This window comes from Bacillus cereus group sp. MYBK227-1, assembly GCF_051916325.1.
In the GTDB taxonomy this organism is placed as follows: Bacteria; Bacillota; Bacilli; order Bacillales; family Bacillaceae_G; genus Bacillus_A; species Bacillus_A cereus.
The window spans coordinates 1,207,806-1,265,476 of record NZ_JBQAGK010000001.1 but is presented as its reverse complement, the minus strand read 5'-3'; the positions used below and the strand labels follow the sequence as shown (position 1 = coordinate 1,265,476).

The following is a 57,671-nucleotide window of genomic DNA, read 5'->3' as shown; positions in this document are numbered from 1 at the left end:
TGCGAAATACTTATTAAATTCAAAATGTCTTGAGGATGTGGAAGTAGGCGTTATAAAGCGTGAAGCATTAGAAAAAGCATTACTCCAAAAACCTGCACTCGTATTTGAATTTATGAAATGGATTAGTAAACATTTAAGAAGAATGCAAACGAAGTTCCGAGATTTAGTATTACACGGCAAAAAAGGTGCCCTGTATTCTACCCTTATACGAATGACAAATAGTTACGGTATATTAAAAGAAAATGGGATTCTCATCGATTTACCATTAACAAATCAAGAACTTGCTAATTTCTGTGCAACTTCACGTGAAAGTGTAAATCGAATGTTAAATGAATTAAAAAAGCAAGGTACAATTTCAATTCATAAAGGAAAGATTACAATCCACGATTTACAATTTTTAAAATGTGAAATTGCTTGTGAAGATTGCTCTGCTTCTGTTTGTAGCATTGATTAGCATCTTATTTAGATGCTAATCTTTTTTCAATTTAAGCCATTTATTAACGGTTATTCCCTCTGTAAACAAAAACGAGGCCTTCCATATTAGACCTCGTTTCGTTTTAACCATTAGCTCCTATCCGTTTACAGCAGTATTATTTTTTCAATTCATTAGGAATACGTCTTCTGTAAATTACATAGCTACGGCTTATATATTTAATTGGGGCACTAAATACATGTACTAGTCTTGTAAATGGCCATACTGCGAATAAACCCATCCCTGCAAGAATATGAATTTTAAACCATACTGGTACTTCCATCATATATTCAACTTTCGGTTGGAAAATAAAGAGGCTTCGGAACCAAGGGCCAATTGTTGTACGATAATCAAATCCTTTTGAATCGATATTTAAAAATGTTGAAGAAAGTCCTGCTAGCATTACGATAAGTAATAAAATAAGCGCAATATAATCTCCCTTTGTACTCGTTGCAATGATACGTTTTACAGTTACGCGGCGGTACGTTAATATAATTAAACCGATGATAGAAGCAACACCTGCCGGAAGCCCAAAACTAATTGCTACTACATGATACATATGCTCAGAAATACCTATTGAACGGTATACAGCTTCTGGAATTAAAATCCCCATAACATGACCGCCAATTACGAACATAATCCCAAAGTGGAATAATAGACTTCCGATTCGGAGCATTTTCTTTTCTAATAGTTCACTAGATTTTGATGTCCATCCAAATTGATCATAGTTGTATCTAAAAATATGTCCACCGATAAAGATTGCAAAAATGATATAGGGAAACAATACCCATAGAAATTGATCCATCATTTTAACAACTCTCCTTTCTAATTTGTCTGTACACCCCATGTATCGATAGCGAGTAGAACAGCCGCAAGAATTGGTTCATACATACTACCTGCTTCTTTTAACTGAACGTGTAATGCTTGTATGTTCTCCTTGTATTTACTCATAATTGGTTCACTGTCTTGCTCATTTGCATTTGCAAAAAACTCAAGCAATAGCGGTAAATAATCAGGTAATTCTTTATCTGTTACTTCAAAACCTGATTTTTTATAATGCTGCTTTAACTCTAGTAATTCAATCCCTCTTTCTCTTTGTTCACCAGTGTTCATATACGTTAAATACATATTCGTCTTTTTACCAAAATCAAATGTATATACGTAACCATCAATGAGTTGATCGTTCGTTTTATTTAGCGCTTGTTTTATAAATGCTGTAAGTGAAGCTTTAACATCGTCCTGTTCAATCGCTTCCATCTCTTCTTGTAATTCAGTTAAAGTTTCTCTCCACCCGATTTCTGGGTAGGAGAGAAGAAATGAAGAACATGAAAAAGCAGTTTGTAAACTTTGTTTCATATTTTTCCGCCCCCATTATTTAAGAAATTGTCATACAAGAGCCTGGACCACCTGCGAATGATAAACCACAGCTTCCTTGTTCACTATATAAATCTGCAACTTGTTCTCTGTGAGATGTCGGGATAACAAAACGATCTTTATATTTTGCGATAGCAAGAAGACGATACATATCTTCTACATCCTGTTTCGTTAAGCCAAGTTCTTTTAATACAGCTTCATTTGGTTCTTTATTAATTTGCATTGCTCTCATATGCGTTCGCATAACAGCCATTTTTTTCAATGTAAGACGAATATGTGATTCATCTCCTGCAGTGAGTAAATTCGCTAAATATTGAATTGGAATACGCATATTATCAATAGCAGGGAAAATCTCTTCTGCTTGCCAGTTACTACCTTTTCCCTCCACCATATTCATAATTGGGCTAAGCGGCGGGATATACCAAACCATTGGCATTGTACGATACTCTGGGTGAAGAGGTAGAGCAATTTTCCAATCGATAATCATTTTATAGATTGGTGACTGTTGTGCCGCTTTAATCCATTCTTCAGGAATGCCTTGTTTTTTCGCTTCAACTGCCACTTCTGGATCATTTGGATCTAGGAAAACAGTAAGCTGAGATTCATATAAATCTTTTTCGTCTTCAACAGACGCTGCTTCTTTTACTTTATCAGCGTCATATAGCATTACCCCAATATATCTGATACGTCCTACACATGTTTCTGAACAAATTGTTGGCATACCAGCCTCAATACGTGGGAAACACATTGTACATTTTTCAGCTTTATTCGTTTGCCAGTTAAAATACACTTTTTTATATGGACAAGATGATACGCAGAATCTCCAAGCACGACATGCATTTTGATCCACAAGTACAATCCCGTCTTCTTCACGTTTATACATTGCACCAGATGGACAAGATGATACGCACGATGGATTCATACAATGTTCGCATATGCGTGGTAAATACATCATAAAGACGTTTTCAAAATCTGTTTTAATTTCTTCTTCCATTTTCTTTACGTTCGGATCTTGTAATCCTGTTATATGTCCGCCTGCTAAATCGTCCTCCCAGTTTGGACCCCATTCAATTTTGTCGATAAATTCGCCTGTAATTGCTGATTTCGGACGAGCAACTGGTTGATGCTTACGCTGTGGGCTATTTGTTAATGTTTCATAATCATAATTCCAAGGTTCAAAGTAATCATCAATTGTTGGTTGATCTGGATTGTGGAAAATGTTCATAAGACGCTTCATTTTAGAACCAGATTTCAGCTGAATTTCACCATTTTTCAATTCCCAGCCGCCTTTATATTTATACTGATCTTCCCATTGTTTCGGATAACCAATTCCAGGTTTTGTTTCTACGTTATTGAAATACATATATTCAGCACCTGGACGATTTGTCCAGGTGTTTTTGCACGTTACGCTACAAGTATGGCAGCCGATGCATTTATCTAGGTTCATTACCATTCCGACTTGTGCTTTAATCTTCAAGCCAATCTACCTCCTTCAGTTTGCGAATTACAACGTTTAAATCGCGCTGGTTCCCAGTCGGACCATAATAGTTAAATCCATAACTTAATTGACCGTATCCACCAATCATATGTGTCGGTTTTACGTGAATTCGAGTTGGACTATTATGCGTTCCCCCGCGGTTACTTGTTAATTTCGTACCAGGTACGTTAATGTGACGATCTTGCGCATGGTGCATAAATGCCATTCCTCTCGGTATACGATGCGTTACAACAGCACGCGCTACAACAACACCGTTACGATTAAAGCACTCAATCCAATCATTATCTGCAACACCCGCTTCAGCAGCGTCCTCTTTATTCATCCAAACAGTTGGACCACCTCTAAATAGCGTTAACATCGGTAATGAATCGAAGTACATACTATGAATCGACCACTTATTATGCGGTGTTAAATAGTTTAGTGTAATCTCTTTCCCTTCTACTTCGGGCCGTGATTTACGGAACGGTTTATGTTGCAGAATTGGTTTAAATGTTGCCATCGTTTCACCAAATTCTTTCATCATGTCATGGTCTAAGTAGAAAGATTGTCGACCAGTTATCGTTCTCCAAGGGATAAGACGTTCCACATTTGTTGTAAACGGTGAGTAACGGCGTCCACCTTTTTCTGAACCTGTAAATGCTGGAGAAGTAATTACTGTTTTCGGCTGTGCTGTAATTTGTTCGAATGTGAAGCATTCCTCTTCACGTTCTTCTGCTAAATCACGTAATTTTAGATCTGTTTGTTTTTCAAGTGCTTCCCATGCTTTTACTGCCATATGACCGTTTGTTGTAGAAGATAGTGTTAATACCGCTTCAGCAGCATTGATTGCTTCTTTTATGTCTGGGCAATCTTTCGCGATAGAATCCGTTCGAACAACTCCTAATTTGCTCTTTAATTGCTCATATTCTTTTTCCGCAGACCAAGAGATCCCTTTCGTACCAATCGGTTGTTTTCCGACATTCGGTCCAAGCGCAGTCATTTTGTCATAAATCGTTTTATAATCTCTTTCGACAACATGAATTTGTGGCATCGTTTTACCCGGGATTGGTTCACATTCACCTTTACTCCAATCTTTAATCTTGCCAAGTGGTTGCGCTAATTCTTGCGGTGTATCATGAAGAAGTGGTGTTGCAACAACTTCTTTCATTGGTTCAAGATCAATTTTCTTCGCTAAATCTGACACAGCTTTAGAAAGTGAAGTGAAAATATCCCAGTCAGAGCGTGCTTCCCACGGTGAACCGATTGCTGGATTAAAAGGATGCACAAATGGATGCATATCTGTACTACTTAAATCATGTTTTTCGTACCAAGTTGAAGCTGGTAATACAATATCAGAATACAGTGCTGTTCCAGCCATACGGAAATCTAAATTAATGAGTAAATCAAGCTTCCCTTCTGGCGCTTCTTCATGCCACTTAATTTCTTCTGGTCGTAATGAATCACTATCGTCATTCATTAATCCGTTTGTTGTACCTAGTAAATGTTTTAAGAAATATTCGTGCCCTTTACCGGAACTTGAAATTAAGTTCGCACGCCATACGAATAAGGTGCGCGGGAAGTTATTTTTGTTATCTGGATCTTCAATTGCAAATTTCAGTTCTTTTTCTTTTAGTTTTTGTGCAACGTATTTTCCGATTTCTTCTTGTGTTGTTGCACCAGCAGCAACAGCTTCTTTATATAGTTCAATTCCATTTTTCTCAAATGTAGGATAAGAAGGTAACCAGCCGAGTCGTGCTGCTAATACATTGTAATCACCGTGATGTTGATAACGAGAGTTTCCTTCCACTGGTGATGCTAAATGTCCAACTGGTGTATCTTCATAGCGCCATTGATCTGTTACGAAATAGAAGAAAGATGTACCATTTTGTAATTTTGGTGGCCCTTGCCAATCTTTTGCCATCGCGATTGTTTGCCATCCTTCTGCTGGTCGTAATTTTTCTTGCCCAACGTAATGCGCCCAGCCACCGCCGTTTACACCTTGTGCCCCGACGAGAAGTACAAGATTTAAAACTGCGCGATAAATCGTATCTGAGTTAAACCAATGGTTAATACCAGCTCCGACAATAATCATTGAGCGACCGTTCGTATCAACAGCATTTTGTGCGAACTCACGAGCGATTTGAATGATTAGCTCTCGTTTCACTCCTGTTATTTTCTCTTGCCATGCAGGTGTAAATGGTACATCATCATTGAAGTCTTTCTGTTCTTGTCCGCCGAGCCCTCGGTTCACACCGTAATTTGCTAACGTTAAGTCGTATACAGTTGTAACGAACACTTCGCCTTCTTCTGTCATAACCTTTTTCACTGGAATTGTACGTTCTAATACTTTGTTTCCATCATCAGAGAAGTACGGAATTTGTACAGTTCCAATCGATTCTTCCATTCCAAGTAAAGAAAGACGTGGATCAATCTTTTCACCTGTTTCTTCATCTTCTAAACGCAAGTTCCATTTCTTTTCGTTATCCCAACGTGAGCCCATTGTGCCATGAGGTGTTGCAAAATCATTCGTGTTCTCGTTCCAAAGAACAGGTTTCCATTCTCCTAACTTCGTTTCGCGTCCAATATCAGCAGCGTTTAAGAAACGATCAGCAACGAATTGATCTCCTTTTTGTTTCAATGTGACAAAGAAAGGAAAATCAGTATATTGCTTCGCATACTTTGTGAAATATTCCACTTGATTATCTACGTAAAATTCTTGTAAGATCACATGCCCCATTGCCATCGCAAGTGCACCATCTGTACCTTGTTTCACACTAATCCAATCATCCGCAAACTTTGTAGATTCAGCGAAGTCAGGACTGACAGAAACGACTTTCGTTCCTTTATATCGAACCTCTGCTAAAAAGTGAGCATCTGGTGTTCTCGTCATCGGTACATTTGAACCCCATGTCATAATGTAACCAGAGTTATACCAGTCACTACTTTCTGGTACATCTGTTTGATCACCCCAAATTTGCGGAGAAGCTGGTGGTAAATCTGCGTACCAATCATAGAAACTAAGCATTGGTCCACCCATAAGTTGCATAAAGCGACTACCAGCTGCATGACTTAACATCGACATAGCTGGAATTGGCGAGAAACCAACATTTCGGTCTGGACCGTATTTCAATACTGTGTATAGTAATGAAGCAGAAACAAGTTGTAACACTTCATCCCAATTCGCACGAATGAATCCCCCTTTACCACGCGCCTGCTTATACGTACGTGCTTTTTCAGGGTTTTCCACAATGCTTTTCCAAGCGCCTAATGGGGACTCGTTATTTTGTAATTCTTCTTGCCACATATTCCAAAGAACACCACGTACATACGGATATTTCACACGAAGCGGACTATAAATGTACCAAGAAAAACTCGCTCCACGTGGACATCCTCGTGGTTCAAAATCAGGCATGTCAGGACCTGTCGTTGGATAGTTAAGCTCCTGTCCTTCCCAAGTCACAATTCCATCTTTCACATATATATTCCAACTACATGAGCCAGTACAGTTTACGCCATGTGTAGAACGAATTACTTTATCATGCTGCCAACGCTTTCTGTACACATTTTCCCATTCGCGATCTTCATATGTTTCTTGTGTATGATTATCGTTATAACGATCTATTGGTGAAAAATATTTTAAACGTCTCATTAGTGCTGAAGGTTTTTTCTTCATACTGTTCACTCCTTTAATACGTCTCTCTTACATACCCTTACTATAAGAGAGGTTGTAAAATACAGATGTGACATTTCGCACAGTTCAAGAGATTGTCAAAAATTCAGTAGAAAATAAGTTTGTGAGAAAATCTTGTGTTCCGTTGTGAAGATTATGGTTAATCTTAATTATTAGGAGAATGGTATTTTGAGGTATCGACTATTTTGCAAAAGAAAAAGAGTTTTGATATTATTTCAAAACTGCCATAAGGAAAAGAGTATAAATTGTATGTAAAAATATTTTTCCCAATGTTATTATTTTATATCGAGTCTTATTTTACATAAAACTACAAATCATTATTTACTGTATTGCCCTTAGTTACGGAAACAATTATACTAGATGTAATTGAAATAAATAATCTGAATATTCTCAGAATTTAAGTTAGACCTTTACTATCTACATATAGAATTAGAAATATGTCCACTAAATTGATTAGAAAACGATAATAACATTAGGAGGATTACGATGCCCCAGCTTGATTCATTACATCCCACTGTAGAAAAAATAATCAATAATATTGAAAAAATAATGGTCGGAAAACGAAAAGAAACAATCTTAGCTTTGACAGCTCTCTTAGCTGAAGGTCATGTGCTATTAGAAGATGTTCCTGGTGTCGGGAAAACAATGCTAGTACGTGCTCTTTCTAAATCCATTGATGCTGATTATAAGCGAATTCAATTTACACCTGATTTATTGCCGTCAGATGTAACAGGAGTTTCTATTTATAATCCGAAAGAGCTCCAATTTGAGTTCAAGCCTGGACCAATTATGGGGAATTTTGTACTTGCTGATGAAATTAATCGTACATCTCCAAAGACACAATCTGCTTTACTTGAATGTATGGAAGAAGGCAATATTACAATAGATGGTATTACAAGACCTTTACCAAAGCCGTTCTTTGTCATGGCTACACAAAATCCGGTCGAATATGAAGGAACATATTCTCTACCAGAAGCTCAGCTCGATCGTTTCTTATTGAAACTAAAAATGGGATATCCTACACCAGAGGAAGAATTTGAAATTTTAAACCGGATGGAAAAAACAAATCCACTCTCTCAATTACAGACCATTACTACAATAGAAGAATTAATTTATTTACAACAAAACGTACGGGTAGTAAGTATGGACAAAGCAATTAAGCATTACATTGTAAAGCTTGTTAATCAGACTCGTACGTACAGTTCTATACAGTTAGGTGCAAGTCCACGTGGCTCGATTGCTTTAATGAAAGCTTCACAAGCTTATGCATTTATCCATGGCAGGAATTATGTTATTCCAGACGATGTTAAATTTTTAGCTCCTTACGTTTTAGCACATAGACTCATTCTAAAAATGGAAGCAAAATTTGAAGGAATAACAGGAGAACAAGTTATCGGAAAAATCGTTGCACGAACTACCGTGCCTACTCAAAGGACGATGAATCCTTGATGAAACGAATGCTACGAGCGCTATATCACGTTATGAAGTTATTGCTACTCCCTTTATGTCTAGTCTTAACATTTATGTACGCTATGCTTCAAGGAGGGTTTGTCAGTTGGTTTTTGTTTTACAGCATAATTCCCATTGCTCTTTATTCGCTACTACTCCCCTTCTACGCTTTACGGGACGCTGAAGTAAAACGAATAACAAACCAAAATGGATATGTAGTAGGAGAACAATTTGTAAGCACGATTACAATAAAAAGAAAACTTCCTTTCCCCTTACTTTATTTAGTTATAGAAGATGAACTGCCACCACAATTTATAAGTTGTAAACAAACAAAGATGAATAAGGTAGTACTCTTCCCAGGATTGAAACGAAATATTTCGTTTCAATATGTTATTGACACAATCCCTAGAGGCGAGCACACTTTTTCAAGCGTTCGTGTCAAAACCGGCGATTTATTCGGCATGATAGAGAAAGAAGTAACTTTTTCAGTTCCAGATACATTTTTAGTCTATCCCCAGTATGTAGATATAGCATATCGACAATTGGAAAATCATTTCGAACAAGGAGCGCTTTCAGCAAATATAAATTCAGCAAAAGACTCTACAATCTCTGTCGGTGTCAGAGACTATAAACCTGGTGATCGCTTTTCATGGATTGATTGGAAAGCAACTGCACGAACAAACAATATTATGACAAAAGAGTTTGAACAGCAGCGCAGCCATAATGTCATGATATTCATAGACAGAACCGAGTCTCCTCTATTCGAATCAGTCGTCACATTTACTGCCTCTATCGTAAGGGCTGTCTTGAAACAAAATTCACCAGCATCATTCGTGTCTATCGGAAAAGAACAAACTATCTTCCCTTTAGACAATGGATATACGCAGTTACAACAAATCCTTTGTCATTTAGCAAAAGTGCAAGCAGACAGTGTATTCCCGCTCTCCCAGAGTGTAGACATGGAACTAAGAAAAATTTATGAGCCCGTCACGGTTATACTCGTGACCAGTAATCTTTCTCCCGATATTCAAAAGGCGGCTGATTGTGCTGCTATAAAAAATAGAAAATGTATGGTTTTTGTCGTGAAAGAAAAAGCGAATCAACTTTCACACCGAGAAATCAGTATAATAGAAACTCTAAAAAAACGACAAATATTTGTAAACACGGTTTATGAAAACCGGTATACAAACGTGTTTTTTGAGGTGAGCAAATGATAACATTACAAACAAAATACAAGTGGGATACGAACAGATTCTTTATGCATGCATGTGTATTTCTTCTTTTACTAGAATGGCTAAGACCTCTTATAGGTATTACAAATGTAGGTAGATTAGATATTTTCGTAACATTTATAGGAATTTGCTTCGCTCTCTCTTTTTTTCAGACGAGGTGGCAGATTCCAATAAAAATTGTCACAGTCCTATTTATCATTCATTCCCTATATTATAAAAATGCTTTTATAAATCCATCTTGGCTAACAACATTCTTTTCTGATATGTCTCGAAATTCCTCCCTATTTTTCCAAGGGAATTTACTAGATATTTCTCCAGTTTTTCCGACGGTTTTATTTTTTCTCTCATTTTGGTTTTTGAGTTCTTTCACTTCATTTTGGATTATTCATAAAAAACGTGGGTTTCTATTTCTTGTATTGACTATTATTTATATCGCAACTTTTCATAACTTACATTTATACAATGCAAACTACGCTATTATTCGAACTGTTGTCATCGGATTTTTTATGCTTAGTCTTCTTCAAGTAGAACGAATAAAAGAGCGTGAACACTTACAAAATTATGCTAGGGAAATCTCAAAATTACTTAGACCACTTACAATATTTATTGTATTATTAGCAACCATCGCATACTTTGCTCCAAAATTTGGCCCTCAATGGCCAAACCCAATGGATTTTTTAAAATTCAACACATCTGAAGCAAGTAAAGAACAAAAAGTTTCTACAATTGGGTATGGTTTAGATGACTCGCGATTAGGTGGTCCTTTTAAGGCGGATCCTACAATTGTTTTCACAGCACGAACGCAAAACAAACACTATTGGAGAGTAGAAACAAAAGATTTCTATACAGGAAAAGGCTGGGAAATTTCTGAAAATCCGAAAAAGATTTCTTTAAAAAATAAAAACGACGTCGTAAGCTGGTACGAACAAAATACAAAAACGGAAACGACTGAGGCAACAATTACCATGCAAAAAAGTTACCCTCACCTTACCTATCCAGCAGGATTAGTATCAGTTGAGGCTTCTTCTAATGTATCATACAGTGTTGACCCGTTTTCAGAAAAAATTTATACAATGAATGAAGACTCTTCTACTACTTTACATTCGTATAAAGTAACATATGAGATCCCTGAGTTTTCCATAGAAAACTTGAAAGCTGTAAAAACAAATGAAGGTCAAGAAACAAACCCTTATTTTATGACAAAGTACACACAACTTCCCGAGTCATTACCACAGCGCGTAAAAGACTTGGCTGTCAATCTTACAAATGATAAAGACAACCGATATGATAAAGTATTAGCTATTGAAAATTACTTCACAGACAACTCTTTTACATATGAATCAACGAATGTCTTATTCCCTGCCAAAAGCCAAGATTATGTAGATCAATTCCTTTTCGATACAAAAAGTGGCTACTGTAATAATTTTTCGACGTCTATGATTGTACTACTTCGTTCTGCCGGGATTCCTGCTCGCTGGGTAAAAGGCTATACAGAAGGAACTCTTGACAATACACTTGCCTCTGCAGAAGGTGCAGATGTTTATACAATCACGAACGATAACGCACACTCTTGGGTCGAAGTATATTTCCCAGGATACGGATGGATTCCATTCGAACCAACAAAAGGATTTACCAATCCCTATAATTTTATAAATAATACGCCTGCTCCTATTTCACAAAATAGCGAAGCAAATAATTCTAATAACGAGCAAATACAACAACGAAATAATGAAGCAAAACTTAAAAGTTTAATAGAAAATACAGAAGAAGCTTCTACTAAAAAGGTCACAAATTCTAAAACTAGTTTTTCTTGGTGGTACGTATTCCTCTCTACGATACTAATTAGTATTATAGGATACATTCTCTTCACCACTAGAATGAAATGGATGACATTTCTTATTATTCATTTCTATAAATACCGAAAAAATGATGCTGTTTATCAAAAAGCTTACGGTGCACTTTTAAAACAATTTGCGAGAATTGGCATACCACGGAGTGAAAGTCAAACATTCCGAGAATACGCTCTCCATATCGATACACTTTACAACTCGGCCGATATGCAACAACTTACTGCCAGTTATGAGAACGCTATGTATAAACAGGAGCAGGCTGCAGAAGAATGGAAGAAATCTGTACACTTATGGGAAGTGCTTATGAAAAAAGCAGCTTCTCTACCTAAATCAGATGGCTTTGATACAGTTATTTAATCTTGAAAATGTGAGTTTAAAGAAAACGTCTCAAAGAACTACATTGTTCTTTGAGACGTTTTTTAATAAAGTGAAACTCCTAATTATTCTCCAAGCACCTTCTCAATCTCAACCTCTAAATCTACCGGCTTCGTCTGCGGAGCAAAACGCCCTACTACTTTCCCGTCTTTTCCGATTAAAAACTTCGTAAAATTCCATTTCACTGCTTTCATACCAAGTAAACCTGGTGCTTGTTCTGTCATGTATGTATATAGAGGGTGAGCCTTATCACCTTTCACATCAACCTTTGCAAACATCGGGAAGTTTACACCGTAGTTTAATTCACAAAAACTAGTAATGTCCGCTTCTGTACCTGGTTCTTGTCCCCCGAATTGGTTACAAGGAAATCCGAGTATTTCGAGTCCTTGGTCTTTATATTTATCATATACCTCTTGTAATCCTTTATATTGTGGTGTGAAACCACATTTGCTAGCTACATTGACAATAAGAAGTGCTTTTCCTTTGTAATCTTTTAACGATTTTTCTTCACCTGTAATTGTTTTAGCTGAAAAATCATAAACTGTCATTGTCTTTGCCCCTCTCTTCACTATCATTCTATGTTTATACTATACTACATTCGTGAATATACAGCTCTTATTACGTACTTATAAGTTGTAATGATAGCGCTTTATTTCTGTTCGAAAATTCGACACAAACTACTAGACTTTTATGATGGAAAGTTTTACAATTGAAATGTGAACAAAATGTGACAGTTTATATTCCATTATAAAAGAAAAGGATGGTGTTCATTATGAAAACTGCACAACATGAAACGATTTCAAATCGCGAGTTTTATTTCGTACTATATATGATGTTATTGTATGTTACTGGCTGGGTAATCGATGTAAATGGTTTATTCTTAAGCTCCTACTTTAATTTAGCAGGAGAGATTATGCTTCCATTAGTAGGCGGGATTGTTGGACTGTTCATTATGTCTATTAATAAACAACAAACGAAATAATAATATTACAAAAAGGCAGAAGACGAGCTTCGTTTTCTGCCTTTTTTCTATTTTAGCGTATAATAAAAACATGCAGTATATAAGGAGTGGTAACTATGAAAAAAGTAGAGCAATTATCTTCTCACCTATATCTTATTGATGATTTCGATTTACAGCATAATGAACGAACAGGTACGTACGTTTTATTAGGTGACGATATTACTTTAATTGAAACTTGTGCAGCCCCTTCTCTTCCGTATATTTTAGACGGCTTACAACAATTACATATTGATTTAAACGATGTTAAAAACATTATCGTTACACATGTGCATTTAGATCACGCTGGCGCAGCTGGTTTAATGATGGAACAGTGTCCAAATGCTACGTTATATGTGCATTCTCGTGGTGCTCGTCATATGATTGATCCAACAAAACTTATTTTAGGTGCAAAAGCTGTCTACAAAGAAGATTTCGATAAACTCTTTTACCCAATTCTTCCAATTGAAGAAGAACGTGTTCATATTGTACAACATGGTGATACGTTAAAAATTGCAAAAGACCGCACCCTTACATTTTATGATACACCAGGACATGCGAAGCACCATATTAGCATTCACGATTCATTAACAAACGGGATTTTTACTGGCGATACAATTGGAATTTACTATAGAGAACTCGCAGACGTTGATGTAGAGTTATATCTACCATCAACGTCCCCTTCACAATTCCAACCAGATGCGATGATTGCTTCTAAAAATCACATTCAAAGCATGAATGTAGATACTATTTATTTCGGTCATTACGGCGCATCCTCTCATGTTACAGAAGTATACAATCAATTGGAACATTGGCTACCTATTTTCGTTCAGACTGGTAAGGAAGTCTTTGAAAAGTATAATGATTTCGATGAAGCGACTAAAGCTTTACAAACTTTGTTAATGGATAAAATCTCTTCTCATCTTACAAAGTTAAACGTTCCATCAGATCATTCCGTTTATAATATTTTACATTTAGATATAAAAATTAGCGCAATGGGCATTATTGATTATTTCACGAAGCAAGAAAAAGCAAACTCCACTATTAACTAACAGTAAAAGAAGAGATATACAACAGTAGTTATTGTATATCTCTTCTTTTTTTGAATATATTTTGAGTAAAGGATGGTGGAATATAATGCAAAAATTGATGCTATACCTCTGCTTCACATTATTTATCGTCTTATTATTATTTGTAGGAGTAAAAATTCAATTTTATTTAGATACAGATGCACAAGTGAACTTTAACGTTTATCCAAGATTATTCTACTTTACACTCTTCCCTCTTATAGTTGGCATTTTATTACGATTCCTTCAATCTATTAATCGCGAAACGAGTAAACAAAACTGGAGCTTTCAACCGGATAAATTTATTGCTATTACAGTGCCTACACTATTCATTTCCTTTTCCCCAGCACTACTCTTTTCACCACTTGCCGAATACCTACCTTATTTAGTTAATATTATTCTAATAAATACAACTTTTGTTACGATTATTAGTTTAATAGCTGGTTATTCCCTTTTAGATTGTTTTATACAAAAGGACAATGCAACGATGAAAAAATATAATTGAATCCTCTATTTTCTTTTAATAAAGAAAGCTCAAAGCTAAAGCTTTGAGTTTTTTTACTTATCTCACCTTTTCATCTACATACTCCATAAACTGCTCCGCTTTAATAAATCTTTCTTTGTACGCCTCAGGTACTTCTTCTATTTTTATTGCACCAGTTGATTTTATCTTCACTCGTACTATTTCATGTGTCATTAAAGCTTCCATATAGCGATCAAACTCTTCTTGCGTTAATACTTCTTTACTAGATTTATGACCATTTAATTTATCAAAGTATGGTTGAAGGCCCATACTTACCTTTTTCATTTCTTCTCTTTTTGCTGGTGATAATCCATCATAATCTATATTACCATTCGAATCTCCGTACGCAAGCTTTGCATTAGTTAATTTTTTCAGTTCTTTTGTAAACTCTTCATATTCCTTCGCACCCATTTCATCTTTCGCTTCTGATAATTTTGCATTAAAACGCATATACGTTTCTAATGTCATTGCTCCGGCATGTTTTTTTAAATTCTCAAAAGATCCATATATACCATCCGCCATAATAGATTGGTACGCAAAACCTGTCGTCGGGATTAAAAGAGCTGCTGCAAGTACTCCTGCGATAAGGCGTTTCTTCCTCTTACTCCCGCCGTGCTTCATTTTTATTTGCACGATTACTTTTTCTTTTAAATCCGGCGGGGCAACAATACCCTTTGCTTCTTCTTGTATAGATTCCCTAACTCTACAATCTAAACTCATTTCACATTCCCTACCTCTCCTAAAAAAATTTCTTCTACTTGCTCTTTTTGACGTAGTTTCTTTAATGCCGCATGAATTCTAGATTTCACTGTACCGATTGGAATATGTAATATTTGTGCTACTTCTTCTTGTGAATAATCGTGTAAGTATCTTAAGATAATAACTTGTTTCAATTTATACGGTAATTTATGAATGAGTTCGATTAGTTTTTGGTTTGATATTTTACTTACAACATCGTTAGAAAAATCAATTTGCACTGGCTTTCTTTGCTCTTCTGCTTTTTTTATAATTCTTAGTCGCATCCACCTCTTTCTTCTATAAGAATGAATTTGTTTAATCGCAAGCCCAATTAGCCAAGGGCGAAATGGCTTCTCGCTATCATATTTACGAAGCGATTCATATAGCTGTATGTATACTTCTTGAACGACATCATCTACATCCGTTTTATCTTCAATTAAAAAATGTGCTGTTTTATATACTTCTTGAATCGTTACATCATACAATTCGCTATACGCTTCTTTATTGCCTGATAAAGTTAATTGAATTAAATGTGCGTAATCTATTTCACCCTTCATATTCCAGCCCTCCTTTGTCTTACACTATATATTGGCAGGTAATTCATATTTCGTTCGATTTTTCCGAAAAAGTTTTTTATATAAATTAATATAATGATCCACTGAGTTCATAAGCTTCACTTATAACCACACATAACTATTATATATTTTTCCAATTTCTGATAAAGATTTAAAATAATTTATATAGTCAAATTTAGGAGGACATATAATGAAAGCTATCGTTGTAACGTCGTTCGGTGGTCCTGAAGTGATGAAATATACAGATTTTGATATACCGGCTATTTCAGAAGATCAAGTTTTAATTCGCGTAGTTGCTACTAGTGTAAATTTCGCTGATATTAAATCACGTTATGGTAAAAAAGGAAATAAAGCACTACCTTTTATTCCAGGTATAGATGCCACTGGTATTGTAGAACGTGTCGGTTCTCATGTGAAAAATATTCACCCTGGACAACGTGTCATTGTTTTTCCTCAAAATGGATCTTACGCAGAATACGTTGTTGCAAATGAAAATCTTACTTTCGTTTTACCCCATGAAGTCGACTTTCAAACTGCAGCCGCTTGTCCAATCGTATCCTTTACAAGCTATAATTTACTCGCAAATGTTGCAAGAATTCAAAAAGGTGAATCTGTACTCATTCATGCAGCTGCTGGCGGGATTGGTACTACCGCAATTCAACTTGCAAAACTATTAGGGGCTAGAACAGTTATCGGTACTATCGGAAGTGAAACGAAAAGAAAAATCGCTTTAGATGCTGGAGCTGATTATGTAATTTGTCATCAAACTGAAGATTTTGTAGAGAAAGTCAATGAGCTGACAAACGGAGAAGGAGTGAATATTATTTTGGACTCTATTTCTGGAACTGTTTCTGAAAGAAGTTTAAACTGCCTTGCTTTTTACGGTCGCCTCGTTCATTTCGGTAATGCTAGCGGTGAAATTGGTAACTTTCAAACGAAAGATTTACATGCAAGTTGCCGCTCTATACTCGGTTTTAGCTTTGGAACCACACGAAAAAAGCGTCCTGAACTGCTCCAAGAAACTGCAAATGAAGTTTTCCGTTATTTGCGTGACGGACGTTTACAAATTAAGGCTACGAAATCTTTTCCACTTCAAGATGCAGGGAAAGCACATGAATGGGTCGAAAGTAGAAAAAGTACAGGGAAAGTAATACTAACTGTTCAGTCCTCTTCCTGAAATGAATACTGGAAACAGAGGTGGCATTCATGGGATCACGAATTATGCATGTTATTATCGCTAACGGTATTGCTGAGAAACTATCTATTCACGATAAGACTTCTTTCTTACTTGGAGCTGTAGCCCCTGATGCTGTTCATTCAAAAAAAGAAAAAGGAACCTCACATTTTTATGCCGGTACAACGAAGAACTATACGAGAAGAATAGATTATGATTCATTTTTTCATAAATATGAATCACATATAAATTCCCCATTTATTTTAGGCTATTATACCCATCTCATCGCCGATGATAATTGGCTAAGTGGATTTTTTCTACCTTGGCTAAAAAATAGAATAGAGAATGACGAAACTATCGCACCCCTGTACTATAACGATTTTAAATTGTTAAATGCAAAGTTGCTTCATCATTACGATCAAGAACAACAGCTTTTCTCTCTTCTCAATCAAGAGGCTCACATTGTGGATATTGAAGAGGTTTCTAAAGAAAACGTTTTAGCTTTTCGAAAGTATCTTTTTGAAGATATGTTGTATCCAAAGCAATATTTGCATGAAGACTTACAAGTATTTACGTTTGACCAAATCGTTGGCTATATTGAGACAGCGATTGAAAAAGGAGTATTTTTTATTAAACAACTCTCTAATGAAAAATCCACTTCAAAAATTTAATCCCCCTCAAATATATTTGAGGGGGATTTTCACATAGCAATATTATTATTGGTTCTTCTCCATAACCGCAAAATAATTCCCTTCGCTATCAGCAAAGTTAAACACTTTACCAGAAGGCATAGTTACCATTTCTCCAACAGTAACATTTTTGTTTGTTAAATCTGTATATAATTGATCAAGATTTTCTGAGAAGAACATTAAGGACGGTGTACCAAGATTCAATTCTGGGCTCATTTTAGAAATAACTTCTTTATTATGTAATATAATGCTCGTTTCTGCACCGTTAGTCGGAGCAATTTCAATCCATCTCATTCCTTGCTTGTTATCTTCCTCTGCTACTACATGAAACCCTACCTTTTCCGTCCAAAAATTTACTGCCTCATCTTGATTATTTACATATAACATAATTTGTCCTACTTTATGGATCATTACATTTCCCCCTAATGGTTTTTATATTCTATGTAGCTTTCTACAAATACTATCGTTATTCCTTTTGAGTTGGTATGTACTTCTTTGCAAAATTTATCGACTGACTCATCCCATCCAGTTCATCAAAATAATCATTTCTTTCAATCATGTTATATCCGTCGAATCCAATTTTATCTAATACTTTGAAGAATATATCGAAATCTACTTCACCATTCCCTGCTGCGACTTCTATATACTTAGTTGAACGATCATTTTTCACTTCTTTACAATCTTTAATATGAATTTGTACTATATAATCTTTTAATAGTAATAAACCTTCTCCCGGATTTTCATTTACATCACTTATTAAATTTGCTGGGTCAAAGTTAACAGCTAGTCCTTTCGAGTTTGCAGTTTCTAAAAATCGTTTTAATACTATTGCTTTTTCAGATCCCGTCTCAATGGCGAAGAATCCTCCAAATCTGAACGCTAAGTCCCCTATTTCATTACAAACACGTAGCATTTTATCATAGTAGGCACTTTTTTCATCATCTGGAACTTTTCCAATATGAGCTGTTATGATCTTTGCCCCAAGCCCCAAACCTCTGTCAGTAATATATTTAAACTGATCTATTGCACTCTCAGCTTCTATTCCCATAATTCCATTTTCTCCAAAACTAATTGCTAATGATGGAATCTTTATTCCATTAAAAGATAAGCTTTTCTTTAAAGCATTCCATTCTACCATTGAGATATTAGCTAAGTTAAAGTTTTTATTCATAGCATATAATTGAATATATTCTAAATCCCATTCCCTTGCTTTTTGTATTCCTTCGTTTACTTCAATATGTTTCGTATTTAAAAACATTCCTAATTTCCTATCCATATGTGTACCTTCTTTTTATTATTTCGTGTCAGTTTAATATTCGACTTTTTTTATATTATTTCCTCGTATAAACCAAATAAATAAACTACCCTTTTTTCGATACTCCCAGTAGAAGCATATATATGATAGGCACATTAAAAACACTAATACAATTCCCATTATCGCTTGTTTACAAACAAAAAAGACGTAACTACAAATGGTTACGCCTTCCCTATCATTTATCTAGGCTTTTTCTTCCCAGTAAATGCTGGTTTCTTTTTCTTTGGTGCTTTCGGTTTCGTTTCTACAAATGATCCCTTGAACATTTCTTGCTTCGTAAATACGATGCCTAGTTTTTTCGCAAATTGTAGTAATTTACGCTCTTCTTGTGGTGTTACAAGAGACACGACAGTTCCTTCTTTACCCATACGTCCAGTACGTCCTGAGCGGTGAATATATTGGTCTACTGTGTCTGGTAACTCTAAATGAATTACGTGTGTTAAATCGTCAATATCGATACCGCGTGCTGCAATATCAGTAGCAAGTAGAATTTCTAATTTCCCTCCGCGGAAAGCACGCATTGTCGCTTCACGCTCTTGTTTACTTGCTTCTGCATGAAGAGCTGCTGCTTTCATTTTACGGAATTTCAATTTCTCAGTAATTTCATCTAAACGGAATGGGTCGTTTAAGAACGCAACTGCTTTTACATCGCCCATATGCATAATTCTTCTTACGTAATCATTTTTTTCGCGTCGCTCACAAATGATATACGTATGCTCAACTAAGCTTTTTGATTCTGCACGTGTTACACGTACTAATTGTGGTTCCACTGCTAAATCACGTGCCGCATCTTCTGCCGCTTTTGTCATTGTCGCCGAGAAGAATACTAATTGACGATCGCGCATCGTTGATTTAATTACATCTTGCACTGCGCCCATCATTTTTTGCTTTACAATTTGATCAAACTCATCAAATACAATTGTTTTTACTTCATGCATTTTTAGCTTTTTCATACGAATTAATTCTAAAATACGGCCTGGTGAACCGACAATTACTCTTGGGTGTTTCTTTAATTTTTCAACTTGGCGCTTAATATCTGCACCACCAATTAAAGATGCACCTGAAATTTCAGTTCCTGCTGTAAACTTTTGAACCTCTTCATGAATTTGCATTACAAGTTCACGTGTTGGCGCTAAAACAACAACTTGTGGCTGTTTTACTTCAGGATTAATTTTATGTAAAAGGGGTAATAAGTACGCTAATGTTTTTCCTGTTCCAGTTGGAGATTCAGCTATAACGTCTTGTCCTTCTAAAATAGTTGGAATCGCTTGTTTTTGAATTTCAGTTAACTCTTTAAAACCAGCCTTCTCCCAAGCTTGTTGTAAAAATGGTTGCATATCTTTTATCATTTGTTTTTCTCCTTTATCTCTATTTTTGAAGAAAATGCTGTATTGTTCGCACCGTTTCTATCATGTGTGAAATAACAGCTATTAAATCATCAACATGGTCTTCTGTAATCGCTTTTTGAAATAGAACCTCTACCTTATTATGATATGAAATCGCTTGCTTATTATATTCGTATGAAACTTTCTGCATAATCATTCTTTCTTTTCCCCATATAGAACGCATTAATGTTTCAATTTCTTCACATTTTACTTCTGGTTGTTCTAACGGGAATGAAAATGCTAGCTTCATCTCACAACCTGGTGTAAACTGAGGCACTTCTAGTATTTCACCAGACAAGTTCTTTGCATCCACAGATAATGAAAATGTTGCTTCTACTAATGGTTCAAACGGTTCTGTTAATTGAAATGAGATATGATATATACGACTTAATGAAGCAAGATCCATCATATCTTTTCGATCTGTTACAAGAATATCTCCATGTAGATCAAAATCATACACAGCACCTTCTACGATTACTTTTAAATTGTCAAAAGCAGTTGGATCAAACATAATTTCCTCCAAAAAACAGGCGCCTTTCGATGGAAAGGCGCCACTTGATGTATATATAGTTTACAGATAAACGAGATGAATTACAACCTTTTAGAATAAACCTACTGCTTTTCCATCTTCATTTACATCCATTTGAAGTGCTGCTGGCTGTTTTGGAAGACCTGGCATTGTTAACATTGTACCTGTTAACGCAACGATAAAGCCTGCACCGATCGATGGTTTTAGCTCACGAATTGTAACGATAAAGTCAGATGGACGACCTAATTTTGTTGCATCGTCAGAAAGAGAGTATTGTGTTTTCGCCATACAAACTGGTAGATTACTCCAACCTTCTCCTTCATATTGAGCTAATTGCTTACGTGCTTTCGGAGCAAATTCAATATCTTTTGCGCCATATACTTTTTGAGCAATTGTACGAATTTTTTCTTCTAATGGTAATTCTAATTCATAAAGTGGTGCGTAGTTGTTTTCACCTTTTTCGATTTCTTTTAGTACTTTTTCAGCAAGGTCAACTCCGCCTTGGCCACCTTTCTCCCAAACTTCTGTTAAGGATACTGCATAGCCACGCTCATTACACCACTCTTGTAAGTATGTAACTTCTGCATCTGTATCTGTAATGAATTTATTAATTGCAATTACGAAAGGCACACCGAAGCTTTGAATTGTTTCAACATGCTTCTGTAAGTTTTCCATACCTTTTGCTAATGCATCTACATTTTCTTCTTTTAATTGATCTTTTGCAACGCCGCCATGCATTTTAAGCGCACGAATCGTCGCAACAATAACAACTGCTTCTGGTTTAATGCCAGCTGCACGAGCTTTAATATCTAAAAACTTCTCAGCACCTAAATCAGCACCGAATCCAGCCTCTGTAATAACATAATCACCTAATTTTGCTGCCATTGTTGTAGCGATAACACTGTTACAACCGTGAGCGATATTCGCAAATGGTCCGCCATGAATGATAGCTGGTGTATTTTCTAACGTTTGTACTAAGTTCGGCTTTAATGCGTCTTTTAATAATAGTGTTAACGCACCTTCTACACCTAAATCTTTAACCGTTACAGGTTGATTTGCAAAGTTATAAGCAACTACGATGCGAGATAGACGCGCTTTTAAGTCTTGAATATCTGTTGCAAGGCAGAACACGGCCATAATTTCAGATGCTACTGTAATGTCAAAACCGTCTTCACGTGGTACACCTTGTACAGGTCCACCCAGACCAATTACTACGTTACGAAGGGCACGATCATTTAAGTCAACACAGCGTTTCCAAACAATTTTACGCGTATCAATTCCAAGTGTGTTTCCTTGTTGGATATGATTATCAATAAACGCTGCTAATGCGTTATTGGCAGTTGTGATCGCATGGATATCTCCAGTAAAGTGAAGGTTAATGTCTTCCATTGGTACGACTTGTGAAAAACCGCCACCTGCTGCTCCACCTTTTAATCCCATCGTCGGTCCAAGAGATGGTTCACGAAGTGCAATTACTGTTTTCTTACCAATTTTGTTAAAAGCTTGACCTAAACCAACTGTTACTGTTGATTTACCTTCTCCAGCTGGAGTTGGGTTAATCGCTGTTACTAAAACAACTTTACCGTCTTTCTCATCTTGTAAGCGCTTAAAAATATCAAGAGATAACTTACCTTTATAATGCCCGTATGGCTCTAATTCATCTTCTAAAATATTTAAATCAGCTGCAATTTCTTGAATCTTCTTCATACTCGCTTCTTGTGCGATTTCAATATCGGATTTCACTGTTGTAGTAGTTGTCATATACCCTAGTCCCCCTTTAATTGGTTCTGATGATATTGTATCAGTTTTTTGTATTTTCTGCACTTATTTACCTCCTAAAAATTCTTTCATTTCTTTATACGTTTTTTAACATAAATACCCATAAGAATGTTAACGATTGTTGTAACTCTGTAGGTAGTTGACCTAACATCTTCTCATTTACTCCGCGCTTATATACGCCGATGCCATCTATAACTTTAAAACCTTGTTCTTTCGCTAACTGTTCAAATTCCCAAGGCATCATCGTATTACAAACAACGTCTTTTCCATACAAGCGAGGATAACTGTTCTCTCGTGGCTTTGCTGTCGGCCCTAAAATTGCAATACATGCATATCCATCTTTCTTTAACACACGCTTTATTTCATTTAACGCTCGTAATGGCTCTTCCGTCCATTCTAAAGAATTAATTGCCATAATTGATTCAAATTGCTCATTTTCAAATGGTAATGCAGAAAGATCTCCTTTTATAAAAGATAAATTCGGTCCTTCTCCGCGCTCCTTACCTTTTTGAATCATCACTTCCGATAAATCTACTCCCACTGCTTTATAGCCTGCGCTACTTAATTTATATGTACCGTACCCATCACCACAACCAACATCGAGCACTTGTGCTTCTTTCTTCACGTATTGTTCAAAAAACGGAATAATTGTACTTCTGCTACCACTGTCCCACATCTCTTGACTATTTTGATTCCAAAACTCTGCGCTACTATCCCATTTCTTTTCTGCTGATTCATGCCAATTAAATTTCGTCATACATTCCCCTACCTTCACGCTTTATCACTCATTTCATTCTATATCATTTTCCAAAATTCCTGTTTTATCTTCATAAGGAGATATACATGCTAATGAAGGAATCTTTATTCTCCAATTTTTGCTTTACTTGGGTTTAACTCATACTCATGTTCTTCTCTTTATGAAAGATACTATAGGTACACCCAATTGAAAGAGAGGGATGTACATGCGAAGAAAGAGAAATCATCATTTTAAAAGTGGTGAAAAAAACGAAGAGTATGCAGCTGAAATATCACCAGCTGGCATTCCAATTAGACATAAGCGTAAAGAAATTGCAAATGAGATAGAAGGTACAAATACCGGTGCAATGGTAGGCTATGTCGCTTTATTTCTTTCGTTATTCTCCATTGCTTTTTATCCAGTTACGCTCGGCTCCCTAGCAATTTTAGTTGGTCTATTAGCTGTCAATTTCGGAGCAAGAACACTTGGATATACAGCAATTGGTTTTGGTAGTTTTTCTGTTTTATTCACTTTATTTTATCCGCTTGCTTTGTCAGCGTTTTAAAAAAACACACCAAGTCATGCTTGGTGTGTTCATTCATGATACAACATAATATGGCCGCATCCACAACAATGTTTCGCTGTAATTTCTTGAAACACTGGATAATTTTCTTCATCTCGATGCTCAATAAATACTTTTTCAAATCGATACATGTTTGGTGCATATGCCCAATCTTGTTTCGTACGTGCATATAACGTTGAGGAAAAAAACTCCTCACCGCCACAAACAATACATGTGTTCTTCATCAATACCCCTCCTATGCTTGTCTTACTTCATCTATATGAACATAAGCATAAAAAAAAGACCTTCTATTACTAGAAAGTCTTCTCTGAAACAAAAAGAAATGTACCAAACATTCCTACTCCGCTATATTCTTTTGAAACACCAGCTTCTGTTTTAAATGTTTGCTTTACAGTCATAAAGAATACACCATTTCGTGCATCTGTACTTTCAAATTGTAGTTTTTCTTTTTTACCATCTACATTTTGCGTGCATTCAAAACTACTCTCATTACAATTCAACGCATACTTATCCTGTACATACACTTTAAAATCTGATTCTTTCGGACAAGTTATAAGTAATATTGCCACGAGAATAATACTTATAATACCCACAATTGTATAATATTTCTTCATTTGTACTCCTTTCAAATGACAAGAAAACTTGACTTCATACGCCAAGTTTTCTTAGTCAACAACCCATTGCCACTCTTGTTCTTTCTTATCAAAAATGAGCCAACCTGTTTCTGTTGCTTCCTCTTTCAATTCATCGATATTATCTAACACCTCATCCGTACTTTCATACGAACCAACTACATATACCGGAATTTCAAGACCTCTTCTTGACTCAATCTTCCCTGCTAGATCTATGTAAAGACCATCTTCCATTAGTGGAATAAGTCCCATAATCAATTCTTTTGAAATCGCTGGGAAAATTTTTGATTTTTGGAAGAAAGAAAAACGTTTCTTACCGAAAGCACCGAGTTTATACGGAATGACTTTACTTAACATTCCTACAAAATCAGCAATTCTACGATAATACACTTTGTTGTACCATCCGTCATCATGTGAAAAATAAACAAATCTATTTTTCAACAGCGGAAAAAATGTTCTTGCAAGTGGTTCTTTTTTGTGAGCCAAATATAATAATTCTGCAATTTCTTTCGGCTCTAATTCATCTAAATCGCTTGCATCATCAAAATCTACCCAACAAAATTCATCAAATTCATCAATCTCTGCTTGAATTAACTTATGTATATTTTCTTCCTCAACATATTCAAATAAAGTATGATAATGAAAATCCGTCCATTCAAAGTTGTGCTTTAAAAGCAACACTTGATGAAGCGGTGAAGGGATGTTACTCGCAAACTCTTTAAACGTAATTCCTGATGTAATAAAACAATGACCTCGACGATTACCATTAATATATATCATATTCTTTACTTGGTCAGATCCTCCAGACAAAGCACCTAGCCACCTTCGTTTTATATGTTTCAATTCTATAGCATATTTTAACATGAAAAATTTTAGAAACATAGAAAAAACTTCAAAAACTATTTACAATTTCATGTGTTTTATTACATAGTGATTACAAGAAAAAACGCCTGCTCATAAGCAGGCGTTTTTAAAGGATTTCATCAGGGTTTTGATGATGATGATTTCCCTCTTTCTTTTCTTCTTTTTGGAACATCGATTGAATTTTATCAATTGTTTGTGGAGCTAATTCAATCATTTTTTCTGCTAAATGTGTCGCATTTTGTAGATGCAGAATATTTACTCCATCTTTATTCACCACAAGAAATGCTACTGGTGTAATCGAAACACCACCCGCGCTACCGCCACCAAATGCAGGGTTACCGTTCGCTCTTTGTCCATCATTCGTTTGGAAATCAGAACCTCCTGCTCCAAAACCGAACGCTACTTTAGAAACAGTTAACACCACACCACCGTCAGCCGTTTGAACAGGCTCTCCAACAATCGTATTTACATCAACCATTTCTTTTAAATTTTCCATTGCTGCTTTCATTAACCCTTGAATTGGATGATCCACCGTTCATAACCTCCTTTGTCATATCTTTCCTAGTTTTTCCGAAAGTTTGTGAACTAAACATAAAATTTTATATTGATTTCAAAAAACTTAAGTTATAATATTTAGAAAAATAAAAAAAGAGGTCGATTCGTTATGATGCGAAAATTAACAAAGAAAGATCATGAACAAGTATTCGCTTATCTAAAAGAAGAAGCAGCCCTTAACTTGTTTATTATTGGAGATATTGAAGCTTTCGGTTATGACACAGATTTTCAAGAATTATGGGGAGTATTTAAAGAGAATGGAACATTAAAATCAATTCTACTCCGATTCCACGATTCATTTATACCCTATAGTAAAGAAGAATTTATTACCACTGATTATGAGGCACTTCTTTCCGCATATAAGCCACTTAAACTCTCTGGTAAGTCAACTATCGTAGAACAATTTGAAACTGCTTCAAATATACAACTAGGTACTAAAAATGAAATGTATTTTTGCGAATGTCTAAATGACAACAACTTAGCTAGCACACCAATTCATGAAACAATTAAACTTGCCTCACTAGATGATATAGAGCGAATTATGAAATTACGAAGTGACATCGCTGAATTTCCGACTACCAATGAATCAGAGAAAATATTAAGGCAGGCTATCGAAACAAATACAGGACGCACATACTATATTGAAAAAGATGGCGTGATCATCGCATCCGCCTCTACTTCCGCTGAAAATTCATTATCCGCTATGGTAGGACAGGCGAGTTAATTCACCCGAGGCAGGACAAGCCTCACAAGGTCAAGCTGAATGGTTGTCTATGACAGAAACAATATTCTCACAAGAGACCACTTTCTAGGTTACTCACAAGTAGCCTATGGAGGTGGTCTTTTTGTGCGTACTCAAGGGGGAAACTAAATGGCACTACTTAGATTTATGGTTAAGGATTACCTAGAGGATAAAGAACTCAGTGGGCTAGCTCCTAGGACAATACAGAGCTACGGAGATACACTCAATGAGTTTTCTCGCTGGCTCGTTGCTGAGAAGGAGATCATTAACATCGAGGATATTACTCCACAAATTATAAAGGGCTACCTCCTCTACTGTTCCAAGGAGAGAGGAAACACAGTAGTTACTCGTAATGGTAAGCTCCAGCACTTGAAAACATTCTTTAGATACCTAGAGGATGAGGACATTATAGAAATCCGTAGCAATCCCACTAACAAGATTAAGCCTGCTAAGACGGACAAGGCCATCAAGGTGTACTCCGATGAACAGATAAAGCAAATGCTTAGATACTACAGGAGGATGCGTTCTCGAGAAAACACGTTGTATAGCTACAGAGGTCATACCATAATAGTCGTCCTTGCAGGTACAGGCATAAGACTAGGCGAGCTGGTATCCATGAGGTGGGATTCCGTGGATTTACTCAATAAGACTATCACTATCTTCGGGAAGAATCGTAAGAGCCTGTCTACTCCGTTAACGGATAAGGTGGCTCGAGAGTTGTACGAGTGGAGATTATTCTGCGAGAAGTACTACATTAAGTTGCCTGCTCATGTGTTTAATGACCACAGAGGTAATCCACTCACAGTGAACGCTGTCAAGTTAATGTTCACCAGATTGTCTTCACGCATGGGTTTCAAAACTACAGCTCACATGTTTAGGCATACCTATGCGAGCAACTGTTTAAGAGCTGGCATGGATATATACACCTTGAGTAAGCTTATGCATCACTCCCAGATAAGAACTACTGAAGTTTACCTACATGCTTTCGGTAACTCGTTGGCTGAATCCAATGATAAGTATAACCCTCTCAATAGGTTCGACCTATAAGTAAACACAAAAGAGTCCTGCTCTAGTTTGGCGGCCAGACAGGACTCTTTCACAAAATAACTATGGAGCTATTTGCTTATATTGTACTATCCTAAGGTACACTCTGCAAGTAACTCCTATTAAGGAGATTATTTACTATGAAGGAACTACGAAAATACCAATCTTTTAATTCAATTACTGAGATGGACAATTCTATTAGTGAATACCTGTCAGCGTACAAACTTAAAGAATCAGAGTACACAGTGTTATGGAAGCTTGCTTGTTACTCATGCAAATTCATAGGAGTTAGCTACCTCAAAGTAGACTCTTTAGCTAATCTCACAGGTTACTCTAAGCGCACTATACAGCGTGCTCTCAAGGGTTTATCTGATTTAGGAATCATTACTCGTATCAACCAATTCAAGCCTGTTAAAGGTGGATATAGCGCTTCAATAACAGTGATCAATCCCTATGAGAGTCACCTTGTTAAGTCACCTTGCGAGGAAGCTGCAGAGCCTACTCCTGAGTACATTGAGGAGCATCCTTCTCATACAGATACAATTACTTACAAAACTAAAAGCTCTAAAGATAATACATACGTAGACGATCTAGGCATAGATGACTTAATTGCTGCTGATGTTCCTACCGAGTTCGCTAGCTTGGCCATCTCCTACTTTGATGCAACTGAGGTGTACAAACTATGGAGTCGTGTTCAATTGGCTGCTCGAAAGTACGCACCCGATTTAGTTAATACTGTAGAGGTAGCTATCTCAGGGTTACGAGCTAGCATTCTTGCTAGCAAATCTAAACGTGTACGTGATTTCAATGGTTATTTCTATGGAGTTCTGGCTCAGAAGTTATCTACTGCTCAGCGATCTCTTAAATGCAAACTTTTCAACTTCCTTCAGTAGGATTACTGTAAGTAATATTCCCTCCTATCTGGTTGCTGTCTTATAGCTCTTTAACATAGGAAGTATCTCTATTTAGCTATGCCCGATTGATTACTAGGGGTGGCATTACATCTGGTTCTTGTACGATGATCAAATTTAGAGATAGTCCTCGGTGTGTTGTGTCTAAGGGTCTGGCAACTGATTAGGTATATGCTCGATTGAATGCCATATGATGTAAAATAACACCTCCATTTTCGAGCCACCTCATAAAACGAAGCTCTAGATTCCCTTGTATGAGTTTTTATTATCCAACTTATTACGTTTGCACCTAAACAAGTTATGTAACGTGTAATAAGCTCGTACGCACTCTAAATAGCTTTACACTTATTCAAGCTTACTTTGGCAACCCAAAATAGGTAGATAATATAATTGGTTGTAAGGATAAATTGTGAGTCAAAGAAATGGATTTAAAAAACTTCCATAAAAGTATTGACGGTTCTAGAACTTTTAATTAATATGTAATTAAGCCACTCAGGGAATGAGGTGAGCAAGGAAATTGGAAAGTAAGCAACAAAAGTTTTACGGCAAAGTCAAAGACTTCTATGAACTGGAATCCATCGAGGATGCTAAGAGGTTTTATACAGCTTTTAATCAACTCAACAAGATTAACACAGTAGATAAAGCTAATAAGATCGATAAAATGTTAACTCGAATGTATGCTGGCAAGAAGTTAACCGACTAACCTAGAACTATACAAAACAAAATAGCCCTACTCGGTAGTTATACTTTGGCGAGTATACCGAACAAGGCTACGCAATTCAGTCGAACCTATAAGGCTCTTTCCTCCCTATATTATCACGAGCAGGAATAGCTGTAAAGGTTCGACCCCACAGGAGGCGAATAAGTTGAAACCTAAAGAGTGGGTTACATCAACCTTGGTAGCTGGCGGTAGTATAAGCTTTCTTTGCGCAGCCGGTTACATCGTTTCACTCATGATTGTACACCTGTAAGTATTACCTATCTCGTGTAAACAAATAAAAACTAAAGGGAGAGATTTTTTATGACAACAAATACTATTCAACCAACTAAGTTAGATATCGCTATGGAGGAGATCGATACTTTAGTGTCCAACTTCCAAGACTCACTATCTCGTATCACTAATAAAGTTTGCAAAGTAGATACATTCCAACTAGGCCTTACGTATGTAGTTATCTTGCGAGCTGGCAAAATCTCTAAAACTCTTAGTTTTAATTTAAACGAAATAACTGAGGAGGAATACCAATGAAAAAACGAATGGTTGTTTTCCTGTCCAGTATTATCCTACTTAGCGCCTGCAACAGTTCAACAATCTCCGAAGAGGAATACAATTCCTTAGAGGAAGGGATGACACTCTCAGAGGTTGCTGATCTTGTGGGCGGCAACGGAGAGCGTACCAGCTCTAACGGCTACACAGACGTAACCTACGATGGTGACGGTGAGGAAACTGGCGAGATTGACTTTGCAGTCATGGTATTTGAAAAGGGGAAACTAAGAGTGTGGGATCGAGAAGATAATAACTAAGGGGGACGAAACTAAAACCTCTAGGACACTCCCCCTCAGGCTGACTCTCATCGAGTCGGCTCTTTTGTTTTTCCTCATCGATATCATTACGGTAATTGAAATTATAATTTGTGCACTCGTTGAAACCAATTAGATAACTCTTGGGCTTGATGTTTATCTAACACAAACCCCTTTTCCATCCCCTTCGATTCAATTTCAATAGCGAGATAGTCATCTCTCAAAGGACGAACTCTCAACGAATCTCCTCCAAGATCTAACACCTCAGCCATCTCTCCATCACTTAAGATTCTCACAAATTCACGAGATCTTCCACCCGAGAATATACAATGGACATAACGTCTGTATTCATCCTTAATTGTAAAATACATTGAACCTACGATAAACTCTACTTCTAGCGTTTGCCTTGAAATATCTTTGTATTTCAGTATAGGTATCATCTTATCACCACCTTCCAAATCTGATTATAGAGTAGTCAATCTAGAAATAAAATACCTTTTGTAAAGCTGGCTTACTACGGTAATACCCAGATGTTACGACTATGCATTTTCTCTGTAAGGTTACATCCGAAAAGTTATAAAAAAGAGATAGCATATTCTTTAAGTGATATTTTCTCACTCAGGAACGCTACCTCGGTATTTACTTTCTAGATATTAAAGAGTACTAACATAGCGAATGCTCCGTATAGTACAACCCATAGCAGAATCATCACTCTAAGTTTAAACTCCGTGTCTTCCTTCCTCATCGGCATTCATTCCTCACTCGTATACCTCTTGGTATAATTCATCGTACTCAGCTACTGAGATAAACTTCATGTCTAGGCCTACCATCTCAGTGTAATTCGTATTATATAGTTGGCTATAGAAGTCATAGACAAACTGGAGCTGGTCAGATACTTTCCCCTTAACGCACTTAGAGAGGTGCTTCCTTTTCAGGACTTTCTCCCCAGCTTCTTCTCCCTTAAACTTAACTTTCACAGTATACAATACATGTAGTTTATCCATACGAGACTGCCTCCTATAGTTTTTCGTTAGCACCATCAAACAAGCTAAGCATCCAATCAGTATTAGAAGGATTCTCAGTGTTAGATTTACTCAATCGGTAACGTCTGTCTAGGCCTAACTGTTTCTCAATCTCAAGAAGCTCCTTTGTGAAGTCTTTATACTTGATAGATACGTTCTCAATTTGGTCAGCTCGTTGTACCTTGATGAGTGCAATAGCGTATCTCTCTGCATTGATCTTGTCTGTAGAGGTCGCTGAATCTCCTAGCTGTGCTAAGATGTCGCTCTCTGTCTTAGCAATCTGCTGAAGCTCTGCTTCTGTTAATGTAGCCTCAAAGTTCTGGCTACGTAGTCCGTGCTTCATAGCCGCATTAGGCTGTAAGTTTGCTAGAGAACGCTTCTTTGCTTCCTCGTCTTTCCACTCCATAGGCTGTCCTTTCATTCCTTTACCCATTATAGTTTCCTCCCTCTTGAGCCAATCCCTAGACCAGCTACATAGTTTTTATAGAATTGTTCGTCCTCGCTTAGTGATTCGTTAAACAGTTCCGCTCCCTTGACTTGTGGGAAAGCTACTAGGCTAACTTCACGTAAACGTGTAGGCTTACCGGTAGTGTCTGTGTAGAATGACACGGAGACCTTCTTCATAAGTCCCTTGTCTACTCGTTCCTTTACCTTCTCGTCAATGATACGTAGCTTACCTAAGAGTTGGCCACCCTGTACAGATACGCTCTCTAAGAAGCCTACAGTGTCCTTTGCGCTCTCACTGTGGTCTAACTGGACTGGCACATTGTCAGCCTTGTTAAACGAGTTAGCAAGGGTATGTAAGTCTTGCTTTGTATATGGTTTACCTCGGTGAGTTCCCTCCAAAAATAGTACAGCATCTTTGAGTAAGTCTCCCCCAGTGATTGAGCCTTCATTGAATTTTTCTATCATGGTTGTCCTGCCTCCTGGTAAATAAAAATAGGGAGCCAGCCAATAGCCGACCCCCAGTGTTAAGCTATTAAGCTTTGATATTCTTAAGTAAGTAAACTGCTTTCGGATCTGTTACGTAAGCTGTAGTGAAACGGCTCACACGTAAGATCGTAGTAGAGTCTTCCTCTTGGTTATACGTATGAGACTTCAATGGCTCCGCATCGGCAATGTCTCCAAGGATTCCACGTTGTAACATTAACACTTGGTCATCACTATAGTTCTCATCAACGATAACGTCCAACCCTAAGAAGTTACCAATGTAGCCGTTTAGTAAAGCGATATCTGTGTTGTTCTCACGTAGAGCATCACGAATACCTTTATTCTTCAAGAACAGTGCTTCCGTCTCTGTAGAGATAACCATCGTATCAAGAGAGTAGCCAAACTTCTTAGCTGAAGCCTTAGCGTCAATGATATCGCTAATCATTTTGTCAGCACCTAGAGCGGCATTATCCCAAGTTTCGTCTCCTGCTGCACCCGTCTTTGTGCGTCCTCCAATGTTAGGCTCAGAGTGAATCTTGTCGTAAGCCATAGTGTTAACCATAGCCACTACTGAGTTAGACAATTTAAGGAAGATTCGTTCGAATACACCTGTTTGCCCCCACTTTTGCATTTCATAAGAGACAGCTGCCTCTAAGCCGTACTTACGGATCATCTCAATCTTAGCTACTTCTGATAAGCCGATACGCTTGTAGCTAGATCCTTCGCCTACCTCAGGTACTTCTTCATAGTTGTAACGTCCTTGTGAGTCTACGTCAGCGTCCTTGAAGTATTTAACCGCTAAAGCATCCGCACTCACTTTCATAAATAGAGAGTCAGCAATGAAGCGTTTCTCTGTTAGATGTTTGAATCGTGCATCCAAGAATGCTTTCTTTAGTAAAGGGTGTTGTCCTAAAGTTAAATCTGCCATATAGTATATTCCTCCTGTAGCTACCTCTTAGGGTGCTATGTATATTTGTCTTCTTTAGCTGAGAAGCTGGGAGAGTACCACCCCGAGAACGACAAATAAGCCACCTAGTTAGGCGACCTCAATGTTCTGTATTGATAGAGAACAATTACTCTCCAAAATATTTATCGAATGCTTTCTTGAACTCCTCGAAGTCCTTATCCACTTTAGCGGACACTTTAGCGACCTCATCGTAATACGCTTGTGCATACTCGACAGGAATTTGACCGTCCTCACCAAGTACTCCCTTTTCCTTAGCTAATCTCTTTAGCTTTGGCATATGGTTTCCTAACATGAGGTTGTCTTTCATGGCCACTCTGTGAGCAAACATGTCTCTCACATGACTTAACTTGAGGACGATTTCTTGTTGGCTTGCATCTAACTTGGCTGATTTCTTCATTGTCCTACCTCCTAGAATCGTTATGGAAAACTTGTTTGAATATGTATAGTGAGTAAGATAACTCCTGAGGCTCCACCTCTAGGGCTTCAGCACCTTAGGAGTCAACGTTCTCGTTATTGATTTAAATAAGCTTGTACCACTTGAGCCGAACCCATTGAGAAGTCGAACGATCCTTCAATCCATCTCCTAACAGTCGTCTTACTAAAGCCAATCTTATTAGCAAAGAACACAATAGGTGTTCCGTAGTGCTCCTGTTGAGCTTTCCACTGAGTCCGCAATTCATCATTTAATTCTTGTTTGCTAATCATATTTGTTTCCCCCTCTTCTATTCGTAATAGTTAACGCTATACGGTAATGCAAGTTAGTATACTTAAAAAAAATAGGATTACCCTACTCAGTCCCCACTGAATAGAATAACCCTCACTGTCTGCCTCACTAGTTCCCCAACTAGCTTGTACAGAAGAAGCTATATATCTCAGGAGGATATACAGGTTCGTATGTAACCCCCTCAGGAGGGTCATATACATGTCAGATTTAATCTTAGAGCAACACCCTGATAGATCGCAGCTATCAAGGGTGTTACAATCAAGAGATTATTTGGAGTTACACTCCCTGTAGTTTGCCAGCTCCTTAGCAATCAGTGGTGGTGATACTTGAGGGAGAATGACACTCTACAGGCAATGTAACTAAGGGGTGCCGACTCAAGGGTTTTCCGTTCCGCAAGAGTCAGCTAGAATGAACAATGAAATCACACATGGAAGGAGGGAAGGAACCCTCATGAGATAGCCGAAACAGGAGACCCCTCAGAAACCACGAATCAGCTACCTCATGAGAATACCTAATTAATTGCTTCATATATAAATTAGCAACCTAGCTAATTAACTTCCTACATATATATAGTAACAGTTGCATGACTTGTATATACAAGTGTATATCAAAAAGAGAACCAACCCCATTAGGCTAGCTCTCTCAGGTATTTACCTATTGTAATCATGTCATCGTAACCCATTTTTCCGCTTCCTCTTAACCAATCACTGAAGACTTTCACGTTAACTCCTACCTTCTCAGGTACAGCCCTGAATGGATCTGATGCTAATCCGAGTACTCCTATTAGTTTCCACGTTAGCTTTCTCGTGTGTTCTTCGTACTCTGGAGTTATTATTCTAAAATCTTCATATACTTTACCAGGCTGACTCACTTGTTCCTCCTGAGGTGGGTTAAACACTTTGAGTACTTCTGCTGTAGTTACTTTAGGATTAGCTGGCACTAATACGCCTGCTTCCTCGCAAGCACTAGACCAGTTGCCAAAGAGTCTACAGCCAGCACTATAGAGAGCGCGATTAGTCTTCTGTATAGATCCGCCTCCAAAGTTAACCCCTTGAGATTCTAACTCCTGGATCTTCTCAATGATTAATTCCTTACTCCATTTGATTCTGCTCATTAGCATTCCTCCTTAATAGTCCAATTGTAAGTCTGCACTGGTATAGGTTGTACCTTGGAGATTGCGTCCTCTAGGCTTTCAAAATAGCATTTAATGGCGTTATACAAACGAGGTCGTTCTCTGAATAGCCCAGCCTCTGTGATAGACTTATTGAAGTATTTCATCTCGGCTAACAGCTCTAGGGTGAACTCTGGAGTGTATATCATTTAGTTTGCCTCCTCTAGGATAATAAATGATTGATTATTTCCTCTGATAGGTTTAACTTTCCGTCGTCCTCACGTGGTATTATTTCTCCAATTGGTTGCTCAATGTATTCAATTAATCTATCTAGATCCTTACGAGCCAGCCTCCTATTGTGACTGCCCAGCCAATCTCTGAAGCGTGAATAATCTATACCTACCTCGTTTGCTATTTGGCGGTCTCCATCGTCTCCTACGAGTCCGATTAATTGGAAACATACTTCTTTCGCTGAACCCTCACGAACAACATAATTAGGTGAATCTAGTTTGATGTACTTCATTTTAACAGCCTTCATAAAGTCCCAATGGAGTTTATCTCGTTTACCCTCATCAGATATATCGTAATCGTAATGACCTGCTATCTCGTTAATTAACCCGTTAATGTATGCTTGTTGGCTCATATAGCTATACCTCCTAAGAATTCATCTATAAGTTTCTTGTTAGGATTCACACAATCTTTTCCTAGCTCTCTATTGAAAAACAAGATAGTCCTATTCATAGCTTCACTATCAGAGCTAGTCCCTAATGTTGCAACGCCTTTATTGTCTGACTCCATTTTGGCTATATCTGAGAAGTCAATATATTCTCTATTTAGGTTGATATTACCGAAGTAATACTTATTAGTGTGACTAGTTCGTTTAACATTGAGTAATCCTTTATCGTCTAACTCAGATACGTGTCTTTTAACAGTTATTAATGAATTACCTGTGAGTTCGGCTATCTCGGTGAATGTAATAGCTTGTCCACTAGCTATGTTATTACGTATTGCTTCAAAAGTTTCCTGTACTTTAGGTTTAACCATGAGATCGGCAAATTGGTTTTCTAGCTCTGTAAATTCATTCTTAATGATATCCGCCTCAGGTGATTCCCCTACTTGATTAATAAACTCATTATATTCAAACTCTGTAGCCAATCCTTTTAATCCTAATTCGTTTCTCCAATTAATGAAATTCTCCCAGTTTCTCATTAGTTCCCCAACCCCTTTTAATTTACACTTGACTAGATAGATATCTTTGTGATACGATTATTAGTTGTTCTTCCTCTACTTATAATTTTATTACGTTTCAAAATAAGACACAAGATATATGTATAAAATCTTTATTTATTTAACTTTTCACCATTTAAGCGCTGCTCTCGTGGCAATCCTAAAGTGTTCAAAAATGATACTCTGCTAAAAAAAACAACGGAATAATGCGGTCTCAGAGGCTCTCGTCCCTAGAGCCACAAGGGTTTGACCCCCTGAAGGGGAAATCGAAAAAGCAATCTAGCTCTATGTGTATATGTGCTAAAGAGAAGTACCCTAGAGAGTAAACCTAGAGAGTTAAACTAATAGTCCTAGCTCTAGAAGAAAGAAATAATTAAAAGGTCTAAAGAGGAGTAACTCTAGAGAATAACTAATTAGTAATAACTCCGTTAGAAAAGAAAAAAAGAACTAACGAGGAAGATACTCTAGAGAATTACTTTAAAGATTTACCTATCTCGATAACGAGAAAGAAATACCTTTAAAGCTTTAACTCTAGAGATGCTATCTCATACAGTTCTTTAATATTTAAGATCTTAAATACATAACCTAGAGAAGGATATCTATTAGAGTATTCTATAGAGCTATAACTGCTGGTTTACCAGCTAGTACTTCTCTATAGTCTTCCTCATAAGTATTTGTAATAATTAAACATGAGACCGAATAATCTAATAGGCTTACTCCTAGTTATCTACATGATAGTGACTAATAGGTGTATGTCCAAGAAGTATCCTGCCTCTGTAGTTCGGCCCTAATAGACGGAAATATTTTAAATAAATTGGCTATAGGAGCTGGCAACTGTTGAGAATAAACTCGATAGGCAATGTCTGTAGGTATGGAACCTGTGAGGAAGCGTCTAGGAGGCATATAGTAACGGAGATCAGTTAGGAGAGCGCTGATTAGTATATATTCTACTACATAGATTCAGTATCGTCGTACATATGCCCCCCTGCCTTCCTCTTTTTGGGGTACCCCTAGAGCCAGCCAGCTCATAGTCGAGCTCACAAGATGCCCTCACAGGCACCACACAGCCTCCTAACGAGCCACAACCACAGAGGTAGTCTAATTAGTATCACCCGAGCGTTGTCGTCCTCACAGGTAATTTCTCGTGTACCATACGATGAGTGGCACATGCAGTAGACTAATCAGGCGATCTCTACTGTGTACACTGAGTAAGCACAGGGTAGTGTGGTGCTTGTTAACATAACACTGATTATAAGAAGTAACCTGTGAGACAGACAAATAAGCTACAGCCCTAGAGCCACCTGCTCTCATTGTACCTACTAGGGTATATCCTGCATAATTATCTGCATGGTAACTGTGAGTAAGGCCTGTATGGATATACACAAGGAACGCCGTACTCATAGGGTTATGACTCAGGAGTATGCACGATTGTATGCACTCACTTTCGAGAGGATTTACTTTCGAGGTAGTGACTTTCGCCCTCTAGAGTTCGGACACTTTCGGGAGATAGTTCACCGCCATAGCTCTGTTTGTGTATATGCTCACAGGCTCCGCATCGAGGGGGAGGTTTTGCTTTTCGTCATCATCAATTCTTCTATTAGATTACTTCCCAAGTTTTATCGTCCTCATAATACTTAATACGAGTATAGCTTGCTACCCATCTAGGATTAATCCCATGAGTACGACCATCTAGCACATTCTTAGCGTAAACCAATTTAGCCCTCTGAATGATTGCCACCTCTACAGAGCTAGCGTTTGCGCCTACACAGATAAACTCTTGACCGTTAACTTCAAAGTGAACACCTAGCTTAAACTTACGTTTCTTTTCTTTCTTTTTAAATAGGCCAAACATTTCGTTTCCCCCCTTAGTTCTCATAAATAGTTATTCTATTCGCTCTCAAGGTTTTCCTATCATCCTTCTTGGAATGTCTACCTCACAAGTGTCCCTGAATAATTTACCTCTGATAGTTATTGACTCACAAGTCTGTAACCTCTATAATTTTCCTAAACGAATAACCAAAAGAGTGGTCACTCATAGATAAAACCTCATCAGGTCTCGCATCCGCCTCTACTTCCGCTGAAAATTCATTATCCGCTATGGTAGTTGGTGTATGTACACACCCGAATTATCGCGGAAATGGTTACGCTTCACTCATATTACAAAAAATGATCCAAGACTTTATGAAAGAAGACCGAACACTTTGTTTATTTTATAACAATCCAGCTGCTGGACGAATTTATAAACGACTAGGATTTAAAGACATTGGAATGTGGACGATGTATCGATAATAAGAAGTACTCTATAAGAGGAAATAGTTGTAACTTAGCAATAAAAGCCGATTACACAAAAACTTCACACCGTTGTTATGAAGAAACTACTTGAGGAGCGAGGACTCTAACTAAAAAATGGTATGCATTCAAACTAAATTTAGACAGATAAACGCCCCAATTGTTGCATCTACTCCAGCAATTGAGGCTACCTGTTTATTCTCAAATTCTTTCCGCTACAAATAGAAATATTTATGAAAGATTTATCTCACTTATGTCACTATTATCTTTACGTGCAAATGCCCTTCTTAATATTACTGCTTCTTATTATACTTTACTTTAAAATCAATATATTCCTGTCTCGCATCCTGATTATTACCTTGCTGACTATCAAAATATGTGTGTATCTGTGATATATATTTTACTAACTTGCCTTCATCATTTCTCTTCTTATAATTCATTACGATACTTACTTGTAATATCTGCTCTAAGCCATTTTTAGAATCTATATGCAATGCGATTGATCCACCACCATATTCATCATATTGTATTTTCAAGTTATCATTAATAATGCTCTGAAAATCTGATTCAGTTAATTTGTATCCAACAGTACTAGGTTGATCAAACTTTTTTATATCACCTTTGGGCTTCATCTTTAGTTTCCCTATTCCTTTTAAACGATCTACAATTAAGTTCACGTATGAAACATCTAGATTTGAATCCGGACTTTGCACCTTTTCATTTTTATACATAATATTTGTACTATAATTAACTTCTTCTTTATAATTTTTATTATCTACTTCCGAGGTAATTTCTTGTGTTGTATTTCCATATAAACTTTTATCTTTCGTATTATATATGCCTTTCGAAGTTTGATAGATTGTTTTACTGTGCTCTCCATCTTCCTTTTGCTCATATGTACTATATATACCTCTTTGTTTCACATACGCATATCCATCATCACTCGCAGACATAACCGTTTTCATGTCACCTTCATCCAAAGCTTTGACAAATGGCTCATACTCTATCTTCGTCTCCCCAAAACCACATCCACTTAATAAACTTGATACTATTAACAGAACTATCATCATCCTAGCTTTCTTCTTTAACTTCATACTGACACCCCGCTGATTTCTCTAGGCATTTTTAGGTTCATTACATTCCCATTTTGATAGTAATATAGTTCACCTTTACTTACCGGTATTTATTAACTCATACAGATTATATTGAAGATACTTTAATTTTTAATAGCATTGATTTATATACAATCCTTAATTGCTTATATATTCTATTCGAATTTTCAGAAACCAAAACTTATTTTATTTCTTTAGTTTTCTTTTTTCCTTCTCTTCATAAAGCTTTAGTCTTTTCTGACGTTCCCTTTCGTGTTCCTCCCATGAAATATAAAATGATGGAAATTTAAATCTACAATAGGCTAATAATTGGAACTCTGCTGCACCTATGGCTACCGCGTACATGATTAGAGTTCCTCCCGCATACAATCCTAAAATATTTTGTGTATAATCATTATGCACATAAATTAAAATGAGAAGAGTTAACACATAAATTAGAGCACACTTAATTGCAGTCCTCTTTGTTTTACTAAAAAATGAAGAGGACTCTTCTCCCGTATTAAATGCCCCTTTACTTGCCTGTCTAAAAGTATCAATAGTCGCTAAAATATGTAAAATGACTGCACCTAAAAATAATAACCCGACATACATTAATGTAACTTGATCAATTGAATAATTTGACGCTCCTGGAATTATCAACATTGTAAATGTTATAGTGCCTAGCTGAAACGCATATAATAGTACCACGAGTGTTTGTAGTTTCTAAAATTTAAATGGCATCTTAGGAAACAAATAAATAATAAAAAAAATTACTTGAAGACTATAAAGCACTAACTCAAGGCTAACAATTATTTTATCAAAGAGAGTCGGGTAATAACTCCAACCAAACCTTATTAACCCTCCAATAAGAAAAAACATTATTAAAGAAATAAAAAACATCGTTCCAAACATAAATCCTGTCGCCCAATCGGGACTTAAGCGATTCTTGCAAGTACTTTTAAATTCATTTAAATCTTCTTCTTTTATATTCCATATATAATTACACCATCTTTTCTAAAATCATGTAATAACTCTATTTTTGTAGACAAACTAAGAGTAAATAAGTGTTTTTGGTATTTCATATTAAACTAGCCTTTTTTACTTTTTTTAACAAACACAAAATACAGCGATAGCATTAGTATTAAGCCTATTCCACAAACCAATACACCTCCATATTCTTTCTGGTATAAAAAAATAAACATAGTAACAATATAGCTCGGTATTGACAAAATAATGAGCCACTTCCCCAGAAACTCTGCTATTTTATATAGAATTAAAAAGATAAACATACTCCCCACAATAATAGGTGCTATTACACTTTCAAATAAACCTTTTTCTTTTTTTACAGCTTTAGAATCTTTATTCAAGATATTACATTCCTCCCTTTACTAGTTAATTTATGAATAATGTATTCATTCTATCTTCAATATAAGTTTACAAGTATCATTTACAACTTTCATTTCAGTTTTTGTTTCGCTTTTGTTCTTTCTCTCTTATTCTTTTTCTATTTGCTATAAATTCTTGGCGTTCCTTTTCATGTTGTTCCCACGTAATATTAAATGATGGGAATTTGAAGCGACAATACACTAACAGGACGAATTCTGCTGATACTACAGCAAATGTATATAATATTATTGTTTGTATCACATAAATTGCCATTTCATCAAATGCATAATTAAGGTTTAAAAAAATAAATACAAGTAGAACTATTACAATGATTGTCATTCCAATCAATAAATATAATTTCGTATTAGTAAAAAACGAGACAGCCTTTCCTTCCAATTTATATCCCCCATGCTTTGCTTTTCTAAAAACATCAATCGTTGCCACAATGTGCATACAGATTGCACCTAATAGTATTAAACCAACATAAACCAGTGTTTTATTATCACATGGAAAATCAAAGATTTCTTCCACCACCATAGCCATAAATGGTAATGTTGCTAACTGAAAAGAATAAAATACAGTCACAATGGTTTGGAGTTTCTGTAATTTAAAAGCAATTTTTTTAGACATGAATAACATTAAAAAAACGAACTCCAAAATATACAATTTCACTTCAGTTTGTACAACCATCTTCTCAAAAGGAGTTAAAGAAATCTTATCACCATTCAGCAAAAAAATTAAAAACATAATAAGCATGGGTATAGAAGTATATGCAAAAACTCCTACATAAAAGATTCTTATATAATCCGGACTTAATCGATTTCTATTTTCAATTTCAAAAAGACCCATATCTTCTTCTCTTATATTCCACATTCAGTTTTTTCACCTTCTATATAGTTTAAATAATTCTCATACACTTAAATTCTATTTCACCCTTATTTACTTTTCGTTTTGAATTTTTTATTTTGTTTTCGAGTTCTCCCACGCATTCTCTCATTTTCTTCCCAAGTCATATTAAATGATTTAAATTTGAATCTACAGTACACCAATAGCTGGAATTCTGCTGCACCAACGGCTACTGTATATAGTAAAACAGTACCTATTACATATCCAATAAAAGTATCAAACGTATAATCATTATGAAAATAAATCAAAATAAGTAGGATTAATGCGTATATTAAAGCCCCTTTCATCATAGTTTCTTTTGTTTTACTAAAAAAGGAAGCGGATCTTTCATTCATGCTAAATGCACCTTCACTTGCCTGATTAAACGTATCAATCGTTGTCACAATATGAACAATCACTGCTCCTATAAATAAGAAACCTACATATACTAATGTAATCTAACTTTTTAAGTACATTCATCTTTGTGTAACTAAATTTAGATAATCTTTTATGTATAATTACCGTACATAATCAGAATGCTTTTGATAGTTCAAATAGCCTTCTTTCTCCTCAAAAGCTCTAAATATTCTTCTCTCTTTCACTTAAGCATATCCCTCATACTCTATTTTTGTTTCCCCGAAACTGCACTCACTTAGTAAAAACATTACTGTCATCACAATTGTATCGAGATAATATAGCTCTTTAATTTTATCTTCAGAAAGGTGATAACCTCCCATCAACAATATGCTAGGAGGTTATTACAGTTATTTAAAATTTGTTTTTTATTTTAATGGATTCGATTTTTGCAAATAATAATGTTATTTAATTTGAGAGAAGCGAATACTAAAAACATACTGCTTAATAACTCGTAATTAAGTCTTCACCCTCATATCTAGGGTCTTTCTCAACTTTACCATCTTTTGTTTTGATGATTTTTAGTCTACCTAACCACTCTGCTCCGTTATATGTCTCTTCACTTACCCATACATTATGCTTTTTACCATCTACCTCAACTACTAGTGTGGGGTGTGTAAACATGAATTCCTTCTCTACATGCCTACCTACAATTTCTGCATGTAATGATGTACCTTCTTCAACTAGTTTACTATTTTGATACCCTTCGATAATAGGTAATCCAATAAATACAAAGAATATCAGTCCAAATACGATTACTTTCTTCTTTGTACTCCATTTATTCTTTTCTTTCAATTCCTTCTGTCTCGCTTCTCTTTCTTCCCGTTCATCCAAACTCTCATTTAAAGCATCTTCCCATGCCTTAATTTCCGCTTCGATTTCTGCTTCAGCTCTTGCTAGTTTTTCTAGTTGTTCATCGGTTGCTACCATCTCATATGAGTTATCTCCAACCAAACGAATTTCAGTACCATTTTCTTTTACTTTTCGCAAGTCTTTTTCTGTACAATTAAACTCTCGAATGATTTCCCCTTGTGTGTTTACCAATCTAACGTAAATGTTTTTTTTCTCCTTCTTCTTAAACATCTGCACTCCCCCTTATTTGTTTCCTATCATAGATAACCCTATTGCAATTAAGAGAAAGAAAACGATAATAAGGAAAGTCTTCCCTTTGCTTACTTGTGTTGTAGAACCTTCCAAGACAGCCCATATAAAAATTGGGAAAAGAAGAATACCTAGAAGAATATCAACTAACTTTTTGCTACTCTTCTTTAGTGGTTTTTCTTCTACTATCGGTTTTATCTGAACAGCTTCTTTTCTTATTTGTTTCGGTTTCTTTTTCTTGCGTCTATGATTCACCCAACTTACTCCTTTTAGAATAACTTTTTCCTAACTATAAAAATACCGAAATATCCCCATTTTCCATTTTATAAACCTGTCCAGATATTACAAAATCTGTGGCTTTAATGGCGCCATCCAAAGGACCATATTCATTTATAAGACTGCGGCAATTCTTCATATTGGTCCCGTATACGTACTTAACCACATCCTTATTTAAAACAGGCGCAGGATTTAAAGCTAATACGTTTATATTATCTTCTTGATGTCTTAATGCAACTGTATTCGCTGCTCCGCCACCTAAAGAGTGCCCTAGTAAAGTTATCTTCTTTCCTTTATTACTCGCCTTGACTTTTTCATAAAATTTTTCTGCTTGACTATACTGAAATTCCGCTAATGATCCCAATATAGGTGAATTAGTTAAATTATGCAGCCAAATTGCTCCATCGGTTGCTAAATAGCCTATTTGGCTCGGTTGGTTTCCAACGTATACAATGAAAATTTCATGCGTGTTTCTTTCCTCTAAAGCATATGCCCCAAATCCAGTCACTGAATGAATATCATCAGAAACTATAAGATTAGCATTAAAGTTGTCTTGTAACTTCTGTTTATTTATTATTGGATCAGAATTATTATATTTTTTTCTTGTCCATTATAATCATAAATATCTCTTGCCGATAATCTTAATTTTCCTACATCACTACTTAATTTATAATCTTCCTCGTTCACCATATTCTCCCCCTTATATATTAATGGCTTTCTTTAAATTTCTTTTCATATTGTAAGTAATCTTTTTTTGATTTCCGATTATTTTCTTCTTTATTATGTAAATATGTTGTTATTTCTTGATCATGCCTAATCATATTATTTTCTTCATTTCTTTGTTTATAGCCTATCGAAATTGTTATCTCTGTTATTTCCATCGGATTTTCCTTTGTATCCTTAGCAGAATTAAATTCAATTAGTAGTGTTGCATAACTAAACTTCTCATACTCTAATCCTAAATTCCCATTAAATAGCTCTTTAAATTGAGTTTCTGATAAATTATAGCTTATCGTAGCTGGTTGGCTGAAGCTTTTTTTATTCACATTTGGTTTCAATTCTTTTATTCCTTGCACTCTATTGAGCATTAATTTTATATTAGACATATCTCCCCCTCGATTTGAAGCTTCTAGCTGTCCATTTTCGTATCTTATATCTGACTTGAATACAACTTCTTCTTTATATTGTGGGTTGTCACTATGTTTTTCATCCTCAACTGGAGTATTGACTTTCTTTTGTGCCTCACCAAAAAGAATATTATCTTTAATACTATAAATACCTTGCGTTGTTTGATAAACTACTCCTATTTGCTTATTATTATCCTCAATAAAAGTGCTATCCCTAACCTCTTCTTTCACATACGCATAGCCATCATCACTCGCAGACATAACTGTCTTCATGTCCCCTTCATCCAATGCCTCTACTAATCTCTCATACTCTATCTTTGTCTCTCCAAAACCACATCCACTTAATAAACTTGCTACTATTGACAGTACTATCATCATCTTAGCTTTCTTCTTTAACTTCATACTGACACCCTTATTCAATCAAAATAAGCTTTCCTCTTTCCATTTTGGAAGAGGAAAGCTTATTTCCTTTTAAATTTATTTTTTTCCCTTTATTTCTAACTCTTGTGCTTGTTGTTGCTTTTTATTTTTTCAATTACTTTTTCAACAAACTCATTCCGCCACATTTTAAACTTAGCTGCGAATTGACCTTCAATTTTATTTCGATACCCTTCAAATTTAACCTCTGCAATATCCGTGTGGTTAAATAATTTATACGTCTCTTCGGTTAAACCCACTGGATGCAACACTCCGCCATAATCATAGAATGTGTTTTCATCAAGTAATAAACCTCTCGTAGTAATTACATACTCCGCATCTTCCTCTTCTTTAAGACCCAATCTTACAACACTGCCTAAAGGTAATACTTTATCCATATAGTCTTTCATATTAATTCACTGTCCCTTTTAGTACGCTAATTTTCTCTTCTATTTTTTGTCTTTTTTTCTCTAATTGACGGATACGATCAATAAATGCCTCACGTGTTTTTCCTTGTAATGTGCTATCAATACTACTCTCTAACCTTCTAATATCTCCCGTTAAAGATGCAGCTGCTTTTTCCAATTGCACTACAACGTTTATAATTTGTTCTCGTCCACCACTAGCTGGAAATGTACTATGAACTCTTGACATTATCGTATGTAAATCCACCTTCATACCCCTCTCTTTTAAATTTATAAACTTGGAGTTTTAATAATATGAAACTGCTCCTAATTCTTCGTCTTTTGCAAACATAGAAAATACCGCTTCTGAAACATCGTCGTTTAATTGTTTTAAATCTTTCGATAACTCCTTCACATCTTTAGCAATTTCACCTAATAAAGAACGGTTTATCCCCCTACTGTTATCATTCATAAAGAGATTTAACAATGAGTGACGATGACTTAATATATGTTCAGATACAATTGCAGCTACATTTGTATCAACTACAAAATCTCCTTTAAACAAATCTAGTAAATCTTGCACGTAAGAAGCTGCAACTTCTTTTGCAATATCTAAAATTTCACTTGTAGCTAAATATACTACAACACTTCCAGCTAAAAAATTTATAGCAGTATTAAATACAGACTCTAATACTTCTAAAACTTTTTCCTTACATTTCGCTAAAGTTGTTTCAATCCATTCTACAGCGATATCTACCGCTCCTTTTATTTCAACTGTAGCCATTATACTAAATTGGATTGCTTCTGCTGTAATTTGGGATTTTAGCCCTTCATACTTTGTATTTAATCTTGAAAAACCTTCTTGAACTATATCTTTTAGCTTTTCAAGCTCCTTGCTACCTTGCATAACGTCCGAGTACCATAATATCCCACCTAAAATAGTAGAAATTGGCGTTACGCTTAGTATCAAATTAATTGCATTTCCAGCTATTTTTTCTTCCTGGATAGAAACTTTTCTATGAAATACGTCATTTATAGTTCCTGTATATATTGCACCAGTAGATTGGGAAAGCTCCAGAATCCCCGGAATAATATCCCACCCTGTATCATTATCACTTGCTAGTTTATCAATCCATATTAGATGTCCATTCTCATCATAATCCTTCACTGTAAAAGCATATGAGTGACCAGCTTGATTCGGAATTTTATACATTCTTCCCGGAAGTGTGAAGTCTGCTGCCTTTATCCCAATATGTAGTGGATCATTCTGATTAATGATATTCCGAACATTTTTCATATCAAAGCCATTACCAAACTTATCTACATCTCGATTTAAAACTGGTGCTGGATTTAGCGCCAAAACATCAATATCGTCTTCTTGATGCCTTAATGCTACTGTATTTGCAATACCTCCGCCCAAAGAATGTCCTGTTATACTAATGGTTTTACCATCAGCATATTGTTTCACTTTTTCGTAAAATGCCTCTCCTTGATCATATTGTTTTACTTCTAACTCATGTTCCCAATCATTAAACACTAATTTATTTGCATTGGTTAAATTATGACCACCTATCTCCGCATCCACTACTACATCACTATTATTGTCTTTTCCAGCTTCCGTTCCAACATACGAAATAACAACTTCTCCTGTTTTATTATCCTTAAAGGCATAAGCTGCAAATCCTGTATCTTTATCCACTTCAACTTCTATAAGTGTTGCACCAAATTTTTCTTCTAAAGTATTTATGTTTAATTCCCTGCCGTTTTCTCCTGTTTTATTATATGGCTCTTCGCTGTTATTGAAACTATATATATCTTCTCCTGCTAGTTTCAATTTCCCCCAATCCGAAGTCAATCTATAATTTTCTGTCTTTTCCACACCTTTCGTCAAACCACTTCACCTTCCCATTTAATTACTTATTTTTATATTGTTTTTCATAATTTACAAACTCTTTCTTAGCTTCCTGATTGTTATCTTTTTTACTACTAAAATAAACATATATTTGTTGACTATGCGTTAACATTTTACCTTCATCATTTTTCTTCTCATAGTCAATTGAAATTGTTAATTCTGTTATTTGCATTGGGTGTTTTTCATTGTCTATTGAATCGTTAAAGTTAAGTACAATTGATGCATTTTCAAATTTATTATATTGCAATTTTAATTTATCATTAATTATTTCTTGAAATTGTGCTTCTGTTAAAGTAAATCCAACTGAATTTGGTTCATTAAATTTTTTTCTATTACCATCTGCTTTCAGTTTTAAATTCCCTACACCTTGTAATCTATTAAATATCAATTTCACAGGAGAAATATCTAAATTTGAATCCGAACCTTGAAGTTTTCCGTTTTTATACATAAAGTTGGTATTATATTTTTCTTCTTCTTTATAATTAATATCCTTATGCCTATCCTTTATATCTTTTGTTTTACTTGTTATTTTTTGAGACGTTATTCCATATAACAATTTTTCTTTCAAATTATATATACCTTCAGTAGTTTGATATAGTGTATTATGAATTCTGTCATCACCATTTTTTTCTGTCGTAAAATCAATAACCCGTTCCTTCACATACGCATACCCATCATCACTCGCAGACATAACCTTTCTCATGTCACCTTCATCCAAAGCTTTGACAAATGGCTTATAATCTATTTGCTTTTCTCCAAAACCACATCCACTTAATAAACTTGCCACTATTGACACGACTATCATCACCTTAGCTTTCTTCTTTAATTTCATACTGTCACCTCGTTAGTTACTCTAGGCATTTTTAGTTTCATTATGTTCCCTTTTTGATAGTAATACACTTCATCTTTACCTAATGGTGCTTCGTTGCTTATATATTTTATGTTGAAGATACTTTGATCATTTAATGGCATTGCGATAATTGCTGCTGTTAGTTTACTTCTCATTTTCATAGGTAGAGCTTCACGATTTCGGTCCATGTAGTCGTGGTGACCTGCTAATACAAAGTAAATACCTACTGTACGAGATAAATCAATTAAAGTCGCTGCATCCTCCATTTCTAAATAAACAAATTTACTAAACTCTTCAACATTTGTCATGATAATGAGTTGTTTTGTGAATGCAGGAATTTCTCTACCTTCTTGTCTTGCTTGTGCTAATTCAAGAGCTCGTTCACGAATTACTTCCATCCAATACTTCGCATGCATATTGATTTCATTTTCGTCTACAATGTAGTGCGTCACATCGTCTTTATATTGAACGAAACTATACTCTGCTGTATCCACCAACGTCACACTTTCAAAATAATCTTTATTCAATTGAGATAGGATGCTAGATACAATTTGTTTTCTCATACTATCATCTACACTATAAATCATTAAATGATCATTCACTGCAATATCATGAGCTACAACTTCTACGTTTGCAAAATCAAGCCCCATTGGAATTCTTGCTGCTTGTAGAGCTTTTGTAACGTCTTTATTTTTACGATAAGTAGCAATATCAATCACTTCTGGCATCATTGGAATTGCCTTCGGACGTTCTCCATCCCATTCTCGATCCATATCATTTGCTTCTTGTTGTAATAATTGAATTTGCTGTAATTCATCTTCTGCTTTCGTAGGTAGTGCAACCTGGAATAATGTAGGAGATTCTAGTTTTATTAACGCTCTTCCTGCTGTTTCTTCCACTTTTATATCAGATCTCCCTACAATACTAGCTACTTCACTTTGATCAATCATATATAGGCAAGTTTGGATTTTAATATTATTGTACAATTGAATTCTAAGTGCATTTTGTCGCCCTGCACTAATTAAGGTATGAATTCCTAAACTTGCACCATCTCGGACAATTTGCATAATTAGCATTTCAAAGCTTTCATAGAACTTCGCTTCTTTTACTGCATCATAATTGTCGATTGCAATAATAATATGTGGTATTTCTTTCCCGCTTGCCTTTTCATACATTTCAATATTTGCAACGTCATATTCACTTAATAATCGTTTACGATTTTTCATTTCTTGAGTTAATCTTTCAACAAACTTTAAACATTTTTCAGATTCATCAATCGTAATCGTATCCGCTACATGAGGTAATCCTTTCAAAGGTAGAAGACCATTTGTTCCAAGGTCCACTAAATACACATGCAAATGCTCCGGACTATGCTGACGAGCTACATCCATAATGACTGATTGTAAGAATGTGGATTTTCCGTAGCCTGGACTTGAGAAGACCGCTACGTGTCCGTCTTTACTAATATCTAGTGTTAATGGTGTTTGTGATTGTAATTCTGGCTGATCTAGTAGACCAACTGTTGCTTGTAATGGTTTCTTTTCTTTCGTCCATGCTTCTTTGAACTGAATAGCATGTAAGTCTTGTAAATATACGCTTTCTGGAAGTGGTGGTAACCACGGTCTTGCTAACGCTTCAATTTCATTTATTTCTGCGTAATCGTGAATGTAGTCAATAACAGCATCCAGTTCAGATGGTACGCTTATTACTTCTTTACTGCTACCAAGGCCACTTAAATCTTCACTTAATATTTCATATTGTCCTAGATCATTTATTGCATAGATTGTTGCGTCTAAATGTTCTTTATCCTCTTTGTTTTCTACATAGTCTGCTCCGCTCCAGGCTGATTGGAATAGTTCATAAATTTCATTATTCCCAACTTGTAAGTAAGCACGTCCTGGTAATGTAATTTCAGCAGCATCTGGTGTTTTTAAAATTTCATTACTATCTGACGTATTTTGAACTTTTAATGCTAATTTGAATTTCGAGTTACTCCAAATTTGATCATCTACAACACCACTCGGTTTTTGCGTAGCTAATATTAAATGGATTCCGAGCGAACGACCGATACGCGCTGTTGAAACTAACTCTTTCATAAATTCTGGTTGTTCTGACTTCAGTTCCGCGAATTCATCACTAATTAAAAATAGATGCGGCATCGGCTCACTTACTAAGCCTTCTTTATACAGTTTTTGATACTGATTAATATGGTTTACATCATTTTCACCAAATAATCGTTGTCTTTTTTGCAATTCAGCTTTAATTGATGCGAGCGCTCTCATACTTTGTGCTCCATCTAAGTTCGTAATTGTTCCTAATAAATGCGGTAAGTTTTTGAATAAATTCGCCATTCCGCCGCCTTTATAGTCAATTAGTAAAAAGGCTACTTCGTACGGGTGGAAATTGACTGCTAGAGATAAAATATACGATTGTATAATTTCCGATTTACCTGAACCTGTTGTACCTGCTATTAATCCGTGTGGTCCGTGTGCTTTTTCGTGTAAGTTTAAGTTTACGATATCTTCTTTCCCACGTAATCCAAGTGGTACAGCTAAAGATTTATGCGCTGCATTTTTCTCCCAACGACTTGTGATATTCAGTTCTTTTACTTTTTCAACGCCGTACATTTCTAAAAATGTTACGCTTTCTGGAATACTATTTTTTAAGTTTTGCAAATGATTTAATGGTGCTAATGCCCGTGAAATATCTTCTAAATTGAATCCTTTTGGCACATGATTTAGTTTAAATTGACGGTTAACAAGTTCTCCTTGCTCTAAGATGATGTTCCCTTGTTTTGCATCTCTTATATCTATTACCGTTTTCACATGCTCCGGTAAACTTTGCATAACATCTTGTACAAATACAAGTGATACACCTAATTGACTCGGATCATCATTAAAGAATTCCATAACAACATGGTCTAATATTAGTTTTTCATCTGTAATGAGAACGACATAGTGCGGTGCAAAGTACATTTTTTCATTAGTAGAACTTTTTTCATCTAGTTTTAATTTTCGTTCTTTCAATATTTGATACAAACTATTTAACACTTGATCACGGCTACGATCATGGTATACAAATCCACGTACATTTATATCGCGAACACTTCCATGAGGTAACCAGCGCATCCAATCCCATTTTTCTTTTTCTTCTTCCGGAAAAATAGTAATAAACTGCAAGTCATAATAACTATGGAATAAAGCCGTTTGTGCAACTAATAATTGTAATTGCTCTAACACTAAAGAGCGTTGACCAATATAACCGACTGGTCCATTCATTAAATCTGTTACAACTGGTACATCTTCCAACGATAGATAACGCTGTCTTAGTTCACGTGCTATATCAATTAATTCATCTTTCGTTTGACTAAATTCTTCTTCATTAAATTGAATTTCAAAACTCGTATTAGCTTGTCCTGTTCCAACGCTAAATGTTAAGAAATCATGATGTAACATTGTTTTTTCATAAATTCGAGGATTTACTTGAACTGCCATATTACGTATTACTTCTACATTTGGATTGTGATAATGTAATGCGTGACGCTGTTTTTCACTTTCTGCATGTAAATCTTTCGTTTTTTGTTTTATATACTCTCTATAGCTTTTATCTCGTTCAACAATATCGACTTTATATTGCTTTAAATTTTTTATATACGATGTGACAGAAACAATGATTGTTACTAATGTCATCGCAATCGATGCGATAATAAACATTCCATATTTCATGAAAATAGCAAGTAATACAGTTACGACAATCATGACAAGTGAAGGTGCAATGATTCTTGCTAAATGCTCCGTTGGTTTTGATGGCATACTTGAAGGCTTTGCAATTGTCATTTTCTCTTCTGGTTCACGGTAAATAATACGTGGTGAACGATGATAGTCTGGATAACCACTTTGATAATTCGTTTCTGATTCTACTAAAATAGGTAACTCAGATTTCACTTTATCTTCTGAAGAAAGTACTTGAATGTCTTCACTACCAATCTCCAATAAAATACCATCAAAATATAATACGTCTCCTGATTCCAACATAACGCTATCTTTTAACTTCGTATAATTATGAAATACATCCCCGCCATACACGTTCACTTTAAAAGAATCGTACAACGTTTCGCGAGATAGCATTAAATCTACACTAGTCCCGGTAATAGAAATATCATCGTAATCGTTTTGACTCACTGTAAGAGAATGTTTCGTTCCGATATCAAACACTTTAGTTGTGCCAACAATAGATATAAAGATTTTCAAGCTCACATCTCTTGTTTTCCCAATCTCAATTTCCTTATTGAATTCTATTAATTGATCCTGTACCATCCAAGCATTTACTTCATTATTCCACTTTAACTCTACTTCTTGTTCTAAACTTGGATTCGTAATATCGTTTGTCCACTCTTTTCCAATCGACACTATTGATTGCTCATTTGGATGTAATGTGCACTTATATATTTTGTCTCCATAAGTCAATACTAATAGTTGCTCCATCCGTGTTCACTGCTCCTTTTCAACTGTCTCATCAAGTGCTTACTCTTTTTTCTCTGTGTCCGACAAATTTTTATCGTTTGATGAATTGCCATATTTCTTTTTATATTCATCTAATTGTTGCTCATATGTTTTTAACTTTTGATCACGTTCTTCCCCTGATAAATCTGGATTATTTTTCAGTGATTCAATTTGTTTAACAAGGCCGTACATAATAAGCTGAGGATCATCAAGTGTCTTAGCTAAATCTAATGATTTATCAAAATTACCTTTTCCGTTATACATCCAATACAGCAAATACTTTTCATCACTTTTCAAACTAATGTTTTTCATAATCGATTTCTTTTGAGCTTCACCTAGTTTTTCAGCTGTAATATATGCAAATGCTAACTCATATTTAGATGCAATCGGTAATGATTCAAACTCCTCTTCATTCAATTGCGTAATGACTTTGTCATAATCAGTTGCTATGAAACTTGCATTTGCTTCTAACAATTTATTTTGATAAGGAAATTTTATAAAAGTGAAATATATTAAAGGAGCAGCTAAAATAACTGTCGCCGCTATGAAGGAAAAAGCTAAGTATTTAAATGATTTATAGCTTTTTTTAGGTACTAACTGCATATTTTTTTCTGTTTTTGTTTGTTCCTTCTCAAAGCTGTCATCAAGAAACTGCAGTAATGCATCTAAGCTTTCCATTTGAGCAACGGTCTGTTCAAATGTTGTTTCTTTTGCATCTTTTAGTAACCCAGCATACAAATCATCAAAGTTATGTTTTTGGGAGAATAAAGCAATAATTAGACACTTATATTGTGTTAAAAATTGCTCTTCTAATAATGGGGTTGGCGGAACAATATCTCGAATTCCTCTATGTATAATACTTGGTATTAAATTAGCATTAAAAACTATATTGTCTGGATGTAAAAAGAACGTGATTCGTTTATTTAAATATTTACGAAACTGCGCAACATTCCGAAGTAGTCTTAATTTCTCATTTCTTCCAAAACGGCTAAGATCGTCCCACTTATATAATTTTTTATCTACTTGATATAGAAACGTAAACATATCATCCGTTTCTTCTATTGTTAATGGTACAAATTCAGATGATTCGCCCGTAATTATATCGAATTGACGGAAGTCTTTTATACGTGTTTGAGATTTGGTCATCTCCAATTTCCAATTTTCTTTTTCTATTTGAAATTGATAGTTCATTGCATCAATTTGAATTATTTTTTCCGTCATGTTTATCCTCTTCTCCTTTTCTTTATAACCCGTAATAACTTATTTTCAAATAACTAAAAGTAAAAAATATTCTTTATAAAACTTGCAAAATATCTCCATCTGTTATTTGGTGATCAATTAAACGATCATTATCTGTTAAAACAATTGACTTATTTTTCACTTTAATTACAAAATGTGAACCTTCATGATTATCAATCTTTAGCGTATCTAATAAGTTTTTTAATAAATATTTAATAGATTGATGATTCGGAATACGCAAATCATATGTATTTCCATTCCATTTACTAAAATCTACTGTCACATTGATATGTGTTTGTATTGCCATCACTTTACCTCCAACTTTTACGAAGAACCGTATAAATACCGATGCAAATAAATAGAATGCCGCCGCCAAATAATAATATTATTGTTATACTAATTGGCTCTTCATTCATTGTTTCATTACTCGCTACTTCATCTGCACTTTTTCTGACAATGTATTCACTGCTAAACAAACTATTTTTCGTATCTTTAACACTATTATTCTCTTTTTGTTTTGTAAAAAGAGAATCTCGCAAAGCTTCCATATCTTTTTGTTCTTTCTTTTTCTTTTTCTCAATTTCTTCTTCTATATCTTTGTTAAATAACTCAATCGATGCTTTATCTAATTCTGTTTCCTTATGTTCCTTTTTATTTTTTTCTTGGTCGCTTTCTTCAAGTCGATCCACTTTAAACTTAATCTTCCCATCATCACCAAGATAACTGTCAGCCGCGCTCCTTATCGGTAGCGCGACAAACAGTAAAAGGATAGAGAGAAATGATAACTTAGCCACTATGCTCCATTGTTTGATCATTTACTTCTTTTTCCTCCCATTTCTTATGCCATACAAATAGATTACTAACCAATCCAATAATGGCAATTACAAACAATACGACAAAAATAACTTTCCCAGTATCTTTACCACTAATAAAATCATTTAGAAAACTTTCTATATACTGAAGCGGTGAGAATTGACGTATCTTTCCGACAGAGGACATTTGATCTACTTTACTTCCAACTGCCTCAGTTAAAAATAGGTACATGCTTAAAAATACTAATAGTATAAACATACCTACCATTTTTATTTGTCGTAATAAGTAGGTTGAGACCAATACAAACGCCATCATAATAAATGTGATGAACGCAATCCATAGTAAACTTTGATCCTGACCGAACTTTAAAAGACGCCCAGAAATGATACCTATACTAATCCCTTCCACAATTGATATACCGAAAGCTACTACTGTAGTTGGTACATTCATATCAATTAATGAGAATTTCTCTTCAAAATGATCTGATTGCATTCGTTTCTTTTCTTGATTCGCAATTGCGTATGCTGTAAATAATGCAACAATGAAACAAGTTAATACAATTAAGTACGGTGTAAAAGCATTACCTGCTACAATTACTCCATCATTTTGCTTTTGAACTGGACTAGCTAAAAAGTCATATAGCATTTCATTTTGACGATCTCCAATACGACTATTCGCTAAAATTTTCGTAAAGTTTTTGGAGAATGATTTATCATCTTCCATTTTCTTCGTAAAGTCGTTTAATAATAAATCAGCTTTTGAAACAATTGTCGTTCCGCTGTCTTGAATTTCTTTTGCTTGTCCATTGATTTGATCAAATGTTTTATATACATCGTCTGAAGTTGCTAAACTATGTTTCGAACTTTCGACCAATGACTGACTTTGCATCATTAATGATTTAATACCAGAATCTAACGATAAAACAGCTGTTTGCTCACCAGCATGATTTGCTGTTAATACTTGCTGCTCTTCAACTAGTTTTAAGCTATTCTCACGCCATTTCGCTAAACCTTTTAAATACTCTCCTAAATTTTCATTCATACTAGTTGCTTGTTGCGTCGTTCCATTTAATTTCTCCGCTAGTAGCATAGAATTTTGATCCGCACTAGTAATAGATTGTTGATAAGAGTTTATTTTTTGTTTTAAACCTGACATATCTTGCTTTATTTCTGTAGTAATACTTGATGAAACAAGATTTGAAATTAAATCAATTAAGCTTTGTTTATTTAATACGTAGTACAAAGATTGGTCCGTCGCAATTGCATCTAAACTTCCCTCTTCTAACTTAGGACCTACATCTTTCGTTCTTAAATCAATCCCATAATACATTTCGTAAAGGCTCATTAAACCTTGATAACTTTCGACTGTATCTACTGCTTCTTTTATTAATACACTAGATATATTTTTTGTTAATACTTCTGCTTTTTGATGTACAACTTGATTCGTTGTACTTTCAGTAACTTTACCGTTATCTGTTCCCGTTTCGCCTCCTGGATTTCCTCCGGTCCCGTTATCTGTTCCCGTTTCGCCTCCTGGATTTCCTCCGGTCCCGTTGTCTGTTCCCGTTCCGCCTCCTGGGTTTCCTCCGGTTCCGTTGTCTGTTCCCGTTCCGCCTCCTGGGTTTCCTCCGGTCCCGTTGTCTGTTCCCGTTCCGCCTCCTGGGTTTCCTCCGGTCCCGTTGTCTGTTCCCGTTCCGCCTCCTGGGTTTCCTCCGGTTCCGTTGTCTGTTCCCGTTCCGCCTCCTGGGTTTCCTCCGGTTCCGTTGTCTGTTCCCGTTCCGCCTCCTGAGTTTCCTCCGGTTCCGTTATCTTTCCCCGTTCCGCCTCCTGGGTTTCCTCCAGTTCCGTTATCTGTTCCCGTTCCGCCTCCTGGGTTTCCTCCGGTTCCGTTATCTTTCCCTGTTGTGTTTTCCATTTTTTTAATAATAGGGTTTTTAGCACTGTGTACCAACGGCATTATGCCATACTGTGATTTATGAACCACATTTTCCACCTTGCTATTTTCAGTTTGTGTTCCTTTATCCTCTTTATTAGGTTCTTCTTTTTCAGGACTAGTTTCTTTTTTATGAGTCCCGCTCAATTCCCACTGCCATGTTACAGGAGAGAAAACATCTATATTGATGTTTGGATCTTTTAACTTCACATCCAAGCTAATCTTTATATCCCCTTCATTACGAGGAGCTATTGTAATTTCTCCTGCTTCGCTTTGAAGAAAGTCACTTGTACGATCCACATCATCAATATGTAAGAATCCTGTACTTCCATCTAGTTTAAATTCTTCTGGAATCTTTATCTTCAAAATTTGCGGAGATTCCATTTTAATTACTTTTGCAGTATCACTAAATGTAATTCCCTCTGTATAAAGTCTATCCTTTACTTCTTTAATTGCGTTTCCTAAAGATATTTTATTTACAGGATCATAATAAAAATTATTTTCTTTATTATATTTTTGTGTAAATTGAATTACATTTTGCAGTTGTAATTTCGTTGTATCTGGCAAATCACTTTGACCGATTTCTTCCATGTTTAAACTAGGTAATTTCGCAATTAAATTCTCGATTTGTTTCTTTATTCGAGCATCTGGTTGTTTCATTAATGTATTTATGAAGATTTCTTGCTTTCCATCATTCGACATTGATTGCTTTAACTTCTTAATTACCGTCTCTTGAATATCACTTTCTAACTTCCCTGCAAGTTCTGTATCATATT

At 35.7% G+C, this 57,671-nt stretch carries 57 protein-coding genes and 7 pseudogenes (2 of these 64 cut by a window edge); 17 read left to right on the top strand and 47 right to left on the bottom strand.

The genetic code is table 11. From position 1 onward, the window contains the following. On the top strand, window positions 1-454 hold the 3' portion of the coding sequence (locus ACTFRM_RS06775; protein ID WP_440043136.1) for a Crp/Fnr family transcriptional regulator. The gene continues 239 nt to the left of window position 1, outside the view; 454 of the gene's 693 nt are visible here — the last part of the coding sequence; its start codon lies off the left edge, out of view; its stop codon occupies window positions 452-454. Between the two features lie 136 nt (window positions 455-590). On the opposite strand, the gene narI is transcribed toward ACTFRM_RS06775, so the two are convergent. From narI to ACTFRM_RS06755, 4 genes are read right to left on the bottom strand one after another with little or no spacing between them, the layout of a single operon-like run. After that, window positions 591-1,280, bottom strand: a complete 690-nt coding sequence (narI, locus tag ACTFRM_RS06770; RefSeq protein ID WP_000969212.1) for a respiratory nitrate reductase subunit gamma — start codon at window positions 1,278-1,280, stop codon at window positions 591-593. A 17-nt stretch (window positions 1,281-1,297) separates the two neighbouring features. Further along, window positions 1,298-1,828: a nitrate reductase molybdenum cofactor assembly chaperone gene (gene narJ / locus ACTFRM_RS06765; protein ID WP_025688299.1), complete on the bottom strand. Its 531-nt coding sequence runs from the start codon at window positions 1,826-1,828 to the stop codon at window positions 1,298-1,300. Window positions 1,829-1,847: 19 nt separating this feature from the next. Then, the gene (gene narH / locus ACTFRM_RS06760) at window positions 1,848-3,323 is read right to left on the bottom strand and encodes a nitrate reductase subunit beta (RefSeq protein WP_173600564.1); all 1,476 of its coding nucleotides are present in this window, start codon (window positions 3,321-3,323) and stop codon (window positions 1,848-1,850) included. Then, window positions 3,313-6,996: a nitrate reductase subunit alpha gene (locus tag ACTFRM_RS06755; RefSeq protein ID WP_098212423.1), complete on the bottom strand. Its 3,684-nt coding sequence runs from the start codon at window positions 6,994-6,996 to the stop codon at window positions 3,313-3,315. The genes narH and ACTFRM_RS06755 overlap by 11 nt, the downstream gene beginning before the upstream one ends. Before the next feature lie 504 nt (window positions 6,997-7,500). On the opposite strand from ACTFRM_RS06755, the gene ACTFRM_RS06750 reads away from it, so the two are divergent. Genes ACTFRM_RS06750 through ACTFRM_RS06740 form a run of 3 tightly spaced genes read left to right on the top strand, consistent with a single transcriptional unit; the run spans window position 7,501 to window position 11,902 of the window. After that, window positions 7,501-8,463: an AAA family ATPase gene (locus ACTFRM_RS06750; RefSeq protein WP_071740311.1), complete on the top strand. Its 963-nt coding sequence runs from the start codon at window positions 7,501-7,503 to the stop codon at window positions 8,461-8,463. Further along, window positions 8,463-9,677, top strand: coding sequence for a DUF58 domain-containing protein (locus ACTFRM_RS06745; protein WP_173600565.1), 1,215 nt, complete (start codon window positions 8,463-8,465; stop codon window positions 9,675-9,677). Before ACTFRM_RS06750 ends, ACTFRM_RS06745 begins: the two co-directional genes overlap by 1 nt. Next, window positions 9,674-11,902, top strand: a complete 2,229-nt coding sequence (locus tag ACTFRM_RS06740; RefSeq protein ID WP_173600566.1) for a transglutaminase TgpA family protein — start codon at window positions 9,674-9,676, stop codon at window positions 11,900-11,902. Before ACTFRM_RS06745 ends, ACTFRM_RS06740 begins: the two co-directional genes overlap by 4 nt. Before the next feature lie 83 nt (window positions 11,903-11,985). Here ACTFRM_RS06740 and bsaA read toward each other — a convergent pair whose 3' ends face one another. After that, window positions 11,986-12,468, bottom strand: coding sequence for a glutathione peroxidase (bsaA, locus tag ACTFRM_RS06735; RefSeq protein WP_000219440.1), 483 nt, complete (start codon window positions 12,466-12,468; stop codon window positions 11,986-11,988). A gap of 224 nt (window positions 12,469-12,692) precedes the next feature. Between bsaA and ACTFRM_RS06730 the strand changes: the two genes are divergently transcribed. The 3 genes from ACTFRM_RS06730 to ACTFRM_RS06720 all read left to right on the top strand — a co-directional run bounded on the left by ACTFRM_RS06730 (window position 12,693) and on the right by ACTFRM_RS06720 (window position 14,489). Continuing rightward, on the top strand, window positions 12,693-12,902 hold the full coding sequence (locus ACTFRM_RS06730; protein WP_000844984.1) for a DUF3925 domain-containing protein: 210 nt from the start codon (window positions 12,693-12,695) through the stop codon (window positions 12,900-12,902). A gap of 95 nt (window positions 12,903-12,997) precedes the next feature. Beyond that, a complete protein-coding gene (locus tag ACTFRM_RS06725; RefSeq protein WP_173600567.1) occupies window positions 12,998-13,969 on the top strand; it encodes an MBL fold metallo-hydrolase in 972 nt (323 codons plus the stop codon). A gap of 85 nt (window positions 13,970-14,054) precedes the next feature. Further along, window positions 14,055-14,489, top strand: a complete 435-nt coding sequence (locus tag ACTFRM_RS06720) for a hypothetical protein (RefSeq protein WP_001170914.1) — start codon at window positions 14,055-14,057, stop codon at window positions 14,487-14,489. A gap of 57 nt (window positions 14,490-14,546) precedes the next feature. On the opposite strand, the gene ACTFRM_RS06715 is transcribed toward ACTFRM_RS06720, so the two are convergent. Together ACTFRM_RS06715 and ACTFRM_RS06710 are read right to left on the bottom strand one after the other, a co-directional pair. After that, window positions 14,547-15,227 (bottom strand): DUF3600 domain-containing protein, encoded by a 681-nt coding sequence (locus tag ACTFRM_RS06715; RefSeq protein WP_000050672.1) that lies wholly within the window; start codon window positions 15,225-15,227, stop codon window positions 14,547-14,549. Continuing rightward, window positions 15,224-15,802 (bottom strand): sigma-70 family RNA polymerase sigma factor, encoded by a 579-nt coding sequence (locus ACTFRM_RS06710; RefSeq protein ID WP_000675556.1) that lies wholly within the window; start codon window positions 15,800-15,802, stop codon window positions 15,224-15,226. Before ACTFRM_RS06710 ends, ACTFRM_RS06715 begins: the two co-directional genes overlap by 4 nt. 208 nt (window positions 15,803-16,010) lie before the next feature. Here ACTFRM_RS06710 and ACTFRM_RS06705 point away from each other — a divergent pair, with 208 nt between their 5' ends. Beyond that, window positions 16,011-16,997 (top strand): quinone oxidoreductase family protein, encoded by a 987-nt coding sequence (locus tag ACTFRM_RS06705; RefSeq protein WP_173600568.1) that lies wholly within the window; start codon window positions 16,011-16,013, stop codon window positions 16,995-16,997. Window positions 16,998-17,026: 29 nt separating this feature from the next. Then, window positions 17,027-17,665 (top strand): zinc dependent phospholipase C family protein, encoded by a 639-nt coding sequence (locus ACTFRM_RS06700; RefSeq protein ID WP_000535623.1) that lies wholly within the window; start codon window positions 17,027-17,029, stop codon window positions 17,663-17,665. A gap of 45 nt (window positions 17,666-17,710) precedes the next feature. Here ACTFRM_RS06700 and ACTFRM_RS06695 read toward each other — a convergent pair whose 3' ends face one another. The 6 genes from ACTFRM_RS06695 to ACTFRM_RS06670 all read right to left on the bottom strand — a co-directional run bounded on the left by ACTFRM_RS06695 (window position 17,711) and on the right by ACTFRM_RS06670 (window position 23,448). Continuing rightward, entirely contained in the window at window positions 17,711-18,094 is a 384-nt protein-coding gene (locus tag ACTFRM_RS06695; RefSeq protein ID WP_000581478.1) for a VOC family protein, read from the bottom strand. A 55-nt stretch (window positions 18,095-18,149) separates the two neighbouring features. Further along, window positions 18,150-18,959, bottom strand: coding sequence for a sugar phosphate isomerase/epimerase family protein (locus tag ACTFRM_RS06690; protein WP_173600569.1), 810 nt, complete (start codon window positions 18,957-18,959; stop codon window positions 18,150-18,152). A 218-nt stretch (window positions 18,960-19,177) separates the two neighbouring features. Beyond that, on the bottom strand, window positions 19,178-20,347 hold the full coding sequence (locus tag ACTFRM_RS06685) for a DEAD/DEAH box helicase (RefSeq protein WP_000588613.1): 1,170 nt from the start codon (window positions 20,345-20,347) through the stop codon (window positions 19,178-19,180). A 19-nt stretch (window positions 20,348-20,366) separates the two neighbouring features. Beyond that, window positions 20,367-20,894: a hypothetical protein gene (locus ACTFRM_RS06680; RefSeq protein ID WP_000460219.1), complete on the bottom strand. Its 528-nt coding sequence runs from the start codon at window positions 20,892-20,894 to the stop codon at window positions 20,367-20,369. Window positions 20,895-20,984: 90 nt separating this feature from the next. Next, window positions 20,985-22,673: a formate--tetrahydrofolate ligase gene (locus ACTFRM_RS06675; protein ID WP_014482011.1), complete on the bottom strand. Its 1,689-nt coding sequence runs from the start codon at window positions 22,671-22,673 to the stop codon at window positions 20,985-20,987. 94 nt (window positions 22,674-22,767) lie between these two features. Continuing rightward, window positions 22,768-23,448: a class I SAM-dependent methyltransferase gene (locus ACTFRM_RS06670; RefSeq protein ID WP_000160049.1), complete on the bottom strand. Its 681-nt coding sequence runs from the start codon at window positions 23,446-23,448 to the stop codon at window positions 22,768-22,770. 205 nt (window positions 23,449-23,653) lie between these two features. Here ACTFRM_RS06670 and ACTFRM_RS06665 point away from each other — a divergent pair, with 205 nt between their 5' ends. After that, complete coding sequence (locus tag ACTFRM_RS06665; RefSeq protein ID WP_001253200.1) at window positions 23,654-23,992, top strand: hypothetical protein; 339 nt, start codon at window positions 23,654-23,656, stop codon at window positions 23,990-23,992. Between the two features lie 29 nt (window positions 23,993-24,021). On the opposite strand, the gene ACTFRM_RS06660 is transcribed toward ACTFRM_RS06665, so the two are convergent. The 4 genes from ACTFRM_RS06660 to ytfJ all read right to left on the bottom strand — a co-directional run bounded on the left by ACTFRM_RS06660 (window position 24,022) and on the right by ytfJ (window position 26,038). Continuing rightward, window positions 24,022-24,234, bottom strand: coding sequence for a hypothetical protein (locus ACTFRM_RS06660; RefSeq protein WP_000798747.1), 213 nt, complete (start codon window positions 24,232-24,234; stop codon window positions 24,022-24,024). A 69-nt stretch (window positions 24,235-24,303) separates the two neighbouring features. Further along, a complete protein-coding gene (locus ACTFRM_RS06655; protein ID WP_000761174.1) occupies window positions 24,304-24,624 on the bottom strand; it encodes a hypothetical protein in 321 nt (106 codons plus the stop codon). A 51-nt stretch (window positions 24,625-24,675) separates the two neighbouring features. Then, window positions 24,676-25,452, bottom strand: a complete 777-nt coding sequence (locus ACTFRM_RS06650; protein ID WP_000014087.1) for an oxalate:formate antiporter — start codon at window positions 25,450-25,452, stop codon at window positions 24,676-24,678. A gap of 160 nt (window positions 25,453-25,612) precedes the next feature. Beyond that, window positions 25,613-26,038 (bottom strand): GerW family sporulation protein, encoded by a 426-nt coding sequence (gene ytfJ, locus ACTFRM_RS06645; RefSeq protein WP_173600570.1) that lies wholly within the window; start codon window positions 26,036-26,038, stop codon window positions 25,613-25,615. Window positions 26,039-26,170: 132 nt separating this feature from the next. On the opposite strand from ytfJ, the pseudogene ACTFRM_RS06640 reads away from it, so the two are divergent. The 6 genes and pseudogenes from ACTFRM_RS06640 to ACTFRM_RS06615 all read left to right on the top strand — a co-directional run. Next, a pseudogene (locus ACTFRM_RS06640) lies at window positions 26,171-26,770 on the top strand (GNAT family N-acetyltransferase); the annotation flags it as partial. 162 nt (window positions 26,771-26,932) lie between these two features. Continuing rightward, entirely contained in the window at window positions 26,933-27,850 is a 918-nt protein-coding gene (locus ACTFRM_RS06635; RefSeq protein ID WP_440043135.1) for a tyrosine-type recombinase/integrase, read from the top strand. A gap of 137 nt (window positions 27,851-27,987) precedes the next feature. Beyond that, window positions 27,988-28,740 (top strand): helix-turn-helix domain-containing protein, encoded by a 753-nt coding sequence (locus ACTFRM_RS06630; protein WP_440043134.1) that lies wholly within the window; start codon window positions 27,988-27,990, stop codon window positions 28,738-28,740. Between the two features lie 535 nt (window positions 28,741-29,275). Continuing rightward, a complete protein-coding gene (locus ACTFRM_RS06625) occupies window positions 29,276-29,461 on the top strand; it encodes a hypothetical protein (protein ID WP_000444252.1) in 186 nt (61 codons plus the stop codon). 318 nt (window positions 29,462-29,779) lie between these two features. Continuing rightward, complete coding sequence (locus tag ACTFRM_RS06620; protein ID WP_440043133.1) at window positions 29,780-30,004, top strand: hypothetical protein; 225 nt, start codon at window positions 29,780-29,782, stop codon at window positions 30,002-30,004. Then, window positions 30,001-30,279 (top strand): hypothetical protein, encoded by a 279-nt coding sequence (locus ACTFRM_RS06615; protein WP_089607414.1) that lies wholly within the window; start codon window positions 30,001-30,003, stop codon window positions 30,277-30,279. Before ACTFRM_RS06620 ends, ACTFRM_RS06615 begins: the two co-directional genes overlap by 4 nt. A 101-nt stretch (window positions 30,280-30,380) precedes the next feature. On the opposite strand, the gene ACTFRM_RS06610 is transcribed toward ACTFRM_RS06615, so the two are convergent. The 11 genes from ACTFRM_RS06610 to ACTFRM_RS06560 form a co-directional block, all read right to left on the bottom strand. Next, window positions 30,381-30,716 carry a hypothetical protein gene (locus tag ACTFRM_RS06610; protein WP_440043132.1) on the bottom strand — a complete coding sequence of 112 codons (336 nt, stop codon included), beginning with the start codon at window positions 30,714-30,716 and terminating at the stop codon, window positions 30,381-30,383. 318 nt (window positions 30,717-31,034) lie between these two features. Continuing rightward, the gene (locus ACTFRM_RS06605; protein WP_322375404.1) at window positions 31,035-31,280 is read right to left on the bottom strand and encodes a hypothetical protein; all 246 of its coding nucleotides are present in this window, start codon (window positions 31,278-31,280) and stop codon (window positions 31,035-31,037) included. A gap of 13 nt (window positions 31,281-31,293) precedes the next feature. Beyond that, a complete protein-coding gene (locus ACTFRM_RS06600; RefSeq protein WP_000515254.1) occupies window positions 31,294-31,731 on the bottom strand; it encodes a hypothetical protein in 438 nt (145 codons plus the stop codon). Then, window positions 31,731-32,210, bottom strand: coding sequence for a hypothetical protein (locus tag ACTFRM_RS06595; protein ID WP_322375403.1), 480 nt, complete (start codon window positions 32,208-32,210; stop codon window positions 31,731-31,733). The genes ACTFRM_RS06600 and ACTFRM_RS06595 overlap by 1 nt, the downstream gene beginning before the upstream one ends. A 67-nt stretch (window positions 32,211-32,277) precedes the next feature. Continuing rightward, complete coding sequence (locus ACTFRM_RS06590) at window positions 32,278-33,156, bottom strand: phage major capsid protein (RefSeq protein ID WP_440043131.1); 879 nt, start codon at window positions 33,154-33,156, stop codon at window positions 32,278-32,280. A 145-nt stretch (window positions 33,157-33,301) separates the two neighbouring features. Beyond that, window positions 33,302-33,592, bottom strand: coding sequence for a hypothetical protein (locus ACTFRM_RS06585; RefSeq protein WP_000747852.1), 291 nt, complete (start codon window positions 33,590-33,592; stop codon window positions 33,302-33,304). Window positions 33,593-33,705: 113 nt separating this feature from the next. Further along, window positions 33,706-33,900, bottom strand: coding sequence for a hypothetical protein (locus ACTFRM_RS06580; RefSeq protein WP_000624046.1), 195 nt, complete (start codon window positions 33,898-33,900; stop codon window positions 33,706-33,708). Window positions 33,901-34,547: 647 nt separating this feature from the next. Then, entirely contained in the window at window positions 34,548-35,033 is a 486-nt protein-coding gene (locus ACTFRM_RS06575; protein WP_322375398.1) for a hypothetical protein, read from the bottom strand. A gap of 220 nt (window positions 35,034-35,253) precedes the next feature. Beyond that, window positions 35,254-35,568 carry a hypothetical protein gene (locus ACTFRM_RS06570; RefSeq protein ID WP_440043130.1) on the bottom strand — a complete coding sequence of 105 codons (315 nt, stop codon included), beginning with the start codon at window positions 35,566-35,568 and terminating at the stop codon, window positions 35,254-35,256. Between the two features lie 101 nt (window positions 35,569-35,669). Further along, a complete protein-coding gene (locus ACTFRM_RS06565; protein ID WP_322375394.1) occupies window positions 35,670-36,239 on the bottom strand; it encodes a hypothetical protein in 570 nt (189 codons plus the stop codon). Between the two features lie 1,615 nt (window positions 36,240-37,854). After that, window positions 37,855-38,109 (bottom strand): hypothetical protein, encoded by a 255-nt coding sequence (locus ACTFRM_RS06560; protein WP_440043129.1) that lies wholly within the window; start codon window positions 38,107-38,109, stop codon window positions 37,855-37,857. Between the two features lie 206 nt (window positions 38,110-38,315). Between ACTFRM_RS06560 and ACTFRM_RS06555 the strand changes: the two are divergent. Further along, window positions 38,316-38,546: pseudogene (locus tag ACTFRM_RS06555) on the top strand (GNAT family N-acetyltransferase); the annotation flags it as partial. A 293-nt stretch (window positions 38,547-38,839) separates the two neighbouring features. Here ACTFRM_RS06555 and ACTFRM_RS06550 read toward each other — a convergent pair. The 19 genes and pseudogenes from ACTFRM_RS06550 to esaA form a co-directional block, all read right to left on the bottom strand. Beyond that, entirely contained in the window at window positions 38,840-39,640 is an 801-nt protein-coding gene (locus tag ACTFRM_RS06550) for a DUF3952 domain-containing protein (RefSeq protein WP_000768483.1), read from the bottom strand. Between the two features lie 204 nt (window positions 39,641-39,844). Further along, window positions 39,845-40,633: pseudogene (locus ACTFRM_RS06545) on the bottom strand (hypothetical protein). Window positions 40,634-40,725: 92 nt separating this feature from the next. Next, window positions 40,726-41,004 (bottom strand): hypothetical protein, encoded by a 279-nt coding sequence (locus ACTFRM_RS06540; protein ID WP_001030798.1) that lies wholly within the window; start codon window positions 41,002-41,004, stop codon window positions 40,726-40,728. A 94-nt stretch (window positions 41,005-41,098) separates the two neighbouring features. After that, complete coding sequence (locus tag ACTFRM_RS06535; RefSeq protein ID WP_063220156.1) at window positions 41,099-41,896, bottom strand: hypothetical protein; 798 nt, start codon at window positions 41,894-41,896, stop codon at window positions 41,099-41,101. Window positions 41,897-41,958: 62 nt separating this feature from the next. After that, window positions 41,959-42,366: pseudogene (locus ACTFRM_RS06530) on the bottom strand (hypothetical protein); the annotation flags it as partial. Between the two features lie 400 nt (window positions 42,367-42,766). Then, window positions 42,767-43,405, bottom strand: coding sequence for a hypothetical protein (locus tag ACTFRM_RS06525; protein ID WP_048519319.1), 639 nt, complete (start codon window positions 43,403-43,405; stop codon window positions 42,767-42,769). Between the two features lie 12 nt (window positions 43,406-43,417). Next, entirely contained in the window at window positions 43,418-43,678 is a 261-nt protein-coding gene (locus ACTFRM_RS06520; RefSeq protein ID WP_001016543.1) for a hypothetical protein, read from the bottom strand. A gap of 37 nt (window positions 43,679-43,715) precedes the next feature. Next, window positions 43,716-44,389: pseudogene (locus ACTFRM_RS06515) on the bottom strand (lipase family protein); the annotation flags it as partial. Window positions 44,390-44,406: 17 nt separating this feature from the next. Beyond that, the gene (locus ACTFRM_RS06510; RefSeq protein ID WP_000768463.1) at window positions 44,407-45,228 is read right to left on the bottom strand and encodes a DUF3952 domain-containing protein; all 822 of its coding nucleotides are present in this window, start codon (window positions 45,226-45,228) and stop codon (window positions 44,407-44,409) included. Window positions 45,229-45,323: 95 nt separating this feature from the next. Beyond that, window positions 45,324-45,653, bottom strand: a complete 330-nt coding sequence (locus ACTFRM_RS06505) for a DUF4176 domain-containing protein (protein WP_142341481.1) — start codon at window positions 45,651-45,653, stop codon at window positions 45,324-45,326. A 1-nt stretch (window position 45,654) separates the two neighbouring features. Further along, complete coding sequence (locus ACTFRM_RS06500; RefSeq protein ID WP_000363098.1) at window positions 45,655-45,915, bottom strand: hypothetical protein; 261 nt, start codon at window positions 45,913-45,915, stop codon at window positions 45,655-45,657. Between the two features lie 39 nt (window positions 45,916-45,954). Beyond that, a complete protein-coding gene (locus ACTFRM_RS06495; protein WP_000160313.1) occupies window positions 45,955-47,538 on the bottom strand; it encodes a lipase family protein in 1,584 nt (527 codons plus the stop codon). Window positions 47,539-47,560: 22 nt separating this feature from the next. Further along, on the bottom strand, window positions 47,561-48,391 hold the full coding sequence (locus ACTFRM_RS06490) for a DUF3952 domain-containing protein (protein ID WP_000768472.1): 831 nt from the start codon (window positions 48,389-48,391) through the stop codon (window positions 47,561-47,563). After that, window positions 48,388-52,617, bottom strand: a pseudogene (gene essC, locus ACTFRM_RS06485) (type VII secretion protein EssC); the annotation flags it as partial. The gene ACTFRM_RS06490 and the pseudogene essC, both read right to left, overlap by 4 nt. After that, window positions 52,612-52,893: pseudogene (locus ACTFRM_RS06480) on the bottom strand (FtsK/SpoIIIE N-terminal domain-containing protein); the annotation flags it as partial. The pseudogenes ACTFRM_RS06480 and essC, both read right to left, overlap by 6 nt. Window positions 52,894-52,932: 39 nt before the next feature. Continuing rightward, on the bottom strand, window positions 52,933-54,132 hold the full coding sequence (gene essB, locus ACTFRM_RS06475; RefSeq protein WP_000136611.1) for a type VII secretion protein EssB: 1,200 nt from the start codon (window positions 54,130-54,132) through the stop codon (window positions 52,933-52,935). Window positions 54,133-54,205: 73 nt separating this feature from the next. Further along, the gene (locus tag ACTFRM_RS06470) at window positions 54,206-54,457 is read right to left on the bottom strand and encodes an EsaB/YukD family protein (protein ID WP_001007571.1); all 252 of its coding nucleotides are present in this window, start codon (window positions 54,455-54,457) and stop codon (window positions 54,206-54,208) included. 4 nt (window positions 54,458-54,461) lie between these two features. Further along, complete coding sequence (essA, locus tag ACTFRM_RS06465; protein ID WP_000595656.1) at window positions 54,462-54,965, bottom strand: type VII secretion protein EssA; 504 nt, start codon at window positions 54,963-54,965, stop codon at window positions 54,462-54,464. After that, window positions 54,937-57,671, bottom strand: the 3' portion of a protein-coding gene (esaA, locus tag ACTFRM_RS06460) for a type VII secretion protein EsaA (RefSeq protein ID WP_168403614.1). Its footprint extends 967 nt past the window's final position; the window shows 2,735 of its 3,702 coding nt (coding positions 968-3,702); its start codon lies beyond the right edge, outside the window — the gene reads right to left on this strand; its stop codon occupies window positions 54,937-54,939. The genes essA and esaA overlap by 29 nt, the downstream gene beginning before the upstream one ends.

What these genes read in the sequence shown, in the direction of transcription:
- ACTFRM_RS06585 (WP_000747852.1), bottom strand. Translation starts at nt 33,592, where the DNA reads ATGAAGAAATCAGCCAAGTTAGATGCAAGCCAACAAGAAATCGTCCTC.
- ACTFRM_RS06570 (WP_440043130.1), bottom strand. Translation starts at nt 35,568, where the DNA reads ATGAAGGCTGTTAAAATGAAGTACATCAAACTAGATTCACCTAATTAT.
- ACTFRM_RS06590 (WP_440043131.1), bottom strand. Translation starts at nt 33,156, where the DNA reads ATGGCAGATTTAACTTTAGGACAACACCCTTTACTAAAGAAAGCATTC.
- ACTFRM_RS06660 (WP_000798747.1), bottom strand. Translation starts at nt 24,234, where the DNA reads ATGAAGAACACATGTATTGTTTGTGGCGGTGAGGAGTTTTTTTCCTCA.
- ACTFRM_RS06655 (WP_000761174.1), bottom strand. Translation starts at nt 24,624, where the DNA reads ATGAAGAAATATTATACAATTGTGGGTATTATAAGTATTATTCTCGTG.
- ACTFRM_RS06565 (WP_322375394.1), bottom strand. Translation starts at nt 36,239, where the DNA reads ATGAGAAACTGGGAGAATTTCATTAATTGGAGAAACGAATTAGGATTA.
- ACTFRM_RS06725 (WP_173600567.1), top strand. Translation starts at nt 12,998, where the DNA reads ATGAAAAAAGTAGAGCAATTATCTTCTCACCTATATCTTATTGATGAT.
- bsaA (WP_000219440.1), bottom strand. Translation starts at nt 12,468, where the DNA reads ATGACAGTTTATGATTTTTCAGCTAAAACAATTACAGGTGAAGAAAAA.
- narJ (WP_025688299.1), bottom strand. Translation starts at nt 1,828, where the DNA reads ATGAAACAAAGTTTACAAACTGCTTTTTCATGTTCTTCATTTCTTCTC.
- ACTFRM_RS06600 (WP_000515254.1), bottom strand. Translation starts at nt 31,731, where the DNA reads ATGGGTAAAGGAATGAAAGGACAGCCTATGGAGTGGAAAGACGAGGAA.
- ACTFRM_RS06470 (WP_001007571.1), bottom strand. Translation starts at nt 54,457, where the DNA reads ATGGCAATACAAACACATATCAATGTGACAGTAGATTTTAGTAAATGG.
- ACTFRM_RS06695 (WP_000581478.1), bottom strand. Translation starts at nt 18,094, where the DNA reads ATGATCCATAAAGTAGGACAAATTATGTTATATGTAAATAATCAAGAT.
- narI (WP_000969212.1), bottom strand. Translation starts at nt 1,280, where the DNA reads ATGATGGATCAATTTCTATGGGTATTGTTTCCCTATATCATTTTTGCA.
- ACTFRM_RS06720 (WP_001170914.1), top strand. Translation starts at nt 14,055, where the DNA reads ATGCAAAAATTGATGCTATACCTCTGCTTCACATTATTTATCGTCTTA.
- ACTFRM_RS06635 (WP_440043135.1), top strand. Translation starts at nt 26,933, where the DNA reads ATGGCACTACTTAGATTTATGGTTAAGGATTACCTAGAGGATAAAGAA.
- ACTFRM_RS06730 (WP_000844984.1), top strand. Translation starts at nt 12,693, where the DNA reads ATGAAAACTGCACAACATGAAACGATTTCAAATCGCGAGTTTTATTTC.
- ACTFRM_RS06580 (WP_000624046.1), bottom strand. Translation starts at nt 33,900, where the DNA reads ATGATTAGCAAACAAGAATTAAATGATGAATTGCGGACTCAGTGGAAA.
- ACTFRM_RS06670 (WP_000160049.1), bottom strand. Translation starts at nt 23,448, where the DNA reads ATGACGAAATTTAATTGGCATGAATCAGCAGAAAAGAAATGGGATAGT.
- ACTFRM_RS06755 (WP_098212423.1), bottom strand. Translation starts at nt 6,996, where the DNA reads ATGAAGAAAAAACCTTCAGCACTAATGAGACGTTTAAAATATTTTTCA.
- ACTFRM_RS06550 (WP_000768483.1), bottom strand. Translation starts at nt 39,640, where the DNA reads ATGAAGTTAAAGAAGAAAGCTAGGATGATGATAGTTCTGTTAATAGTA.
- ACTFRM_RS06710 (WP_000675556.1), bottom strand. Translation starts at nt 15,802, where the DNA reads ATGAAGGGTGAAATAGATTACGCACATTTAATTCAATTAACTTTATCA.
- ACTFRM_RS06680 (WP_000460219.1), bottom strand. Translation starts at nt 20,894, where the DNA reads ATGTTTGATCCAACTGCTTTTGACAATTTAAAAGTAATCGTAGAAGGT.
- essB (WP_000136611.1), bottom strand. Translation starts at nt 54,132, where the DNA reads ATGACGGAAAAAATAATTCAAATTGATGCAATGAACTATCAATTTCAA.
- ACTFRM_RS06675 (WP_014482011.1), bottom strand. Translation starts at nt 22,673, where the DNA reads ATGACAACTACTACAACAGTGAAATCCGATATTGAAATCGCACAAGAA.
- ACTFRM_RS06685 (WP_000588613.1), bottom strand. Translation starts at nt 20,347, where the DNA reads ATGATAAAAGATATGCAACCATTTTTACAACAAGCTTGGGAGAAGGCT.
- ACTFRM_RS06490 (WP_000768472.1), bottom strand. Translation starts at nt 48,391, where the DNA reads ATGAAATTAAAGAAGAAAGCTAAGGTGATGATAGTCGTGTCAATAGTG.
- ACTFRM_RS06665 (WP_001253200.1), top strand. Translation starts at nt 23,654, where the DNA reads ATGCGAAGAAAGAGAAATCATCATTTTAAAAGTGGTGAAAAAAACGAA.
- ACTFRM_RS06620 (WP_440043133.1), top strand. Translation starts at nt 29,780, where the DNA reads ATGACAACAAATACTATTCAACCAACTAAGTTAGATATCGCTATGGAG.
- ACTFRM_RS06705 (WP_173600568.1), top strand. Translation starts at nt 16,011, where the DNA reads ATGAAAGCTATCGTTGTAACGTCGTTCGGTGGTCCTGAAGTGATGAAA.
- ACTFRM_RS06750 (WP_071740311.1), top strand. Translation starts at nt 7,501, where the DNA reads ATGCCCCAGCTTGATTCATTACATCCCACTGTAGAAAAAATAATCAAT.
- essA (WP_000595656.1), bottom strand. Translation starts at nt 54,965, where the DNA reads ATGATCAAACAATGGAGCATAGTGGCTAAGTTATCATTTCTCTCTATC.
- ACTFRM_RS06525 (WP_048519319.1), bottom strand. Translation starts at nt 43,405, where the DNA reads ATGTTTAAGAAGAAGGAGAAAAAAAACATTTACGTTAGATTGGTAAAC.
- ACTFRM_RS06575 (WP_322375398.1), bottom strand. Translation starts at nt 35,033, where the DNA reads ATGAGCAGAATCAAATGGAGTAAGGAATTAATCATTGAGAAGATCCAG.
- ACTFRM_RS06630 (WP_440043134.1), top strand. Translation starts at nt 27,988, where the DNA reads ATGAAGGAACTACGAAAATACCAATCTTTTAATTCAATTACTGAGATG.
- ACTFRM_RS06715 (WP_000050672.1), bottom strand. Translation starts at nt 15,227, where the DNA reads ATGAGTTTAGATTGTAGAGTTAGGGAATCTATACAAGAAGAAGCAAAG.
- ACTFRM_RS06535 (WP_063220156.1), bottom strand. Translation starts at nt 41,896, where the DNA reads ATGTGGAATATAAGAGAAGAAGATATGGGTCTTTTTGAAATTGAAAAT.
- ACTFRM_RS06745 (WP_173600565.1), top strand. Translation starts at nt 8,463, where the DNA reads ATGAAACGAATGCTACGAGCGCTATATCACGTTATGAAGTTATTGCTA.
- ACTFRM_RS06505 (WP_142341481.1), bottom strand. Translation starts at nt 45,653, where the DNA reads ATGAAAGACTATATGGATAAAGTATTACCTTTAGGCAGTGTTGTAAGA.
- ACTFRM_RS06605 (WP_322375404.1), bottom strand. Translation starts at nt 31,280, where the DNA reads ATGGATAAACTACATGTATTGTATACTGTGAAAGTTAAGTTTAAGGGA.
- ACTFRM_RS06610 (WP_440043132.1), bottom strand. Translation starts at nt 30,716, where the DNA reads ATGATACCTATACTGAAATACAAAGATATTTCAAGGCAAACGCTAGAA.
- ACTFRM_RS06740 (WP_173600566.1), top strand. Translation starts at nt 9,674, where the DNA reads ATGATAACATTACAAACAAAATACAAGTGGGATACGAACAGATTCTTT.
- ACTFRM_RS06510 (WP_000768463.1), bottom strand. Translation starts at nt 45,228, where the DNA reads ATGAAGTTAAAGAAGAAAGCTAAGATGATGATAGTACTGTCAATAGTA.
- ACTFRM_RS06700 (WP_000535623.1), top strand. Translation starts at nt 17,027, where the DNA reads ATGGGATCACGAATTATGCATGTTATTATCGCTAACGGTATTGCTGAG.
- ACTFRM_RS06615 (WP_089607414.1), top strand. Translation starts at nt 30,001, where the DNA reads ATGAAAAAACGAATGGTTGTTTTCCTGTCCAGTATTATCCTACTTAGC.
- ACTFRM_RS06560 (WP_440043129.1), bottom strand. Translation starts at nt 38,109, where the DNA reads ATGTTTGGCCTATTTAAAAAGAAAGAAAAGAAACGTAAGTTTAAGCTA.
- ACTFRM_RS06690 (WP_173600569.1), bottom strand. Translation starts at nt 18,959, where the DNA reads ATGGATAGGAAATTAGGAATGTTTTTAAATACGAAACATATTGAAGTA.
- ACTFRM_RS06595 (WP_322375403.1), bottom strand. Translation starts at nt 32,210, where the DNA reads ATGATAGAAAAATTCAATGAAGGCTCAATCACTGGGGGAGACTTACTC.